Annotated in this window: 52 protein-coding genes (2 of these 52 only partly in view); 21 read left to right on the top strand and 31 right to left on the bottom strand. The window is 48.8% G+C overall.

The genetic code is table 11. The annotated features are described in order from the left end of the window. Positions 1-230, top strand: partial view of a RidA family protein gene (locus tag DN748_RS10405; RefSeq protein WP_112371719.1) — the 3' portion only. The gene continues 184 nt to the left of window position 1, outside the view; 230 of the gene's 414 nt are visible here — the last part of the coding sequence; its start codon lies off the left edge, out of view; it ends in the stop codon at positions 228-230. 567 nt (positions 231-797) lie between these two features. On the opposite strand, the gene DN748_RS10400 is transcribed toward DN748_RS10405, so the two are convergent. Both DN748_RS10400 and DN748_RS10395 read right to left on the bottom strand, forming a co-directional pair. Continuing rightward, a complete protein-coding gene (locus tag DN748_RS10400) occupies positions 798-1,745 on the bottom strand; it encodes an aldo/keto reductase (RefSeq protein WP_112371718.1) in 948 nt (315 codons plus the stop codon). 61 nt (positions 1,746-1,806) lie between these two features. Next, complete coding sequence (locus DN748_RS10395; RefSeq protein WP_236636837.1) at positions 1,807-2,967, bottom strand: MFS transporter; 1,161 nt, start codon at positions 2,965-2,967, stop codon at positions 1,807-1,809. Positions 2,968-3,426: 459 nt separating this feature from the next. On the opposite strand from DN748_RS10395, the gene DN748_RS10390 reads away from it, so the two are divergent. Then, complete coding sequence (locus DN748_RS10390; RefSeq protein ID WP_112371717.1) at positions 3,427-4,794, top strand: tetratricopeptide repeat protein; 1,368 nt, start codon at positions 3,427-3,429, stop codon at positions 4,792-4,794. 74 nt (positions 4,795-4,868) lie between these two features. Here DN748_RS10390 and DN748_RS10385 read toward each other — a convergent pair whose 3' ends face one another. Next, complete coding sequence (locus DN748_RS10385) at positions 4,869-6,017, bottom strand: hypothetical protein (protein WP_112371716.1); 1,149 nt, start codon at positions 6,015-6,017, stop codon at positions 4,869-4,871. Positions 6,018-6,442: 425 nt separating this feature from the next. Here DN748_RS10385 and DN748_RS10380 point away from each other — a divergent pair, with 425 nt between their 5' ends. After that, entirely contained in the window at positions 6,443-7,288 is an 846-nt protein-coding gene (locus tag DN748_RS10380) for a universal stress protein (protein WP_112371715.1), read from the top strand. 50 nt (positions 7,289-7,338) lie between these two features. On the opposite strand, the gene DN748_RS10375 is transcribed toward DN748_RS10380, so the two are convergent. From DN748_RS10375 to DN748_RS10355, 5 genes are all read right to left on the bottom strand, one after another. After that, the gene (locus DN748_RS10375; RefSeq protein WP_236636836.1) at positions 7,339-7,563 is read right to left on the bottom strand and encodes a type II toxin-antitoxin system RelE/ParE family toxin; all 225 of its coding nucleotides are present in this window, start codon (positions 7,561-7,563) and stop codon (positions 7,339-7,341) included. An 83-nt stretch (positions 7,564-7,646) separates the two neighbouring features. After that, complete coding sequence (locus DN748_RS10370; protein WP_112371714.1) at positions 7,647-7,865, bottom strand: addiction module protein; 219 nt, start codon at positions 7,863-7,865, stop codon at positions 7,647-7,649. Between the two features lie 161 nt (positions 7,866-8,026). Beyond that, on the bottom strand, positions 8,027-8,725 hold the full coding sequence (locus DN748_RS10365; RefSeq protein ID WP_112371713.1) for an OmpA family protein: 699 nt from the start codon (positions 8,723-8,725) through the stop codon (positions 8,027-8,029). Positions 8,726-8,744: 19 nt separating this feature from the next. Then, positions 8,745-9,230 carry a lipocalin-like domain-containing protein gene (locus DN748_RS10360; RefSeq protein ID WP_112371712.1) on the bottom strand — a complete coding sequence of 162 codons (486 nt, stop codon included), beginning with the start codon at positions 9,228-9,230 and terminating at the stop codon, positions 8,745-8,747. Between the two features lie 94 nt (positions 9,231-9,324). After that, positions 9,325-11,328: an alpha-ketoacid dehydrogenase subunit alpha/beta gene (locus DN748_RS10355; protein ID WP_410528310.1), complete on the bottom strand. Its 2,004-nt coding sequence runs from the start codon at positions 11,326-11,328 to the stop codon at positions 9,325-9,327. A 177-nt stretch (positions 11,329-11,505) separates the two neighbouring features. On the opposite strand from DN748_RS10355, the gene DN748_RS10350 reads away from it, so the two are divergent. From DN748_RS10350 to DN748_RS10335, 4 genes are all read left to right on the top strand, one after another. Next, positions 11,506-12,456, top strand: coding sequence for an isopenicillin N synthase family dioxygenase (locus DN748_RS10350; protein WP_112371711.1), 951 nt, complete (start codon positions 11,506-11,508; stop codon positions 12,454-12,456). 99 nt (positions 12,457-12,555) lie between these two features. Further along, positions 12,556-12,906, top strand: coding sequence for a translation initiation factor (locus tag DN748_RS10345; RefSeq protein WP_112371710.1), 351 nt, complete (start codon positions 12,556-12,558; stop codon positions 12,904-12,906). A 150-nt stretch (positions 12,907-13,056) separates the two neighbouring features. Beyond that, positions 13,057-13,983 (top strand): DUF1835 domain-containing protein, encoded by a 927-nt coding sequence (locus tag DN748_RS10340; RefSeq protein ID WP_112371709.1) that lies wholly within the window; start codon positions 13,057-13,059, stop codon positions 13,981-13,983. A gap of 36 nt (positions 13,984-14,019) precedes the next feature. Then, positions 14,020-14,892: a nucleoside phosphorylase gene (locus DN748_RS10335; protein ID WP_112371708.1), complete on the top strand. Its 873-nt coding sequence runs from the start codon at positions 14,020-14,022 to the stop codon at positions 14,890-14,892. 429 nt (positions 14,893-15,321) lie between these two features. Here DN748_RS10335 and DN748_RS10330 read toward each other — a convergent pair whose 3' ends face one another. Then, positions 15,322-15,945, bottom strand: a complete 624-nt coding sequence (locus DN748_RS10330) for an L-threonylcarbamoyladenylate synthase (protein WP_112371750.1) — start codon at positions 15,943-15,945, stop codon at positions 15,322-15,324. Between the two features lie 197 nt (positions 15,946-16,142). Between DN748_RS10330 and deoC the strand changes: the two genes are divergently transcribed. The 3 genes from deoC to smpB all read left to right on the top strand — a co-directional run bounded on the left by deoC (position 16,143) and on the right by smpB (position 18,095). Continuing rightward, entirely contained in the window at positions 16,143-16,808 is a 666-nt protein-coding gene (gene deoC, locus DN748_RS10325; RefSeq protein ID WP_112371707.1) for a deoxyribose-phosphate aldolase, read from the top strand. Position 16,809: 1 nt separating this feature from the next. Continuing rightward, a complete protein-coding gene (gene deoD, locus DN748_RS10320) occupies positions 16,810-17,508 on the top strand; it encodes a purine-nucleoside phosphorylase (RefSeq protein ID WP_112371706.1) in 699 nt (232 codons plus the stop codon). Between the two features lie 128 nt (positions 17,509-17,636). Then, positions 17,637-18,095 carry an SsrA-binding protein SmpB gene (gene smpB / locus DN748_RS10315; protein ID WP_112371705.1) on the top strand — a complete coding sequence of 153 codons (459 nt, stop codon included), beginning with the start codon at positions 17,637-17,639 and terminating at the stop codon, positions 18,093-18,095. A gap of 18 nt (positions 18,096-18,113) precedes the next feature. Here smpB and DN748_RS10310 read toward each other — a convergent pair whose 3' ends face one another. The 6 genes from DN748_RS10310 to DN748_RS10285 all read right to left on the bottom strand — a co-directional run bounded on the left by DN748_RS10310 (position 18,114) and on the right by DN748_RS10285 (position 24,537). Further along, entirely contained in the window at positions 18,114-18,953 is an 840-nt protein-coding gene (locus DN748_RS10310; RefSeq protein ID WP_112371704.1) for a 5-oxoprolinase subunit C family protein, read from the bottom strand. Continuing rightward, entirely contained in the window at positions 18,946-19,683 is a 738-nt protein-coding gene (gene pxpB / locus DN748_RS10305) for a 5-oxoprolinase subunit PxpB (RefSeq protein WP_112371703.1), read from the bottom strand. Before pxpB ends, DN748_RS10310 begins: the two co-directional genes overlap by 8 nt. 188 nt (positions 19,684-19,871) lie before the next feature. Beyond that, a complete protein-coding gene (gene pxpA / locus DN748_RS10300) occupies positions 19,872-20,582 on the bottom strand; it encodes a 5-oxoprolinase subunit PxpA (protein ID WP_112371702.1) in 711 nt (236 codons plus the stop codon). 41 nt (positions 20,583-20,623) lie between these two features. Beyond that, on the bottom strand, positions 20,624-21,829 hold the full coding sequence (locus tag DN748_RS10295; protein ID WP_112371701.1) for an Nramp family divalent metal transporter: 1,206 nt from the start codon (positions 21,827-21,829) through the stop codon (positions 20,624-20,626). Continuing rightward, a complete protein-coding gene (locus DN748_RS10290; protein WP_236636835.1) occupies positions 21,830-22,942 on the bottom strand; it encodes a DUF2891 domain-containing protein in 1,113 nt (370 codons plus the stop codon). Positions 22,943-23,001: 59 nt separating this feature from the next. Continuing rightward, the gene (locus DN748_RS10285) at positions 23,002-24,537 is read right to left on the bottom strand and encodes a YifB family Mg chelatase-like AAA ATPase (RefSeq protein ID WP_112371699.1); all 1,536 of its coding nucleotides are present in this window, start codon (positions 24,535-24,537) and stop codon (positions 23,002-23,004) included. Positions 24,538-25,038: 501 nt separating this feature from the next. Here DN748_RS10285 and DN748_RS10280 point away from each other — a divergent pair. Beyond that, positions 25,039-25,827, top strand: a complete 789-nt coding sequence (locus tag DN748_RS10280) for a serine O-acetyltransferase (protein ID WP_112371749.1) — start codon at positions 25,039-25,041, stop codon at positions 25,825-25,827. A gap of 80 nt (positions 25,828-25,907) precedes the next feature. Here the strand turns inward: DN748_RS10280 and DN748_RS10275 are convergent, their stop codons facing one another. The 6 genes from DN748_RS10275 to DN748_RS10250 all read right to left on the bottom strand — a co-directional run bounded on the left by DN748_RS10275 (position 25,908) and on the right by DN748_RS10250 (position 34,450). Further along, on the bottom strand, positions 25,908-27,524 hold the full coding sequence (locus DN748_RS10275; RefSeq protein WP_112371698.1) for a sodium:solute symporter: 1,617 nt from the start codon (positions 27,522-27,524) through the stop codon (positions 25,908-25,910). A gap of 67 nt (positions 27,525-27,591) precedes the next feature. Then, positions 27,592-28,764: an aldose epimerase family protein gene (locus DN748_RS10270; protein ID WP_112371697.1), complete on the bottom strand. Its 1,173-nt coding sequence runs from the start codon at positions 28,762-28,764 to the stop codon at positions 27,592-27,594. A gap of 88 nt (positions 28,765-28,852) precedes the next feature. Continuing rightward, positions 28,853-30,349, bottom strand: coding sequence for an L-arabinose isomerase (araA, locus tag DN748_RS10265; protein WP_112371696.1), 1,497 nt, complete (start codon positions 30,347-30,349; stop codon positions 28,853-28,855). A 67-nt stretch (positions 30,350-30,416) separates the two neighbouring features. After that, positions 30,417-31,118 (bottom strand): L-ribulose-5-phosphate 4-epimerase, encoded by a 702-nt coding sequence (locus DN748_RS10260; RefSeq protein ID WP_112371695.1) that lies wholly within the window; start codon positions 31,116-31,118, stop codon positions 30,417-30,419. Positions 31,119-31,129: 11 nt separating this feature from the next. Continuing rightward, positions 31,130-32,800: a ribulokinase gene (locus DN748_RS10255; RefSeq protein WP_112371694.1), complete on the bottom strand. Its 1,671-nt coding sequence runs from the start codon at positions 32,798-32,800 to the stop codon at positions 31,130-31,132. 108 nt (positions 32,801-32,908) lie between these two features. Beyond that, positions 32,909-34,450 carry an alpha-N-arabinofuranosidase gene (locus tag DN748_RS10250; RefSeq protein WP_112371693.1) on the bottom strand — a complete coding sequence of 514 codons (1,542 nt, stop codon included), beginning with the start codon at positions 34,448-34,450 and terminating at the stop codon, positions 32,909-32,911. 272 nt (positions 34,451-34,722) lie between these two features. Between DN748_RS10250 and DN748_RS10245 the strand changes: the two genes are divergently transcribed. From DN748_RS10245 to DN748_RS10225, 5 genes are all read left to right on the top strand, one after another. Beyond that, complete coding sequence (locus DN748_RS10245) at positions 34,723-35,412, top strand: NUDIX hydrolase (protein ID WP_112371692.1); 690 nt, start codon at positions 34,723-34,725, stop codon at positions 35,410-35,412. Between the two features lie 383 nt (positions 35,413-35,795). Next, complete coding sequence (locus DN748_RS10240; protein ID WP_112371691.1) at positions 35,796-37,196, top strand: arginine decarboxylase; 1,401 nt, start codon at positions 35,796-35,798, stop codon at positions 37,194-37,196. 112 nt (positions 37,197-37,308) lie between these two features. Continuing rightward, a complete protein-coding gene (speB, locus tag DN748_RS10235; RefSeq protein WP_112371690.1) occupies positions 37,309-38,205 on the top strand; it encodes an agmatinase in 897 nt (298 codons plus the stop codon). Between the two features lie 94 nt (positions 38,206-38,299). After that, positions 38,300-39,268: a deoxyhypusine synthase family protein gene (locus DN748_RS10230; protein ID WP_112371689.1), complete on the top strand. Its 969-nt coding sequence runs from the start codon at positions 38,300-38,302 to the stop codon at positions 39,266-39,268. Between the two features lie 72 nt (positions 39,269-39,340). Then, positions 39,341-39,637: a hypothetical protein gene (locus DN748_RS10225; RefSeq protein WP_112371688.1), complete on the top strand. Its 297-nt coding sequence runs from the start codon at positions 39,341-39,343 to the stop codon at positions 39,635-39,637. Between the two features lie 114 nt (positions 39,638-39,751). Here DN748_RS10225 and DN748_RS10220 read toward each other — a convergent pair whose 3' ends face one another. Then, a complete protein-coding gene (locus DN748_RS10220; RefSeq protein ID WP_112371687.1) occupies positions 39,752-40,270 on the bottom strand; it encodes a DinB family protein in 519 nt (172 codons plus the stop codon). A gap of 147 nt (positions 40,271-40,417) precedes the next feature. Between DN748_RS10220 and DN748_RS10215 the strand changes: the two genes are divergently transcribed. Then, complete coding sequence (locus DN748_RS10215) at positions 40,418-41,128, top strand: YebC/PmpR family DNA-binding transcriptional regulator (protein ID WP_112371686.1); 711 nt, start codon at positions 40,418-40,420, stop codon at positions 41,126-41,128. A gap of 16 nt (positions 41,129-41,144) precedes the next feature. On the opposite strand, the gene DN748_RS10210 is transcribed toward DN748_RS10215, so the two are convergent. From DN748_RS10210 to DN748_RS10195, 4 genes are all read right to left on the bottom strand, one after another. Beyond that, positions 41,145-43,379, bottom strand: a complete 2,235-nt coding sequence (locus DN748_RS10210; protein ID WP_112371685.1) for an alpha-L-fucosidase — start codon at positions 43,377-43,379, stop codon at positions 41,145-41,147. Between the two features lie 23 nt (positions 43,380-43,402). Further along, positions 43,403-45,166 (bottom strand): DUF4091 domain-containing protein, encoded by a 1,764-nt coding sequence (locus tag DN748_RS10205; RefSeq protein WP_112371684.1) that lies wholly within the window; start codon positions 45,164-45,166, stop codon positions 43,403-43,405. Between the two features lie 196 nt (positions 45,167-45,362). Next, positions 45,363-45,875, bottom strand: a complete 513-nt coding sequence (locus DN748_RS10200; protein WP_112371683.1) for a GNAT family N-acetyltransferase — start codon at positions 45,873-45,875, stop codon at positions 45,363-45,365. 5 nt (positions 45,876-45,880) lie between these two features. Continuing rightward, positions 45,881-47,425, bottom strand: a complete 1,545-nt coding sequence (locus DN748_RS10195; RefSeq protein WP_112371682.1) for a hypothetical protein — start codon at positions 47,423-47,425, stop codon at positions 45,881-45,883. A 155-nt stretch (positions 47,426-47,580) separates the two neighbouring features. Here DN748_RS10195 and DN748_RS10190 point away from each other — a divergent pair, with 155 nt between their 5' ends. The 4 genes from DN748_RS10190 (at position 47,581) to leuB (ending at position 51,968) form a co-directional block, all read left to right on the top strand. Beyond that, positions 47,581-48,753: a 2-isopropylmalate synthase gene (locus tag DN748_RS10190; protein ID WP_112371681.1), complete on the top strand. Its 1,173-nt coding sequence runs from the start codon at positions 47,581-47,583 to the stop codon at positions 48,751-48,753. Between the two features lie 93 nt (positions 48,754-48,846). Continuing rightward, positions 48,847-50,241 (top strand): 3-isopropylmalate dehydratase large subunit, encoded by a 1,395-nt coding sequence (leuC, locus tag DN748_RS10185; RefSeq protein WP_112371748.1) that lies wholly within the window; start codon positions 48,847-48,849, stop codon positions 50,239-50,241. A gap of 15 nt (positions 50,242-50,256) precedes the next feature. Further along, positions 50,257-50,838 carry a 3-isopropylmalate dehydratase small subunit gene (gene leuD, locus DN748_RS10180; protein WP_112371680.1) on the top strand — a complete coding sequence of 194 codons (582 nt, stop codon included), beginning with the start codon at positions 50,257-50,259 and terminating at the stop codon, positions 50,836-50,838. Positions 50,839-50,849: 11 nt separating this feature from the next. Then, a complete protein-coding gene (leuB, locus tag DN748_RS10175) occupies positions 50,850-51,968 on the top strand; it encodes a 3-isopropylmalate dehydrogenase (RefSeq protein WP_112371679.1) in 1,119 nt (372 codons plus the stop codon). Between the two features lie 226 nt (positions 51,969-52,194). Here the strand turns inward: leuB and DN748_RS10170 are convergent, their stop codons facing one another. The 5 genes from DN748_RS10170 to ilvN all read right to left on the bottom strand — a co-directional run. After that, a complete protein-coding gene (locus DN748_RS10170; RefSeq protein ID WP_112371678.1) occupies positions 52,195-53,784 on the bottom strand; it encodes an NADP-dependent glyceraldehyde-3-phosphate dehydrogenase in 1,590 nt (529 codons plus the stop codon). Positions 53,785-53,851: 67 nt separating this feature from the next. After that, positions 53,852-55,114 (bottom strand): threonine ammonia-lyase IlvA, encoded by a 1,263-nt coding sequence (gene ilvA / locus DN748_RS10165; protein WP_112371677.1) that lies wholly within the window; start codon positions 55,112-55,114, stop codon positions 53,852-53,854. A gap of 40 nt (positions 55,115-55,154) precedes the next feature. Beyond that, a complete protein-coding gene (locus DN748_RS10160; protein ID WP_112371676.1) occupies positions 55,155-55,892 on the bottom strand; it encodes a class I SAM-dependent methyltransferase in 738 nt (245 codons plus the stop codon). A 91-nt stretch (positions 55,893-55,983) separates the two neighbouring features. Next, on the bottom strand, positions 55,984-57,453 hold the full coding sequence (gene ilvC / locus DN748_RS10155) for a ketol-acid reductoisomerase (protein WP_112371675.1): 1,470 nt from the start codon (positions 57,451-57,453) through the stop codon (positions 55,984-55,986). An 82-nt stretch (positions 57,454-57,535) separates the two neighbouring features. Then, on the bottom strand, positions 57,536-57,671 hold the 3' portion of the coding sequence (gene ilvN, locus DN748_RS10150) for an acetolactate synthase small subunit (protein WP_112371674.1). It continues 389 nt past the right edge of the window; only the last 136 of its 525 coding nucleotides appear in the window; its start codon lies beyond the right edge, outside the window; the stop codon is at positions 57,536-57,538.

Raw genomic sequence — 57,671 nt, 5'->3', positions numbered from 1 at the left:
CATTTACCAATATTGAGCAGATTTTGGAAAGTCAAAACTTAACCTCTGATAATGTGATAAAAGTTAATATATGGGCTACGGAAGAAATTGATTGGGATTTCTTATATGTTGAATGGGAGAATTTGTTTGGAGAGACGTACCCATCAATGACAGTAGCTTATGTTAAAGGATTGGGGCTCTCAGAACTTAAAATTGAGATTGAAATTTGGGCTTCTAAACAACTACATTAATTTACTTACTGAACGTATTTCTCAAGGATTTGAAAAAAATAGCGGAAATACTCGATGTAGATATTCGGGACTTATTGGTTTCTACAAAGGAATAAATTAAGAGTCAATTAAACCCCCTCGAAAATGTCATATTTTGTTCTATAATTTATATTATGTAAAATAGAATATTTTAAAAACTCACCTACTAAGCTACTATGGTAACCAGCCAAATTCATATATCCCGTATTTTGCTTAAAATCCTACCTGCTCATAATTCGCGTATTTGAAAATTCCCTGGCCGTTGGCCGGAATATCAAAATTATGAGCGTTTACAGTTCAAATAAATCAACACGACTATATATTGCTGTTTATCAGTTTATTACGAAATAACTGCTTTTCTTAGGATGTTCCATAGTACATGTTCAGCCTATTTTACATCATATTACCAAAAAACTGATTATTTCCGTCTATAGCTATTTACAAAAAACTGCCGGGTAAAAAAGCCGATTTATATCATCTTTAACGGAGTCACGAAAAGATATGTCAGTATAAGTGTCGCGGTGACTCCGTTTCCGATGATCGTATTATTTATCGGCTGGCCCGGTCCAGCAGTTCCAGGTCTTCCTGGTCGAGTTGCAATTTCGGCGCATCGAATAACGTTTGCAATTGCTTTTTGCTGGTAGCGCTCGCTATGGGTGCTCCGATATGTGGTTGTGTCAATAGCCATGCCAGTGAAGCGGTCGCCTGGGAAGCCTGGTGTTTTTCGGCAACCTCGTCCAGGGCCGACAGTACGTGCAAGCCCTTGGCATTCAGGTATTTTTTAGCACCATTACCACGGACACTCTTGCCGAGGTCGGCTTCGGAACGGTATTTCCCAGTCAGGAACCCGGCTGCCAGCGACCAATACGGGAACACCGTCAGGTTGAACTGTTCCGCCAACGGGGCGTATTGCTGTTCGTAACCACTGCGTTCCACCAGGTTATAATGAGGTTGCAGGGCCTGGTACCTGGGCAGTCCGTATTTTTCCGAAGCTTCAAAAGAAGCCTTTAACCGCTCCGGGGAAAGATTGGATGCTGCAATATATCGTACTTTTCCGGCCTTGATGATCTCATCGTACGCTTCCAGCGTTTCTTCGACCGGGGTCTTTTCATCATCGAAATGGGTATAGTACAGGTCGATATAATCGGTTTGTAACCGCTGTAACGACTTGTCCACGCCTTCCAGGATATGCTTTTTGCTGGTATCTACCGGGTGCAGGCCGGTCTCCCCTCCCACTTTGGTGGCCATAACGATCTTATCGCGGTTGCCCCGGGACTTCATCCATTTTCCGAGAATAGTCTCCGATTGTCCGCCACCTTTACCGTCCACCCAATACGAATACATATCGGCCGTATCGATAAAGTTAAATCCTTCTGCGGTAAAAGCATCCAGGATGTCAAACGACTCTTTTTCGTCCAGTGTCCACCCGAACACATTACCTCCCAGGTTGATAGGCGCCACTTGTAAATCGGTTTTTCCTATATTTATTTTTTTCATTGTACTGTATTACTATTTAGATGTTTAACATTATCTCATTAATAATCAAGAATTCAACCCTTCAACTTTTCCAAATTAAATGTACTAACAACGTAAGTCCCCCGAACCCGAAGCCCGCCGCGGCCACTCCTGTCCAGCCGAAATGCTGCCAGACGATGCCCCCGATAAAAGTTCCGAGGGCGCCACCGGTAAAATACAACACCATATACACGGTATTGATCCGGTTTCTTTCCGGCGGATTGTTTTCGAATATGATGGTCTGGTTGGTGATATGTACGGCCTGTATACCAAGGTCCAGCAACAGCGCACCGATAACGAGGAGCAGCATACTACCGGCACCGAAACCGAGGATGACCCACGATATCATGGCTATAACGGTCGATACGGCAATGATGACGTTCTTGTTCATCGTGTCGCTCAGTTTTCCTACTACGGTGGCGATGACTGCCCCGGCGATCCCCACCACACCGAAGGCGCCTGCTTCCCGGCTTCCCATACCGAATGCCGGGGTTTCGAGCAGGAAGACCAGGGTGGTCCAGAAAACGCTGAAGCTGGCAAATACCAGCGATCCCCGCAATGCCGCCAAGCGGAGCCGCGGCCTGTTCCGGAACTGGTCTACGATAGAAAGCAGCAACTGCCTGTAGGTTCCCTTAAAATCGGGCGTGATCTCCGGGAGCTTCCATCTCAGGAAGACCCATAACAGGGCCATAATGCCCGAAGCAATAAAAAACACGGACCGCCAGTCGAGATAGCTCCCTATAAAACCACTCAGGGTCCGCGACCCGAGAATGCCTATAAACATCCCGGTCATCACGGTACCTATAGCCTTGCCACGGCTATGGTCTTCCGCCAGCTGTGCCGCCATGGGGATCATGATCTGCGGGATAACCGACGTCAGCCCGATAAACAGGCTGGACACCTTTAAAGCGGCAGGCGTCGGGGCCAATCCGGCCGATATGAGGGCGGCAATGATAAAAGCAAAATCGATGAGGATCATCTTTTTTCGCTTCAACTTATCACCCAGGGGCACGATAAGAAACAATCCCAGGGCATATCCTATCTGGGTAAGCATCGGTACATCGCTGATAGCAGCTTCCGAGACATCGAATTCGCGGGCCATATCGGCCAGCAGGGGCTGATTGTAATAATTATTCGCTACCACCATACCCGTGGTTACAGCCATAAGCAGCAATAACCCCGGGGTTAATGTTCTGTTTTCCAAATTCGCTTTTTCTTGCAATATTAATTATTGTACTAAATTACCAACATTCCTTGGTTTCAGAACAATTAAAAACGGTTTAAAATTTGTTTCTGGAATATTTATAGTGTATTCCGGCCAACAGCCAGGCAGGTTTTTGCAGATGAGGATACCTGGAGCCACAGTTAAAACTCCGAAAAAACGCTACTCTTGTTTATAGCAGAACGATCCTGAGATCAATATGGAAGCATTTCTGATCTTGATACATATAAAATCGAGCGGCAATAAATTGATATTTCTCCATCTCATACCTGAATTCTATCATGAATTAATTATTTTTTTTATAAAATTGGTAAGCTTTATACCGATAAAACCGTACTTTTCACATTTTGTAACATCAAATCACCTGCCGGTGTACTTTTATTGATGATGTTTTTTTAAGTTTGTCATTATTTTACATTAACCAATATATAAAAGCAGATCATGAAAAGGAAAATTTCTGTTTTGGCAAGTATGTTAGGTGCTGTCGTTTTTGCTTTCGGACAGGTTCAGAATCCGGAGTGCCCGCAAAACCTGTCCATATTTGCAGAGCATGCAAAAAAGAAAGATTATGATGCGGCCTACGAGCCGTGGAAAATGGTGTATGAAAATTGTCCTACCTTACACTGGGCCACCTATCATTACGGAGAACGGATCTTAAAGCACAAGATCCAAAGTGATGCGGCCAATAAAGAGCAGTATATCGAAATGCTGAGCGGGCTTTATGAGACTGCTCCGAAAAACTTTCCGGACCGGTACTCCGAAACAGGAAGTCTTATAGACATGGCCCTTCTGAAACACGATAATAAACTCGGTAGCAAGGAAGAAATCTATGATATTCTGGACAAGGCCTTTAAGTCTGACAAGGACGGGTTTAAGAGCCCTAAAGCGCTCTACCTCTACTTCTCTACCCTTGTAGACCTTCAAGGTGAAGGCAAAAAGGACCTTCAGGAGGTATTTGACGTATACGACGAGGTTACGGCCAAGATAGGTGAAGAAAACCAGGAACTTGCAGAAACCATCGTAAAATATGTGCCCAAGGAAGAGGAAGGCACGCTTTCTGCAAAAGAAAAGCAAATACTGGCTGCTGCACGGCAGAACGGGGAAAATTATGAAAAAATAAGCAGCAGTATAGATACCAAACTGGGGAAGCTGGCTGATTGTGATAATCTTATCCCCCTGTATCAGAAGAATTTCGAGGCCAAGCAGGGTGACCCGGACTGGCTGAAAAGTGCTGCGGGTAAAATGGATGAAAAGGGATGTACCGGAGACCCGATGTTCGTAAAACTCGTAGAGGCGCTGGACAAGATCGAGCCTTCGGCAAGTTCCAAATATTACCTGGGATCGCTGTATGAAGAACAGGGAGATAACACCAAGGCCCTGGAGTTCTTCAAACAATCCATCGACCTGGAAACCGACGCTGTGAAAAAAGCCCAGAAATTAACCAGTATTGCTTCGAAAGCCAGCAAAAGAGGACAAAAAACCACGGCGAGGAATTATGCACAACAGGCATTGGATGTGAATCCAGCCAACGGAACCCCCTATCTCATTATAGCTCACTTATATGCCAGTAGTGCCAATGAGTGCGGTAGTACTACTTTTGAAAAGAGGGCAGTATACTGGAAAGCTGCGGAAATGGCCCGTAAGGCCGGACAGGTAGACCCTTCGCTTAAAACGAAGTCGGCCCAGGCCGTTTCAAGTTATATGGGGCGTGCTCCCAGCAAGCAGGATATATTCAGCTCAGGCATGTCCGGAAAAACGGTGACCTTCAGTTGCTGGGTAGGCGGTAGTGTAAAAGTACCTAATCTCTGATCGGAGATATTGCCAGTTATATAAAAAACCGGGCCTGATTCAGGCCCGGTTTTTTATTGAAAGAACAAAGCGCGTTAAAAAACAGATGGGATATGCTCGTCAATATTGTCAACTCCTATCAGGTCTTCGATATACTCCACCTCTTCATAAGGCAAAAGTTCTACAGCCATTTCCAGTACACTTTTAAGGTGAATGTTCGGAAAAGGAATATAGGTGTGTTCATCGCTTTCCATGGTATGCAGGGCCATAATACATACCTTGATAAGGCTCGATACTCCAAAAAGTACGTCCTGGGGCCTGTTCAGCGGCAGGCGGCCCCGGTGGTAAATCCTGTCTGAGTCGGGAGTGTACTTGAAAAACTTCTTTTTCAGCAGCCGCTTGATCTTTTCCCTGGTTTTCCTGACCTGTTCCGGGCTGCAGAAACCATCGGATTCTTCCATAACTTCTGCAAACCGGTCCCTTATGGCTTCCAGGTGTTTGTGAAACAGCTTCGAAATATGCTTTAACATCTTTTCCGATTTGCCTTTCAGTAAGGTGATCTGTGCTTCGGATACCTGTATGTCATTGCCATATCGTACCTCCTTATATGCGGAGTCGAGAAGACGCACCAAAGCAGTTTCCCCGCCAAGATCGAACGGCAGCTCGAATTCCGGGACAAACACGCTGAGATGCTTCAGGTGGTCGCGAATATCGTGACAGACCTTTTCCTTTCCTACCAGCATGATCTCCATAAGCCGGGATCCCAGTTCCATGACCTGGTGGGTCATGAACAGGGCCTGGGAAAAATCTTCTCTCTCCACATAAAATAACGCCCCTTCATTAAATGCCCCTACCCGGTTATAATCGCGGTCAAAACGGCTCTCTGCCCTTTCCAGGGCCTGTACGGGCGTAAGATCGTCCATAAGGTGCTCCAGGGGCTCTTCCGATTTGCTGTATACCAGGTTGCTCTTGTCATAAACCCTGAGGAAGAACAGGTTGCCCTCCTGTAACTGACGCAGCGCATACTGTAGCGAATAGAGCCTGAGCACATACCCGCTCTGATTTTCCAGCATCCCGGAAATAAGTTCTTTCTGGTCCTGCTGCAGGCTCAGGGCCCCTTCGGGATACAGTACAAGCAGCCACTTGAGGTGTGCCTCCCCTGTTCCGGTTTCAAAATAATATATGTATTCGGTGCGGATCAGATTCGTAATCCTGTTTACAATTTTCTGTATATTAGCATTCATCCTGACGTTTATTTAATTTCCAATTATCAATATAATATCAATCACAACAGTTCAGCCGGCGTACTGATTAAAGATCCTGTTTTCCTCTGCGGATTCTATACCTGGAGGTCTCCCCTTTCCCGAAAATATATACCGGTTACGGAGCAACGGCACCACCATTCTCCCGGGAGATTGCTCTGTCAGCTCAATACCGGTTTAAAGGCCACGGTGCCGTCGTTTTGTTTCCTGTCCATATTCGATACCTTTACAATTAGTACACCCAATTCCTGATACAGCCCCAAAAGATTACATAAAATGTACTATTTATAGTTCATTTACAGGATTATTATTTTTTGGCAGCACACCCTTTTTTAACAGCATATTGAGATATGAAATGCATTTTTTTCACTATCTTTTCAGGAGCGAACCTTTAAAGATCTGGCGTTATGTTTCACATACTCATTCCCACGGATTTTTCAGAGAATGCCATGAATGCCGTACATTATGCTACAGCGCTTTATGCCGGGGAACAAGCGGTTTTTTACCTTTTGAACTCCTATTCTCCCAATACCATCAGTTCCGGAGATGCCATGAGCTCTTCCGGGGCCACCCAGACGCTGTACAATGCCGTAAAATCTTCTTCTGAAGAAGGGCTGGAAAGACTCTATGAAGAGGTGGTGAGCAGCAATACCAGTGACAGGCACAGCTTCAGGACCATTTCAAAATTTGATTATTTCTCCAACGCGGTCGCCGATGTCTGTAAGGAAGAAAACATAGATATGGTCATTATGGGAACTACCGGGGCCAGCGGGCTCAAAGAGGCGCTTATAGGAAGTAATACGGCAAATCTGATCGGAAAAATACACATCCCCCTCCTCGCCATTCCCGACGGCGCTGTATTCTCGCCGGTCCGGGAAATAGCCTTTGCGACGGATTACGACACGACATACAGGCAGGAAAACCTGGATATACTGTTTGGTATAGCCCGTCGGTTTTCTTCTGCCGTAAGGGTGTATCACGTTTCCGAAAGGGAAGCCCTGAACGAGGGACAGGAAAAAAACAAACAGGTCCTGCAGAAAAATTTTCCGCCGCAGACCGAATTCTATCTGTTACCCGAAAAATCACTGAGCGACGCTACCCGGGTTTTTGTACACAGCCGGAATATTAACCTGTTGTGTATGGTGGCCAAGAAACACAACTTTTTACATCACCTGTTCGGGCTGAGCCATACCAGGGACATGTGTTATCATATTGACATTCCTTTGCTCATACTTCAAAATGAAGCAAATTAAATGACTTGTATTCAAAGTTTGTGAGGTTTATTATTAAGCTAAAATGGGATTTATTTTGTTATTCTTTTCCTGATTATTTCAGGGTTTCTACTGGTATGTAAAACCCCGAAAATTATAATCCGTTTTTGTTCTTCTTCAACCAGATAAAAAATAGCATATGGAAACCGCGTTACCAGAGATTGCCTTAATTCCTTATATTTTCGCTGGTAATGCTCCGGATATTCTCCGATATAATCAATTTCCTTGTCAACTTCTGCTTTAAAATCTTCGGCCAATGCTTTGTTTCGGTCATTGTACTATTTCCTGGCCTTTCTTAAATCCGAATGTACGATTGGCAATAACTTAATCCTGTAACTCATTACCAATTGCCTTTTACAGCTTCCCAGTCCAAAACGTCATCAGGATTATTTTTATAGCTTTCCAAACGATTATCCAATTCTTTTTTATGTGCTGTTGGGATTTCCTGATGTTGTTCTTTTTCACGTTTTAAAGCACGCTCCAAAACGTCCATAATACTTTCTTTGTCCACATTAAAGAGTTCCTGGATAAAATGATATTTCCGCACTTCTAAATCCATAATGACTTATTTTTATTACTGTAAAGATACGATTTATGTTCCATAGTTTTATATTTCAACGTGCCCGATGCAGGGTTATTCCCCGGTAAAACATAAAAAGGAGGGGATCCCATATAAAAAATCCCCTCCTTCCCCTATTATTATATTACGGTTATCCCGGCTTACTGCGTTTTCTGCTGGGCTTCCTGTTTTAATTGTTCATCGGCCACGATGGCGATTTCCACTCTTCGGTTTTTGGCCCTTCCTTCTACCGTACCGTTATCGTATTTCGGCTGTTCTTCTCCGTACCATTTTGTAGTAAACCTGCCGGAGGATATCCCCTGGCCTGACAGGTAACTGGTCACGGATTCCGCTCTTCGCTGCGACAGTCCCATATTGTATTCGGCACTTCCGGTATTATCGGTATGCCCTTCGACAAGGATAAGCGTATTGGGATATTCCTTGAAGATCCCCGCCAGCTTGTTGAGGGTATTCGACGATTCGGAGTTGATGTTGTATTTGTTGGTAGCAAAATAGACCCCGCTTTTTTCATCGAAGGTCACATTGATTCCTTCCCCTACCCGCGTCACTTCGGCCCCGGGGATTTCCTCTTCTATACGTTCGGCCTGGCGGTCCATCCGGTCGCCGATATACGTACCGGCAGCCCCGCCGACAACACCGCCGATAATGGCTCCCAAAGCCGAATTTTTCTTGTTTCCTATATTATTACCGAGTATTCCCCCGATAACAGCCCCGCCGGCAGCCCCGATAACGGCGCCTTTTTCCTTGTTCCCGGCGTTCCTGACGGTGTCACATCCCGTAATTACCAAAGACAGGGCCACCACTGCGGCTCCCAATCTGATCCATGTTTTTCTAATCATAATTTTTATATATTATATTTTAATACGACCTGGAGAAATGATATACTACCGTAATGGGTTCGCCCTCCACGGTGGTCTGGGTCTGCAGCGTCATCTGCTGCTGGTCCAGCGAAACGATATCCAGGCGATAGCCATACCCCCCGCTTACATCATTTCTTTTTTCATCTATAAACTTAAACTGTAACTGATTGCCGGTTTCTCCCTTTTCATATACAGACCACCTGATATTCCGGGCTCCTTCCATACAATCCGCACCGGGATTAATGGTATACGATCCCGTACTGTTGCTGTTCCTGAAAAACCACTGGCTGCCCTTAAAACAGGCATCAGACACGTCGTTGAACAATACCGACTTGAAATTACCACTGCTTCCGGTGTAAGTCACATCGTTCAGTATCCAGTTACCTACAATGGCTCCCCGGTATTCCTTGTTGGCCTTTGAAAGTGAACAGGAACCGGCCATTACGGCAACGAACAAGATAAGGATAACACGAATTTTCGTCATGATTTATGTGTTTTTTATTTCTAAAAATACGTAAAAAAAAGAAATTTATTGCAATAAACGAGCCAATAAATATATTGTTGTGAAACTATCGACATCAGTACCCCATTAATCGTTGTAATGCATTCCTGAACCTCAATTTCGGTAAATACCCCTCTTCCAGGGCTTTCGCAAAAGGGACCGGTGTTTCCAGGCTGCCCACCCGTATTACGGGAGCGTCGAGGTACTCGAAACAATGTTCGGCAACAAGGGCGGCGATATCTGCTGCGATCCCTCCGAAGAGGGTGTCTTCCTGTAGGATGATCACCTTTCCCGTCTTCCTTACCGAACGGTAAATCGCAGCGGTATCCAGGGGCTGCAGGGTCCGCAGGTCAATAACATCGGCAGAGGCCCTGCATTCATCCACCGCCTCCAATGCCCAGTGTACCCCCATTCCATACGAGATTACGGTAACCTCATTTCCTTCCCGGCGTATCGCCGCCTCTCCCAGCGGGAGGGTAAAATAATCTTCGGAGACCTGTCCGTAAAGACTTCTGTACAGCCCCTTGTGTTCAAAAAACAACACGGGATTGGGGTCTTCAATAGCGGTTGCCAGTAATCCTTTGGCATCTTCGGGAAAAGCGGGATATACTACCTTGAGCCCCGGCGTTTTGGTAAACCAGGCTTCATTGGTCTGGGAGTGAAAGGGCCCCGCCCCTACTCCGCCGCCGCAGGGCATACGGATAACCACATCGGCGTGTTGCCCCCAGCGGTAATGCGATTTGGCAAGATAGTTGACTACCGGGTTGAAACCGCTGGAAATAAAATCGGCAAACTGCATTTCCACTACGGTTTTCATGTGATTTACAGACAACCCCATCGATGCGGAGAGTACGGCCGACTCACATATGGGAGTATTGCGTACCCGGTCTGTCCCGAAACGATCTGAAAATCCCGCGGTAACCTTAAATACTCCTCCGTATTCCGCAATATCCTGCCCCATGAGGACCAGCTCGTCAAAACGTTCCATAGACTGGTAGAGCCCCTCCGAAACAGCATCCACAAAACGGATATTACGCCCCGGGGCTACCGGTGTTCTGCGTGCAGCGACGTGAGGGCGGTATACGTCGTTCAGTTCCTTGTCCGGGTCAAACGCTACTTCCGGCACCCGGGCAGCCGCTTCGTATTCCCTGTTGATTAACGATATCATTTCTTTCCTGACCTCCAGGTCCTCCTCCTCAGAGAGTATCCCCGCATCCGACAGGAATTTCCTGTAATTCACAACAGGGTCCCTTTTTGCCCAGTATTCCACCAGTTCCTGCGGAACGTATTTCGTGCCGCTGGCTTCTTCATGTCCGCGTATCCTGAAGGTCTTGAACTCCACCAGTACGGGGCGGGGGTCCGTTCGCATACGTTCCACGAGTTCGGACACCCTGGTAAACACTTCCAGTATATTGTTCCCGTCTACGATATGGGCTTCCATACCATACCCCCGGCCCCGGTCTGCGAGGTTTTCGCAGCGATACTGTTCCCGGACGGGAGTGGAAAGCCCGTAACCGTTGTTTTCGATACAGAACAACACGGGTAAGTCCCATACGGAAGCCACATTCAGGGCCTCGTGAAAATCACCTTCACTGGTTCCCCCTTCTCCGGTAAACACCGCCGTAACCCTGGGTTCTTTCCGGAGTTTATGGGCCAGGGCTATCCCGTCTGCGACGCCCAGTTGCGGACCGAGATGGGAGATCATACCTATAATATGGTGCTCCCGGCTACCGAAGTGAAAACTCCGGTCACGACCCCGGGTGAAGCCGCCTTCCTTCCCCTGCCATTGCAGAAAAAGTCTCCTGAGCGGTATCTCCCTTGTGGTGAACACCCCGAGATTGCGGTGCATCGGAAGAATGTATTCATCCTTTTTAAGTGCGGCGGTAACCCCGACTGCTATGGCTTCCTGCCCGATACCGCTAAACCATTTGGAAACCTTGCCCTGCCGTAACAGCAATAGCATCTTTTCCTCTGTCAGCCGGGGCAGAAGCATTTTGCGGTACAGTTGGAGAAGCAGGGCATCATCGAGATCTTTTCGGTCGTATTCCGGAATTACGGGAACAGAAGTGGAAAAATTCATGAATCATATATTTTATCCGTACCGTCAAATGTAAATAAAATAACAATACATCTGTCCGGAGTTATATTTTCGGTAATTGTTAACAACTATCTTTTCAGTATAACAGGCTAATTGCCTAAATTTGTATAAGAAAGCGCAATATACCCGTAAAAAGATATACGGGAAAACAAGGATATAATGAATAAGATACCAAGTGTGGATCTGCGGGAATTCCTTTCCGGTGATCCCGAAAAAAAAGACAAGTTCATCAGGGAACTGGGCAAGGCTTATGAACAGATCGGTTTTGTAGCGCTCAAGGGACATTTTCTTTCCGATACCCTGGTCGATAATCTCTATACGGAGATCAAGAACTTCTTTGCCCTGCCGGACGAGGTCAAGAAAAAGTATGAAATTCCGGGTATCGGAGGCCAGCGGGGATATACGTCCTTCGGAAAGGAACACGCCAAAGGAAGAAAAGAGGGCGACCTGAAGGAGTTCTGGCATTTCGGGCAATATGTAGAGGACGACCCGGTACTTGAGGCTGCATATCCCCCGAATGTCATCGTGGAGGAACTGCCCCGTTTTAACGAGGTGGGCAGGGAAACCTACAAGATGCTGGAGAAAACGGCAAAATATGTGTTGCGGGCCCTGGCCCTTCACCTTTCCCTTGAAGAAAATTATTTCGACCGGTGGATCAGGAACGGTAATTCCATACTGCGCCCGATACACTACCCCCCGATAACAGAAGAACCGAAAAATGCCATCCGGGCTGCCGCACACGGTGATATCAACCTGATCACCCTGCTCATGGGGGCACACGGCAAAGGGCTGCAGGTACAGAATCACAACGGGGACTGGATCGATGCCATTGCAGCACCGGACGAACTGATGATCAATGTAGGCGACATGCTCTCAAGGCATACCAACAACAGGCTTAAGTCTACCATTCACCAGGTGGTAAACCCACCCCGGGAACTATGGGGTACCTCGCGGTATTCCATTCCGTTTTTTATGCACCCCATAAGCGAAATGCCGCTGGATTGCCTGGAAAACTGTATCGATGAAAAACACCCGAAACTATACGACGATATTACCGCAGGCGAATTCCTGCACGAACGTCTTATCGAACTCGGGCTTATAAAGGCATAATTCAGGGATAACCAGACTCACAAACTTTAACACTTACGGCATACGTTTTTTTGTAATTTGGCGTTTACGTTAAAATGCAGTGGTCAAAACAAAAACACCATGGCAAAAGGCAGCAGACTGAACAGTCTTGAAGATCTGGGAGGGCTTGTGTTTTCCACAGGCGACAGTCCCGTAAATGAAGAAGAGGAAATAAATACCCTACCCCCGGGAGAGCAGTACCTCGAAGCCCATTTCAGCAACAAGGGGCGCGGAGGAAAAACAGTAACCGTAATCACAGGGTTTCAGGGCAGTGAAGACGACCTCAAGGCACTGGGAAAAATGCTGAAGACCAAATGCGGTGTGGGAGGTTCGGTAAAGGATGGGGAAATTATCGTACAGGGTAATTACCGGGATAAGATCATGAATTTGCTTCGGAAAGAAGGATATCATGTAAAACGAGTGGGCGGATAATTCCCCCGCCGTATTCGGAAGAAAGTTGTTTCTGTAACGTATGTTTTCATATACAACAACTTTTTAAAGTTATTTTATAAAAGAATAAAAGTGGTTTTAGGCTCATTTATAAAACATATTTTTGGCTAACTCTAAACAAAAATCCTTGAAATGACTACAACCTTACACATTACCAACGGGGATGGCTTTACTTCCTACCTCGGGAAGCTGAAGCTGGAAGGGGAAATTATTACCTGGCGTGAGATGCTTTGCGAAGGAAAGACCATTACGGAAGTGGGAAGCGAATCGTTCTGGAAAACACGCTTTGAATTCCTGAACAGGAACTACAGGATCAGCAAGGCCAATTTCATAGAGGCCACGCTTAAGGAATACCGGCGTTTATGTAATCAGAAGACCCAGGAAGAGGTGGTATTGTGGTTTGATGAAGACCTCTTCTGCCAGATCAATATGATCGCTGTGGTCAGCTGGCTCAAGAAACACCGGAAGGGAGCCCGGATATCACTGGTCTGTAAGAAGCAGAAGAAGACCACTCCCTTTATCCTTACCAGCCAGTCGGAGGAGCAGTTACTGAAACTCTACCACTCGCGCACGGTGCTTACACAGGATGATATAGAATACGCCGATTACCTCTGGCAACTGTACTGCAGCGATACCCCCCTCCGGCTCGAGACTTTCTCAAAATTCAACTCCTCCCAGTTCCCGTACCTCACCGATGCCATAGCACTTCATCTCCACAGGTTTCCCACCGTCAAAAACGGGTTGAATGAACTTGAGAACAGTGTATTGTCTGTTGCGGATCAAAAGAGGATCGGTTCGAAGGACAAATTCGTACAGGCACTTATCAAAAAGGACAGCCATTACGGATACGGCGATATGCAATACCTGAATATCCTCGACCACCTGAAACCCTTGTTCAGGTCGTTTAACCCCGTAAGGCTGAACCAGGAAGGTAAAAATGTACTGGCCCGGGTAGAAAACTATTACCCCTTTATAAAAAGCGACGACATATACCTGGGAGGGGCGAAAAAGTACAGCTTTCTGTACCATGAAGACACTTCGAAACTCCTGAAATTGTAATAATAGTCGCGGATCTTGTCATCCCGGCCACATCATATGAAAATCGCAGCTTCTGAACTCGTACTGAACCCGGACGGCAGTGTGTATCACCTCAATTTAAGGCCCGAACACATCGCCCCCGTCATCATCTTCGTAGGAGATCCTGACAGGGTGGAAAAAATCACCCGTCATTTCGATACGATCGAGTTTACTACTCAGAAAAGAGAGTTCAGGACACAGACAGGAACCTGCGGGGGGCACCGGCTTACCGTGATATCTACGGGTATCGGTCCGGACAACATCGATATCGTACTCAATGAACTCGACGCCCTGGTGAATATCGATCTTGAAACACGTACCCCCAGGGAGATACTCACTGCTTTAAAAGTGATCCGTATCGGAACATCCGGAAGCCTTCAGGAAGACATTCCCGTGGGTGCCTTTCTCGCCAGCAGATATGCCCTCGACATCAACGGAATGCTACATGCCTACCGTACGGAAACACTGCGGCATCCCGCAATGGAAGAGGCCTTTATTGCACATACCTCGTGGGACCGGGATAAGGCAAGGCCGCTTTTTATTCCGGGAAGCCCTACCCTGTTAGACCTTTTCCGGGGACCGGAAATATACCAGGGCATTACCGCTACTGCCGGGGGTTTTTACGGCCCGCAGGGACGGGTGCTCAGGCTGCCCCTGCAGGACCCTTCACTGAACCGTAAAATAGACGGTTTTTCTTTTGACTCCCACAAGATCACCAACCTGGAAATGGAAACCTCGGCCATATACGGCCTGTCGCACCTGCTGGGCCACGAAGCCATTTCGCTCAATGCCATTATAGCCAACAGGGCCACCGGCCATTTTGCCCCCGACCCCAAACAGGTCGTGGAACAATTGATCGTTTATGCTCTTGAAAAAATCATGGAAATTTAGAATAGCTTTGACCGGATATATTTTAATCCGGTCCGGGAGTGGCCCTCTAAAATCTGCGGCGATCTCGAGAGTTGTAACTAAATTCTATATATACTTTCGTGTACTTTGCTAATACACCGAACCCCAAGATATAACGAGTTAATTCTATCGTATAAAATAGTCATTATAATTTGAGACATAACAATAAAAATCTAACTTTGTAAACTAAACATTTCAAAAAACACAATGTTCAGTTCACAAAATAAAGATTTAATATGGTTGTTATATAACAGTTCGGATACTGTTTTTACACTCCCATCTTGTTTTATTTTCAGGCTTCATTTTAGTCGCGCCATCGCTTTCCGCACAGCAAAAAGACTTGAAAAAAATTTCCCGATGGTTGATCAAATCGTTTCCGTCCATAAAGATTTAAAAACACAATAGGAAACCTCAAAGAATTTCTTCCAGGTCGCCCTTCCCCTGCCGTACTACCCGGGGTTCTCCTTCGGTCAGGTCTACAACGGTAGATGCCGTGTTGTCTCCGTATCCCCCGTCGATAACCACATCGACAAGATTTTCCCATTTTTCGTAAATCAGCTCCGGGTCTGTGGTGTATTCCAGTAATTCGTCCTCGTCGTATATGGAGGTCGATACGATAGGGTTTCCCAGTCCGCGAACCAGGGCCTGTGCTATATTGTTATCCGGTACCCTGATCCCCACGGTTTTCTTTTTCTTGAAGTCCCTGGGAAGGTTGTTGTTGCCCTGTAAGATAAAGGTAAAAGGCCCGGGAAGCGCTCTTTTCAGGAGTTTGAATGTAGTATTCTCCAACTGTTTTACATAGTCCGAAAGATTGCTCAGGTCGGCACAGATAAATGAGAAATTGGCCTTGGCCAGTTTTACTCCCTTGATCCGGGCTATGCGTTCCAGGGCTTTTGAATTCGTGATGTCGCATCCGAGCCCGTATACGGTATCCGTCGGGTAGATCACCAGCCCGCCCTGTTTGAGTATGCCCACCACCCGCTGTATTTCACGGGCGTTGGGGTTCTCTTCGTAAATCCTGATAAGTTCGGCCATAATCCGGAGTTTTAGGTTTGAATGCAGTTGAATAGCGGGAAGAAAATCCCGTATACAAAAATAAGGAAAAAAGACATATGCACCCATAGGTCTGCTTTGCCAGGTGGATATACGTTTACCATACCCCGGAACAATGTATAAAAAACCTTAACTTTGTCTGAATACACCGTTTTAACGGTATTTGAATAATATCCGGCATGACTGTAAACCGCTATATCGATCACACCCTGTTAAAACCTGCGGCTACTCCCGATGATATCGCAAGGCTGTGCGGGGAGGCCGTAACCTATCAGTTTCGTACCGTATGTATAAACAGTAGTTATACGGCCCTGGCCCGTGATATCCTGTCGGAACATCCCGGGGTGGGCGTCTGTGTCGTAGCCGGGTTTCCGCTGGGGGCCATGAGCAGCAGGGCCAAATTGTACGAGGCGCAGATCGCGGCAGAGGACGGGGCTGACGAGATCGACATGGTACTGCATCTCGGGTGGCTGAAATCCGGCAGGACAGCTGCGGTAGTCAATGAAATAGCAGCTGTGAAAAAAATCATGGGCAACCGTATCCTGAAAGTTATCCTGGAAACCTGTTTTCTCAGCGATGAGGAAAAAATACTGGCCTGTACCCTGGCGGTAGACGGGGGAGCTGATTTTGTAAAGACCTCTACGGGGTTCGGTACCGGGGGTGCTACCCCGGGAGATATCGCCCTTATGAAAAAGGCGGTGAACGGGCGGGCCCTCCTCAAGGCTTCCGGGGGTATAAAGACCCTTGATACGGCACAGGAATACATTGCCATGGGAGTGCAGCGCATCGGCACTTCAGGCGGGGTGGCCATAATGAAAGGACTTGCATCAAACGAATCATACTGACATGAGTATACACATCAGCGCCGCAAAGGGTGAAATAGCAGAAACGGTATTACTGCCGGGCGACCCATTAAGGGCAAAATGGATTGCAGAACACTTCCTGGAAGAAGCCGTACAGTACAGCAGCGTAAGAGGCATGTACGGTTATACGGGAAAGTTCGGGGGCAAAAAGATATCGGTCCAGGGTACGGGTATGGGAATCCCTTCCGCAAGTATCTATGTGCATGAGCTGATCAATGATTACGGCGCGAAACAGCTGATACGCATAGGAAGCGCGGGGAGCTATCAGCCTTTTGTAAAGGTAAGGGATATCGTGCTGGCCATGGCGGCATCTACAAACAGTAACCTGAACAGGCGTATATTTGACCATGATACCTATGCTCCCGCTGCAGACGCCGAATTGCTGATAAAAGCATTGAAAATAGCCGGGAAAGACCGTATTGAAGTAAGGGCCGGCAATGTACTTACCAGCGATACATTTTACGATGATCACCCGGATGAGTATAAAAAATGGATGGAATACGGGGTACTCTGTGTGGAAATGGAAACTGCGGCTCTCTATACCCTGGCGGCCCGTTTCGGGGTCAGGGCCCTCGCCGTTCTGACCATTACGGACCATGTTATTACCGGGGAAAGCATGGAAGCTTCTGCCAGGGAAACGTCGCTCAGGGACATGATAAAGCTTGCCCTGCAGCTGGCATAGCCCTCCGAAATCCGCCCGGGGCATTTCCAATTCCCTTCCTGCCTTGGACCACGATTTACAGGCATGGACAAACTCAGAACGGGTTCATGGAGAAAAATCCAATAATAGTTATTACTTTTGCTGTCCTTATGCAAAAAAAGATCAACATACAGAACAAGCGCGCCCGTTTCGAATATGAGATTCTGGACAAGTATGTGGCAGGGATCGTGCTGACGGGTACCGAGATCAAGTCGATCCGTCTCAGCAAGGCTTCCATTGCCGAAAGTTTCTGTGAATTTAACGACCGGGGCGAGCTCTTTGTCATAAATATGTATATCGAAGAATACGCCCACGGCACACACTACAATCACAAACCGCGGAGCGAGAGAAAACTGCTGCTGAACAAAAGGGAATTGCGGAAACTCCATAAGGAAGTTAAGAATGTAGGCCTTACCATAGTCCCCCTGCGGCTTTTTATCAATGACCGCGGACTCGCAAAGATCGAGATAGCCCTTGCCAAAGGGAAGAAAATGCACGACAAGCGGGAAACCATCAAAGACCGCGACAATAAGCGCAACCTGGACCGGATCAAGAAGAGTTACCGTTAGGCTTCGTTACATTCGGTATCAGCACATTGTAAACACAATCCGGTCTCCGTATTTTTTCTGGGCCAAAGCGCAAATCCCCTGTTCCGATAGCTGTAATATCCTGGGGTACCCTCCTGTGGTCTGGCAGTCTTTCATCAGTACGATCAGCCTCCCCGAGGGGGTGAGCTGTACCGTACCCGGCAATGTCCCCGAAGTGATGATCCCATAATCATTGGGTGGCAGTTGTTCTTCCAGCTGGTACGCCATGCGGTTATTGAGCGTGGAAACGGAAAAACCCCGCCCCAGCATTTCCTTTTCTTCAGCATTCAGCATATCGTATTCCGGTCCGGGATACACCGGTATGGAAGAACCAAACAGGAAATCATTGTTTACCTTGATCTCGATGAGTTCATCTACGGTTCCTTCAAAAGCTTCATGGCCCAGCTCCTGCCCTTTCTTCAGATGGTCGTAAGCGGTAACAGGAAAGTAGAGCGACCGGCTTTTAAGGACCACCGGGGTGCCGAAGCCTCCCTTTATTGCCATATATGCCCTGATGCCCCGTTCGGGTTTTCCGAAAGAGAGCACATCACTCGGGTGTATCCGTATCACCCTGTTATTGGGGATAAGGGTCTGGTTTATCGCGGGTCGTATCCGGGCTCCCGTAATCACTATATGTGTAGGTGCGGTAAATTCAAGCTCCGGGCCGGTCATGGTGATCTCCAGGAGTGCGGCACCGTCGTCATTGTTCAGCAACCGGTTGGCCAGTACGGCAGAAAAACTGTCCATCGCACCGCTTACCGGGACTCCCTTGTTCCGGTAACCGAACCGCCCCGTATCCTGCACAGTGGTAAACAAACCCGGCGCCAGCACTTTAATCATACCATTTTTCATTTTTGAGTTTATGCACCCCGGCCGATACTTCTATTTCCAGGAGTTCGTGTTCTTCACGGCTTATCTCATAAAAACGGACCTTGTCCGCTATGCCGACAGGACAGGGTTTTTTCTTTAACGGATCAAACAACTGCACCGGAGAGTTTCCTATGATGTTCCATCCTCCCGGACTTTGCTGCGGGTATATCCCCGTCTGCCTTCCACCTATGCCCACAGCCCCCCTGCTCACCTTTTGCCGGGGCTCATTTCGCCGCGGGGTAACCAGACTTTCGTCCAGCCCTCCCAGGTACATGAAACCGGGCAGGAAGCCAATGCCATAAACCGTATAAGTAGCACGGGTATGCCGCTTTACGATCTCTTCCGGGGAAATCCCCTTGCGTTCCGACAACAACGCCATATCCGGTGCAAAACCGGGGTGATAACACACCGGGATGCGCCATAGCCTCCGCTCCAGGGGTTTCCGGTCCATACTGCCGTAGAGCCCGGAAAGCCGGTCGGAGATCTCAGCGGTGTTAACCGCCTCGTCAAAGACCAGCAACAGGGAGTGATAGGCGGGGACCTGTTCGCATGCTTTTTCCAGTCTGTCTGCGATTACCCTGCCGAAGAGAATGATGTCTTCCAGTATGCCCTCTTCTATACGTGGCGGCCAGGTGACCAGTATGGCCCCGGGGCCGAAAGGGATTATGGAAATGTGGTATTTTTCTACAGCTGAAGCCATAGTGCTAAGTAGCAAAAAAACTTCCGGATAACAAAGTGAAATCAGTATAAAATACGGAGTTATTGGGTTACTGAGTTATTTAGTCAATACGTAATAACTCAGTAACTCAATAACCTGATAACCATGGCAATTCCATTGCCTTTTTAAACCTCCGGACTTGCTGTCCTGAGTGGTTTATTTATAAGGTTTCAGGAGGTCAGAGCCAGGTATTCCAGTATTTCCACGGCATTGGAATTGTCGCCGTGAAGGCAGAAAGTATCTGCCTTTATCGGAATATAACGGCCTGCCGCCGTACGTACGCGGTGCTCTTCGAGCATGCGTACTACATGTTCCCTTATTTTTTCCTTATCGGTGATCACCGCATCCTTACGGGTACGCGGTACCAGGGTGAGCCGGTCGGTATAATTCCGGTCGGCAAACGCTTCATAAACCACCCCTGTCCCCTTCTCTTCCGCCATTTTTGCCACCTCAGATCCGAAAGGGGCATACAGAACGGCCTGTTCCGTAAACGGCGCTATGGCCTCCAGGAAAACAGCCGCCTTTTGAGTATCTTCGGCCATATCGTTGTACAGGGCGCCGTGGGCCTTGATATGGTGAAGCGCGGCCCCTTTTTCTTCCAGTATGTCCGACAGGAATAAAAGCTGTTCGCGTATACTGCGTATAAGCGCCCCGTCTTCCATTTCTACAGAGCGCCTGCCGAAATTTTCCCGGTCCGGGTAAGACGGGTGGGCCCCGGTATGTACCCGGTGCTCCAGGGCAAGCTCCACCACCCTTTCCATGATGTCCCTGCTCCCGGCATGACCGCCACAGGCAATACTGCACGAGGAAATATAGGGCATCAGCAAGGCTTCGTTGTCCAGTCCTTCTCCCAGGTCACAGTTGATCTTTATATCGGGCATAACAGTATTTTTTGTCCTGCCGTAAAATTATGGATTTTTCCTTATTCTCCCCATCCCAACACCTTGAGGATACTGCGTATGCCGAGAATAACGGTAACGAGGATAATCCCTCCCGAGAGCAGGTTCTGTACCAGGGTGTTCTTATACCGCCCCAGCACCCCGGTCCTGTTGACTGCCCACCACAGGAACAATGCCACCACGGGAAGCAATATACCATTGGCCACCTGAGCAAACAGTATCAGCTCTATGGGATTGAACCCTGCGGAAGCAAAGAGAACGCCTGTACCGATAACGATCATCCACACCAGGCGGAACCTGGTGTCTTTCAGGGAAGCATTCCACCCGAAACATCCGTTAGCCACATAAGCCGCAGCCAGCGGGGCTGTTATGGAAGAGGTGATTCCTGCTGCAAACAGCCCTGTTCCTATAAAATAGACTGCAAACCTGCCATAGACCGGTTCCAGTCCCTTAGCCATATCCATCACGTTCTCAACACCGGTAAGCCCGTTCCCCGCAGCTGTAATTATAATGGCTGTGGATACCAGCCCCCCGAGCAGTACGAACAGCAGGGTATCTTTCCGGGCTGCTTTCAGGTCCCCGGCCCCGCTCCACCGCTCCCTGACCAGGGAGGCGTGCAGAAAAAGGTTGTAGGGGACTACCGTAGTCCCGATCAGGCCGATAATGGTAAGAATGCTTCCTTCCGGAACCTGCGGAATAAAAAGGCCCTGTAATACTTCACCCATATCCGGCCCGGTCATAACGGCAGCACATATAAACGACAGGCTCATGACCAGGACCATAACGGTCATACAGCGTTCCAGTACCTTATAACTGCCGGCATAGAGCAGGACAAAGGCTACCATACCGGTAAGCAGGGGGTAAAACCGGATAAGTTCTTCCGGAAAGACCCCGGCCATCCCGAGGGAAGCCCCGCTCAGGTTTCCCGCCTCATAGGCCGCATTGCCGATGACTACGGCAGAAAAAACAAGCACGATAACCGGTATTTTTAAAAAACGGTGCCGTAGCTGTGCCTTGATGACTTCGGCAAGCCCCATACCTGTTATAATACCAATACGGGCAGCCATTTCCTGCAGGACGACCGTAGCGGTTACCGACAGCGCCATAGCCCATAAGAGGGCATAACCGAACCCCACCCCGGCCAGGGTGCATACGGTTACGGTGCCGGGACCTATAAACGCCGCGGCCACCAGGGTTCCCGGACCTGTTTTTTTAAAAAACCCGAACATCTAATGTGCAGTTTGCAGGGCATATACGGCAAAAGACCCCAGCCAGTGGGTCCCTTCGTAATTGCCGTCTACAATATGGGGCAGCGAATACGCAATGTGTGCATTGGCAATTTTACGCAGGTGGCCGTATTCGGGAAAATCGCGGGCAATGGCATAAAGGCACCACGCCCTGCTGAAGTTTACCCCGTCGAGGTGTACCAGTTTGCCGTCTGTCCTGTCGGATACTTTTCCCTGTTCCCATGCAAAACCGGGATCTTTGAGCTGCGGCAGGAAGTTTTCAAACCAGTCCCGGAATTCATCGTGCGGAAGCACCCTTCTCATGATATCGGCCTCTTCGAGACAGGGAGAGAGAAAGTCAAATCCGCCGGGTTCCCATCCCATCGGGCAATCGCGGTCTCCGGAATAAAAATCCCGGGCCCTTTTTTTAATAAGGGCAAGCAGTGCCTCGTGTTTTACCGTTGCCGCATAGTCATACGCAAAGGTCAGCCCGAATGCGGTATTGGAATGTTCGCCCACACGTATGGGGTAATGCAGCTTCGGAAGAAAGTCCAGGTAACTTTTCACAATAACATCGGTAAGCGGCTGCAGGTTGCGCTCAAGCTCACGGGCCAGCGGGGCATCCCAGGTGTGCAGCTCTCCGGCAAGCTTGAGCAGCCATGCCCATCCGTAAGTACGTTCATACGAGGGTTCTTCCTTAAAATATGCAACTTCCCGTAAAATGTTTTCTGCCGATATGTTCTCCTTTAGCTTCTGTTTTATTTCCTCGCCTTTTTCGAGTCCGGGAAACTGCTTTAACAGGCTCACCAGCATCCAGTGCCCGTGCACGGAGGAATGCCAGTCAAAACAGCCGTAAAATGCGGGATGAAGCGCTTCCGGGCTTTTCAGGCCGGTAGCGTCGGCCAGTGTCTGGCTCAGTTTGTTGGGATATTCGGTCTGCATACAGTGCAGGGGGAGTTCGGCCAGGCGGTTTGCTTCCTCAAGGGTCAGCCTGTGGTAAGTGTTTTCTTCCGGGCCGGCAGTGCCCTCCCCTGTCTTTTCCGGCTGTTGTTTACAGGATACCCACACTGTTGTGAGCAGGGACATTAAAATAACGAGGTGTAGTTTTTGCGCCATATGAAATGTGTTAGAGGATACTGTGTTATGATCCTCTCAAAGATATTTCTTTTTTTTAATTACCCAAGCCAGCCGTCCCGGTCCAGGCTCCTGTACTGAATGGCTTCCCCGATATGGGAAGAAGTGATGTGATTGCTTCCGTCCAGGTCTGCAATAGTCCTGGCCACCTTGAGGATACGGTCATAGGCCCGTGCCGAAAGGTTCAGCTGCTGCATGGCTTTTTTAAGCAGCTGCCTGCATTCACCGTTCAGGGAACAGAAGCGCCGTATCTGCCTGGTACTCATCTGGGCATTGTAATGCAGGCCCGGAATACCGTCAAAGCGGCCGTCCTGTATTTCCCTGGCCCGGATCACCCTTTTGCGTATATCCGCACTGCACTCTCCCTGCCTGTCATCGGCCAGCTTTTCAAAAGGAACGGGATTCACTTCAATATGGATATCGATCCTGTCCAGCAGCGGACCGGATATTTTTCCGAGGTAGCGCTGCATTTCCGAAGGGGAAGAGACCACCGGGGCATCCGGATCGTTAAAATACCCGCCCGGACTGGGGTTCATACTGGCCACAAGCATAAAGGAAGAGGGATAGGTAACACTGAACCTGGCCCTGGAAATGGTAACCTCCCGGTCTTCCAGCGGTTGCCTCATGACTTCCAGGACACTCCGCTTGAATTCGGGAAGTTCGTCGAGGAACAATACGCCGTTATGGGACAGGGAGATCTCCCCGGGCTGGGGATACGTCCCCCCTCCTACCAGGGCAACATCGGAAATCGTATGATGGGGCGCCCTGAATGGCCGCTGCCCCATAAGGCCGCTTTTTTCGATCCGGCCGGCCACACTGTGTATCTTGGTGGTTTCGAGGGCCTCTTCAAGGGTCATGGGAGGCAGAATGCCGGGAAGCCTTTTCGCCAGCATGGTCTTTCCAGAACCCGGCGGACCTATAAGTATGATATTATGGCCCCCCGCTGCTGCGATCTCCATACATCTCTTAATACTCTCCTGCCCCCGTACATCGGCAAAATCGTGTTCGAAGCGGTCCGTATTGACATAAAATAGCTCTTTCAGGTTTACCCGGGTCGCTTTAAGGGGTACCTTGCCGTCAAAGTGATCGACAACCTCTTTTATATTGCTGACGCCATACACCTCCAGCCCCTCTACCACAGCGGCCTCTTTCGCGTTCTGTTCCGGCAGGATAAACTTCCGGAACCCCTCCTTCAGGGCCTGTACCGCTATGGGCAATGCCCCCCTTATCGGCTGCAGGCCACCGTCGAGAGACAGTTCGCCCATAATGATATACCCGGCTATATCATCACTCTTTATCTGCCCCGATGCGGCCAGTATGCCCACAGCGAGAGACAGGTCGTAGGCAGCTCCTTCCTTTCGCATATCCGCGGGGGCCATATTGATGGTGATCCGTTTCCCGGGAATTTTATACCCGTTGGCAGAAAGTGCCGAAGCAATCCTGTAATTGCTTTCCCTGATGGCATTGTCGGGCAGGCCCACAAGATGATAGCCTACTCCCAGAGATACATTCACCTCTATGGTAATCGTCGTGGCCTCCACACCAAAAACGGCACTACCGAAGATCTTTACCAGCATAAACAGAATATTTTTTAGAATAACAGAAATATAAAAGTAAGAAAATAAAACTTTTGAAATAGGTTTTAGACTAAAAACATACTATTGTGATTACCCTTATCTCCCATTCCGGCCGGAAAGTGACAGGAGAAATTTTATATACAGCCGGATTTTTGTTGCATTTGTCATTTCCCGGAAAAAATGGTAGAGCGGAAACTTTTCCTTTTATAACTTTGTATCCCTGTTATCTCGCGCTTATGTACCATATGCATTATTTCCATATCACCTATTGCAAGCTCAAGAACCTTATCGGTGTCTGTTAGTTCCGGCATCAACCATTCTCCGCACACCCTGCGTTATTTTAAAACAGACCCAAAAACACACAATGAAACGAACATGAAAAACTTTAATCAAATATTTCACACAGGGAAATGATTAAAATTTTTCATGTGAGAGCGCAGCGGTTCCTGAATGTGCAGAAATTTTTTGCATATTTTGGTCGGTGCAAAAAATTTTAAACAGATGAAAAAAGAAGCAATCATAGAGGGCATTATAAAGCACAAACAAAACCCTAACCTCCGCTTTCAGTTAAAGGAGAAAACCGAGGCTTTTACCTCCCGTCTTTTCTATACCCTGTTCGACAACGACACCTCGGTGGCCGAAAACATAGACGTTCTCGAAAGGGAATTCCAGGAGATCGTGGACCTTGCCTGCTGGGCCCCGGGGAAACCCTGCAGCAAGATATGGGAAAATTACCTGAACGAACTCCCGGAGATCCTCAGAAAACTCAACCTGGATGCCCGGGCCATCGTAGAGAACGATCCTGCTTCCAGGACCATTGAAGAAGTCTGCCTGGCCTATCCCGGCTTCCTGGCCATAGCGGTCTATCGCCTGAGCAGGCCGTTATACCTGTACGGACTTCCCATAGTCCCGCGTTTAATGGCCGAATACGCACACCGGCTTACGGGGGTGGACATCAACCCGGGGGCACAGATCGGCGAGTCGTTCTTTATCGATCACGCAACGGGGATAGTGATCGGGGAAACTACGGTGATTAAGGACCATGTGAAGGTATACCAGGGGGTTACCCTCGGCGCGCTTCATGTGGAGAAATCCCTTACCGATGTAAAAAGGCACCCTACGGTGGAAAGCAACGTGACCATTTATGCCAATGCTACCATACTCGGAGGCAAAACGGTGATCGGGACCAACAGTATTATCGGGGGAAATGTCTGGCTGACTTCTTCCGTACCGGAAAATTCCATGGTCTATCACACCCCGGATATCAAGATCAAATCGAATGGTAAATGAGATAATGTGATAATGTGGTATCAGGTTACCATATTACCGGGAAAGGCAGTTTGGTAACCTGATAATCACATTTTTTGCTTCTATGTTCCGTTGAACGATAACATGACCCAGGCAACGATGATCACGATCACCACCGATGCGGCAATATCTATCCAGCCATAGGATTTCTCTTCTCCGGGCTGGGGTTTACGCACTGTGGCAAAGGTCAGTCCGGCGAGTTGCTTCTCGTCCTGTGCGGGAGTGAGCAGGCTTACCCCTACAAGCAGTACCACACAAAACAGGAAGAACCAGGCCCCGAAGGTCAGGAAGTTTACCGTAGCCAGGGTATGCAGTACACTGCCTTCGGCAAAACTGTCGCTCATGAGTTCCAGGGCAATTCTCGTCATACCGGCTATAAAGCCTACGACCAGCGTGGTGTATGCGCCCGTGGCATTAATACGCTTGAAGAAGATCCCGAGGAGGAATACCGCAGTGATAGGCGGCGCTATATACGATTGTACCGATTGCAGGTATTCGTACAGTACCCCGGATATGTTGGCCATAATCGGGATCCAGATTATCCCCAGAAAAACAACGATAAGGGTAGCGATACGCCCTATCCTTACAAGTTTTGTCTCTGAGGTTTCCGGCCTGAGTTTCTTATAGATATCTACGGTAAACAGGGTGGAGCAGGAATTGAACACGGAAGCGAGTGAGCTCATGAGTGCCGCCAGGAGCCCCGCAGCCACCAGTCCCCTGAGCCCGGAAGGCAGGAGGTTGCTCATCAGTACGGGAAAGGCCTGATCGGGAGTTTCCCATTCCAGCATTCCTTTTTGTTTAAGGGCCAGTGCGATAACGCCAGGGATAAGAAAGATAAAAACGGGCAGGAGCTTCAGAAATGCCCCCCATATAGCCCCTCTCCTGCCTTCCTTAAGGTTTTTGGCCGTCAGGGTACGCTGTACGATATACTGGTCGGTACACCAGTACCAGACTCCCGTTATCGTACTGGTTATAAGCAGGCTGGGCCACGGAAAATCGGGATCGGAAGGGGGCCGCCACATATTGAAATACTCCGGTCCCAGGGTGGCCTTGAGCTCGCCCCAGCCCCCGGCGTAATCCAGGCCTATGAAGGTCAGCGCCGCTGCCCCTATAACCAGTACGATGGCCTGGAGGGTTTCCGTATAGACAACCGCCCTCATGCCCCCGAAAATGGTATACACCCCGGTCAGTACCACGGTAGAGATGGCTCCTACCCAGAAATTGATCCCGAGCAGGGCCGAAACCACTACCCCTCCGGCATAGATGGTCACCGAAACCTTGGTCAGGACATAGGCTACCAGCGATACTACGGATAAAAACCACCTGGACTTCGCACTAAAACGCTTTTCGAGAAATTCCGGCATGGTAAATACCCCGCTCCTGGCATAAAACGGCAGGAATACCCATCCGAGGATAAGGACTACCCAGGCCTGAATTTCAAAAATAAGCATGGGCATCTTATCGCCCGCTCCCGCCCCGGCAAGCCCCACCACGTGTTCGGAACCGATATTGGAAGCAAATATGGAAGCCCCGACTACAAACCACCCGATATTTCTGCCGGCCAGAAAATAGTCTTCGGTATTCTTGGTCTTCTTCATGATCACCCAGACCGCCAGGCCGAATAATACCAGGAAATATGCAGCGATGCATATCCAGTCTAATGTATCTAAACTCTTCATTTGATATGGTCAGTTTTTTTATTGCCCGAACATACACACTACCATTCGCATATTCAGGGCCTGGTTTTTATTTCACTGAAAATCTGAAAACGGTAGTCGTGTGATATTCTTCTCCCGGGTTTAACACGGTAGAAGGAAAATCGGGTTGATTGGGAGCATCGGGATAATGCTCGGTCTCCAGGCACAGCCCGGACCGGTGTACGTATTTCTCACCGTTTTTACCGGTAAGCGACCCGTCCAGGAAATTCCCGGAATAGAACTGAATAGCGGGTTCTGTAGTGAACACTTCCATCAGTCTGCCGGTGGATGCATCGTAAAGCGACGCGGCCTTTTCCAAGCCTTCTCCCGCGCCGTTCAGCACCCAGCAGTGATCGAATCCCCCGCCGTATTCAAGCTGTTGATCCTCCTGCCCGATATCCTGTCCTACTTTTTTGCCTTTCCTGAAGTCAAAGGGAGTTCCTTCTACCGGCCGGAGTTCCCCGGTAGGGATAAGCGTATTGCTCACCGGGAGAAAAGCATCGGCATGGAGGGTCACTTCATGGTCCAGGATGGTTGCCGTACCCGGGGCAAGATTGAAATAGGAATGCTGGGTGAGGTTGACTACCGTTTTTTTATCTGTCGTTGCCTGGTAGTCCACTTGCAGTTCGTTATCATCCGTAAGCGTGTAGGTAACCGTCGCTTTCAGGTTGCCGGGATAACCTTCTTCCATATCCTTGCTCAGATATTCCAGCTGAAGAGCCACGCCATGGTCCGTTTTCTTTTCCGAAGCGGTCCACACCACCTTGTCGAACCCTTTTTTCCCGCCGTGCAGGTGGTTGGGGCCGTCATTCGTAGCGAGGGTATAGGTCTTGCCGTCCAGTTCGAATTTTCCTTTGGCTATACGGTTGCCGTAACGCCCTATGACCGCCCCGAAATAGGGCACTCCTTTTTGCAGGTATCCTTCCAGGCTGTCAAACCCCAGTACGATATCGCCCTGCTCACCGTTCTTGTCGGGGGTCTGCAGGGAAGTGATAATTCCCCCGTAGGTCATTACCTTCATACTTATCCCGTTAGCATTGGTAAGGGTGTAGCGGTCTACTTCCTTTCCGTCGGGCAGTGTTCCGAACTTCTCTTTGGAGACCGAGGCTTTCATCGCTACCGTTACGGTATCGGCCGGTACTGTGGTGTCATCCTGTTTTTTCGCCTTCTGGTTGCACGCTACAAGGGCGAGCATGGCCAGGGAGAGATAATACGTTTTCATAGATATTGATTTTGATTGAAAAGCATTGCCGGGCACTGCCTGTGACCTGTTAAAGGAAAAAGGATGTTACCCGGCATCAGCATTGTTATTACATATTGTTTTGAAACAAGTGGTAATATACTTCATTCCAGCGTAATTTTTCCTTAAAATCACGCACATTTGTGTTTTTATCTATATGGAGCAATTCTACTCCTGCCATTTCCGCAAAATCTTCTATAAATTCTGTAGTAGCTGCCTTGCTGTAAACCGTATGATGCGACCCTCCTGCCAGTATCCACGCCGTGGCAGCGGTTTCCAGGTCGGGTTCGGGCCGCCATAAGGCACGGGCTACCGGAAGCTCCGGGAGATCGTGCTCCGGGGCTACGGTCTGTACTTCATTGACCAGCAGCCTGAACCTGTTGCCCATGTCCATCAAGGCCACGTTTATGGCGGGGCCTGCATCCACATTGAATACCAGCCGGGCCGGGTCTTCTTTCCCGCCTATCGACAGGGGGTGTACCTCGAGGTCCGGCCGGCCGGAGGCGATGGACGGACAGATCTCAAGCATGTGTGAGCCCAGCACCCTGGAGTCTTCCTTCTGAAAATCATAGGTGTAATCTTCCATAAAGGAGGTCCCTCCTTCGAGCCCCTGTGTCATGATCTTCATCGTGTGTAACAGGGCAGCGGTTTTCCAGTCGCCCTCTCCCCCGTAACCATAGCCGTCGGCCATCAGTCTTTGCGTGGCAATTCCGGGCAATTGCTTAAATCCGTGAAGGTCTTCGAAGGTATTGGTAAACCCGCCGAAACCGCCGTCTTCGAGGAAAGCGCGTAGCCCCAGCTCAATACGTGCCGCATCCCTGACCGCTTTCTGGTTATGGGCCGCCTGGTCTGTATTGTAAAGCTCCCTGTAGGTTTCCACCAGGGCATCCGTATCCTTGTCACTGACTTCATTCAGGTAGGCCACAACATCCCCGATCCCGTATCCGTTCACGGAAAAACCGAAACGCATCTGGGCCTCTACCTTATCTCCTTCGGTCACGGCCACATGCCTCATATTGTCTCCTATACGGGCAATCTTAGTCGTCTGGTAAGTATGCCATCCCACCGCTACACGTGTCCATACCCCGATCTTCTGCTGTACCTTTTCCTCTTTCCAGTACCCGGTAATGACCTTTCGGTTTTTCCTGAGCCTTCCGGCCATAAAGCCGAACTCCCTTCCCCCGTGGGCCGACTGGTTCTCATTCATAAAATCCATATCTATGGCATTCCACGGGATCCCGGCATTGTACTGGGTATGCAGGTGGCACATGGGTTTATGCAGCAGCTGCAACCCCCTGATCCACATTTTTGCGGGAGAAAAGGTATGCATCCAGACCAGCAGTCCCACACATCTTTCCGAGTTGTTGGCTTCCCTGCACAGGGCCGTTATCTGTTCCGGGGTGGTTACGGTAGGCTTCACCACAACCCTCACGGGAATATCCCCGCTGTTATCGAGGTATTCTGCAATTTCGCCGGAGTGCCGCGCCACGTTTTTCAGGGTCTCCTCTCCGTACAAGTGCTGGCTGCCCGTAACAAACCACACTTCGTAATCACTCAATTCTATCATTTTGTTTTTAAGTATTTTTTATGATTTATTTAATGTAATACTTTAAGCTGTTACACTGCTACAGATTTTACTGCCCGTAATAGGCATCTTTACCGTGCTTTCTGTCGTAATGTTTCCGGATCAGGGTCTCCTTAAGCCGGGGGGCTTCAGGATTGATCTGCAGGGTGAGATAGGCCATCCGGGCTATTTCTTCAAGCACCCTGCTGTTGTATACCGCCTTATCGGCATTTTTTCCCCAGGCAAATGGGCCGTGATTTCCCAGCAGTACCATTTCCACTTCCTTGTGAGAAAGCCCCCTCTCCCCGAAACAGTCCACAATCTGTTTACCGGTCATATGTTCATAATTTCCCTCTATATATTCGTCCTTCATGGGAGGGGCACAGGGAATATCGGTGGTCAGGTGGTCGGCATGTGTGGTCCCCAGGATTGGGATGTCCATCTGTGCCTGGGCCCAGGCTACCGAATACAGGGCATGTGTATGCACAATACTGCCTATATCGCTCCAGGTCTTATAGAGGTACGCATGTGTCCGGGTATCGGAAGAAGGCCGCAAGGTCCCTTCCACGATATTGTTGTCAAAATCGAGTATCACCATATCATCCGGCCCCAGGGTATCATAAGGCACTCCGCTGGGTTTTATGGCAAACACCTTATCGCCGTGGTCCGCACAACTCACATTTCCGAAAGTATAGACCACCAGCCCCAGTTCCGGCAAGGCCATATTGGCCCGGTAACATTCTTCCTTAAGTTCTTTATACTTTGAGCTCATATATCATATATTTATCGATGGGTTCTTTCTTCTGTAAATGCAGCGAGTTCCTGGTAATCCCTGTACTTCCCGCTATAGAAGGCCACATTCTCTTTCCTGGGGTGATATGTTTTTTCCATAGGGCTGGCCATGGCCTGTACGGCCTCTTCCACACTGTCATACACACCGGATGCTACCGCGGCATAGATGGCAGCCCCAAGTGCCGGGGCCTGGTCGGAAACGGCAATGTGAATAGGGCGGTTGAGCACATCGGCAAGGGTCTGCATTACAAAAGGGGCTTTTTTGGCCACCCCTCCTATTCCTACTACAGACCTGATCTCCACCCCTTCTTCCTCGAAGCGGTCTACGATCTGGCGTGCCCCGAAACAGATGGCCTCCACCAGCGCCCTGAATAGATGCGGAGCCCCCGTACCGAGGCTCAGTCCGGTAATGGCAGACTTCAAGGCCTGGTCGGCAAAAGGGGTACGCCTTCCGTTGATCCAGTCCAAAGCAAGGGGAACACTTTCTTCCAGCGGTATTTTCTCTGCCTCCGAAGCCAGCCGGGGTATTATTGCGGCCCTGATCTCTTCCCTGATCTGTTTTGCGGTTCCGGCAGGTATCGAACCGGTATCTCCGAGTAAATGATCGACAGGCCAGGCCACGATCTCCCTGAACCAGGCCAGCACATCTCCAAAGGCCGACTGCCCGGCTTCCAGTCCTATCCACCCGGGGATCACCGAACCATCTACCTGCCCGCAGATACCCCTGACGGCCCTGTTGCCGATAACATCGCGGGGCGCCACCATGATATCGCAGGTAGAGGTGCCCATAACCCGTACCAGGGAAAAGGCTTCTGCCCCGGCCCCTACCGCCCCGGCATGGGCATCAAACGTACCTACCGCTACCACGGTCTCTGTGGTAAGCCCCAGTTTTTCACTCCACTCCGCACTTAGGGTGCCTGCTGCCTTATCCGAAGTATAGGTGTCTTCATAAAGGTTTTTGCGCACGGTGCCGAGGTAAGGGTCGAGCCGGTTGAGAAAATCTTCCGGAGGCAGTCCGTTCCAGGACTCATGCCACATGGCCTTATGCCCTGCAGCACAACGGCTTCTCCTGAAGGTTTTCAGTTCGGGAGCCCCGGTAAGGATATGCGTCATAAGGTCGCAGTGTTCCATCCATGACCAGGCCGCTTCCCGTACTTCGCGGTCTTCCCTCGCAATGTGCAGTATCTTGGCCCAGAACCATTCCGAAGAATACACTCCTCCTATAAAGGTGGTATAATCTGTTCCTCCCCACGATCCCGACAATTCGTTGATCTCTGCGGCTTCGGCTATGCTGGTGTGGTCTTTCCAGAGGATCATCATGGCATTCGGGTTTTCCTCAAATCCCGGAAGCAGTGCCAGTGCAGTCCCGTTCCGGTCTACGGGAACGGGGGATGACCCGGTGGTATCTATACATATACCGCTGACATCACGGGCGTCTACCCCCGAGCGTCGCACTACCGATTTTACGGTGTGTTCCATGCCTTCTATATGGTCTGCCGGATGTTGCCTGAAACTGTTTTCCGGGGCGTTACAGTATTTCCCGGCTTTCCACCTCCGGTACCAGTGTACCTCGCTTTCCAGTACATTTCCCCCGGCAGTATCTACCAGCACCGCCCTTACCGAGTCGGTACCGAAATCCAGCCCGATTACATATTTACTCATTCCCAATATTTATTTGCAACAGTTTATTTTTTCAGACATAAGACTTCCGGATGCGACCCAGTATAAAAGTCCTGCCTCCCGAAGTCTTAAATCGTTATTCCAAAAGTCCTATTTTAATTCCAGTACCACTACCGAAAACGGGGGAAGTTCGACCTCCAGCTGTTCCTTTCCGGCCTTGAATGCCTTAAAAGGTCCGGGGCGTACCGTATCAGGACTTTCAAAAGTGTTGTGGTCCTGGAGCTTCGAAGCGGCAAGAATGGTTCCCTCTACATTTTTCGGGCGTTTCCCTTCTACATTCAGGGAAACCGTATGCTTCCGGGAAGCATCGATATTGACCAGCGATACGTGTACGACGCCATCGGCATTCCTCGATGCCGATACCGAAAGTGCCGGGAGTTTTTCTCCTTGATAGGTATAGTCGACATTGTCAAACGTTACCGGGATCAGTGTGGCATCCTGGTGTACATTATACATCTTCATCACGTGATACGTAGGGGTAAGTATCATTTTTTCCCTTTCGGTGAGTACCACGGCCTGCAGTACGTTGACCGTCTGTGCCAGGTTGGCCATTTTCACTCTCCTGGCATGATTGTTAAAGATATTGAGTGTAGTGCCCGCGATCATGGCATCGCGCATGGTGTTCTGCTGGTACAGGAAACCGGGATTCGTACCGGGTTCCACCTCATACCAACCTCCCCATTCGTCTACCACGAGGGCTATCTTGTTTTCAGGATCGTATTTGTCCATGATAGCGCTGTGCCTGGTCACCAGTTCTTCCATATGCAGTGCGCTTTTCATGGTACTGAAGTACTGTCCTTCGTCAAAGGTGGCGGCCGGTCCCTTGTTATTCCATTCTATCACCGCATAATGGTGCAATGCCATTCCTTCTATCAGGTTGTGCTTTATGTTTTTCATCAGGACTTCGGTCCACTTATAATCATCGCTGGACGCTCCGGAGGCGATCCGGGAAATCCCGGCTTCGTTAGACCATCCTGTCAGGAAAGTAGCGTACTTCCTGTACTCATCGGCATAGTATTCCGGAGTCATGTTTCCCCCGCACCCCCAGGCCTCGTTCCCGATGCCCCAGAACTTCACGTTCCAGGGAGTTTCCCTGCCGTTCTCCCGCCTCAGGTCTGCCATCGGGCTCTTGCCTTCGTGATTGGTATACTGTACCCAGTCGATCAGCTCCTGTACGGTTCCGCTCCCCATGTTCCCGGCCAGGTAAGGCTCCGTCTCCAGGAGTTCGCACATATCCAGGAAATCGTGGGTGCCGAAGCTGTTGTCTTCGGTAACTCCGCCCCACCAGCGGTTTACTATCGTGGGACGCTCTTCCCTCGGGCCTATCCCGTCTTTCCAGTGGTAGGTGTCGGCAAAACATCCCCCGGGCCACCGCAGGTTCGGTATCTTCAGGGCTTTAAGGGCTTCCACTATATCATTGCGCACCCCGTTGGTATTGGGAATGGCAGTATTATCTTCACCGATATAAAATCCGTCGTATATACACCGGCCCAGATGCTCGGCAAAATGCCCGTATATGTGTTTACTGATCTTGTACTCCCCCGCACCGGTATCTATCCTGATCTGCTGCCCGCTTACACAAAGCACCGAGAAGGAAGAAACCAGCGTTAAAATAAAGGCTTTGGCTGTCATAATGGTTATTTTAAAAGTGTATGTTTTACATTTGTAAATGTAATCAAAAAATGTGAATACCACACTTTCGGAAGAAAAAAATCTGTATGTGTGATATATTCAACAAAATTTACGCTCAACAGGCACTTTTAAAATACCCCTTTTCGATTTTCCTAAAATTAAATGTATATTTACCTGCCGGATAAGACGTATCTTACACTGGGCAATATCTCTTCTCCTCTTTGACAAGTGTCTCAATAAAGAAAGATAGTGCGGAAAATTTTTTGTTACATATGGATTACAATTACAATCAGGAAGACAAAGCGCTTGTAGCAGTCGACTGTATTATATTCGGGTTTGATGAAGATGATCTCAAACTGCTTCTCATAAAGAGAGGGTTTGAACCCGAAATGGGAAAATGGTCCCTCATGGGAGGGTTCCTTAAGAAAAACGAGACTCTTGACGAGGCCGCCAACCGGGTATTGCAAACCCTGACAGGCCTTGATGAAGTATATATGGAACAGCTGTACGGGTTCAGCAAGATCGATCGCGACCCTGTGGAGCGTACGATCTCTGTGGCGTATTATGCCCTTATCAATATTAATGACCACAATCCCAAGCTGCTGGATCAGCATTCTGCCCAGTGGTTCTCTATCGGGGATATTCCTCCATTGATTTTTGACCACCACGAAATGCTGAACAAGGCATTGCGGAGGTTGAGAAGGCGTACTTCCACCAACCCTGTCGGTTTTGAATTGCTTCCCAAAAAGTTTACCATGCGGCAGCTTCAGAAACTGTACGAGGTTATCCTGGACGAGGAACTGGACAAAAGGAACTTTCAGAAAAAAATAAAACAGCTCGACGTTCTTGTCAAACTGAAAGAAAAGGACATGACATCATCCAGGAAGGGATCTTTTCTCTACGAATTTGACAAGGAGAAATATGAAAAAAAGGTTTCCGATGGCTTTACTTTTAAGATGTAAATGCCCGCATCTGCCGGAAACATGCGTATTTATTTCATTTTCAAATCATTGAGATTCGTATATTTTTTTCTAAAAAAAGTCGTTCCCTGTTTGGCAACTTATTTTTTTTCTACATTTTTGTAGCCGATTAGGCTAAACAGGAATGAAACTCGTTTATAATCCCGGGTGTGCCATAAGGAGGAAGTCGTTATGGTATACGGTGCTCAGGAAGGACCACCGGTTTTTTAAGCTCACTTCCGGAATTCTATCCAGATTTTACTCTTGTTCTGCGGCAATTGCCGCAACGAGTGCCGTTGCCCTGCGCATTTGATCTTCCCGCTTTTTTTATATATTGTAGTATACTTTAAGCCCTTTATCCGCAAATTAAAAAAAGCAGTATTGTAATGAAGACCAAATACATTGATCTTATCGATCAGACCTATTATTTTCCGCAGGAAGAATTTACCCTGGACAATGACACCCTTAAATTTCACGACATAGACCTCATGGCCCTGGTCAGGAAATACGGGGCACCGCTGAAATTCAACTACCTGCCCCAGATCAGCAATAACATACAGAAGGCCAAAAAATGGTTCGACAAGGCCATACAGGTACATGATTACGACGGCAAATATCACTATTGTTACTGTACGAAGAGTTCTCATTTCGAGCATGTTCTCAAGGAAGCTCTCAAAAATGACATTCATATAGAAACCTCTTCGGCTTTCGATATCAATATCGTCAACAACCTGCTGAAGCAGGGAAAACTCACTCCTGATCACTATGTGTTGTGCAACGGGTTCAAGAGGGACCAGTACATCCGGAATATCGCCGGCCTGGTGAACAGCGGACATAAAAAATGTATTCCCATTATCGATAATTACGAGGAGATCGACCTGTTGAACGAGGCTATTGACGGCAGTTTCGACATCGGCATCCGCATTGCCTCGGAAGAAGAGCCCAAGTTTGAGTTCTATACCAGCCGGCTGGGGATAGGCTATAAGAATATCGTTCCCTTCTATAACCGGGCCATTGCCGGCAATAAGGATGTAAGGCTTAAGATGCTGCATTTTTTTATCAATACCGGGATACGGGATACGGCCTATTACTGGAATGAACTGCTCAAATGCCTCAGGGTGTATACCCAGCTGAGGAAAATATGCCCTACGGTAGACAGCCTTAATATCGGTGGCGGTTTCCCGACAAAAAGTTCGCTGGCCTTTAATTACGATTACGAATATATGGTCGATGAGATCATCAACCAGATCAAGATCGCCTGCGACGAGGCCGACGTGCCCGTACCCCATATTTTTACGGAGTTCGGCAGTTTTACGGTGGGCGAAAGCGGCGGGGCCATTTACGAGGTGTTGTATCAGAAACAACAGAATGACCGGGAAAAATGGAACATGATCAATTCTTCCTTTATCACCACCCTGCCCGATACCTGGGCCATCAGCAAGCGTTTTATCATGCTGGCGATCAATCGCTGGAACGATGAATACGAAAGGGTGCTGCTGGGCGGACTTACCTGCGACAGTGACGATTATTACAACAGTGAGCAGAACATGAACGCGATCTACCTGCCCAAGTACAGCAAGAGCAGGCCGCTCTATATAGGGTTCTTCAATACCGGGGCCTACCAGGAGACTATCGGCGGGTTTGGCGGGTTGCAGCATTGCCTTATCCCCTCTCCGAAACATATTCTTATCGACAGGGATGAGGAAGGTAATATGACTACCGAAGTGTTTGCAGAACAGCAAAAGGCAGAAGACCTGCTCAGGATCCTCGGGTATGATGAAAACTGACACCGGAACCGAATGTCCCGGTATTGATTATCATTGTTTTATGATCTATATTTAATGTGTTTAATCCGAACAATGCCGCAGTAAAGCGGTTGATGTCAAAAATCAAACTGTGATGAACAAAAAAACATATGCCGGGATCCCTGATAAATATGCCCGCATTGACGATGCCAAAGTAGTGTTGATCCCGGTACCCTATGACGGGACCAGTACCTGGCAGAAAGGAGCAGACAAAGGACCGGAAGCATTTTTGCACGCTTCCGAGAACATGGAACTGTTCGATATAGAGACCCGGTCGGAACCTTATAAAAAGGGGGTTTACCTGGCCCCTGCAATTACGGAAAACTCCTCTCCCGAAAAAATGGTGGATACGGTACATAAAATCACCAGGAGCTATATAAACCAGGAGAAGTTCGTTACCGTTTTCGGAGGGGAACACTCTGTTTCCATCGGGACGATAAGGGCGTTTAACGAATGTTTCGAAGACCTTACCGTAGTACAGATCGATGCTCATGCAGACCTCAGGCCCAAATACGAAGGGTCGGCCTGTAATCATGCCTGCGCGGTATACGAGGCCAGCAAAACGACCAACCTCATTCAGGTGGGCATACGCAGCATGGACATTTCGGAACTGGAAAACATGGACGAGAACCAGGTGTATTTCGCGCATGATATCATCCGTGACGACGAATGGATCACCAATGCCGTGCACCAGATGACCGAAAATGTCTTTATAACCATAGACCTCGACGCTTTCGACCCTTCCATCCTTCCCTCCACCGGCACCCCGGAACCGGGAGGATTGCTCTGGTATGAAACCCTGGAATTCCTGAAAAAGATCTTTAAAAAGAAAAATGTGGTCGGGTTTGATATCGTTGAACTCTGTCCGAACGAAAAGGAAAAATCGTCGGATTTTCTTGCGGCCAAACTGTATTACAAAATGCTGGCCTATAAATTCAGGTATGCTTCGGGAAAACCCGATGAAGACGAGGAAGAAGACTATGACGATTAACAACACGAACAGAAAGAGTCGGAAGCCGGGAAGCTCGAAGTCAGAAGAAAATATACGTAGCACACCGGCTATTAAATCTCAAAAACGAACAAATATGAAAGGCGCTATTTCCCAATTTATTGAAAAGTATTACCTGCATTTTAATTCAGCTACCGTTGTTGATGCGGCCAGGGCTTACGAGCAGCAACTGCAAGGCGGTGCCAAAATGATGGTCACTCTTGCCGGGGCCATGAGTACTGCGGAGCTGGGCAAGATCTTTGCCGAGATGATCCGGAAAGACAAGGTACAGATCATTTCCTGTACCGGGGCCAACCTCGAAGAAGATATCATGAACCTTGTGGCCCACTCCCACTACAGGCGTGTGCCCCATTACCGCGATCTCACTCCCGAAGACGAATGGAAACTTCTGGAACAGGGACTGAACCGGGTCACCGACACCTGTATTCCCGAAGAAGAGGCCTTTCGCCGCCTTCAAAAGCATATTTTCAGGATATGGAAGGATGCGGACGACAAGGGAGAACGCTATTTCCCCCACGAATATATGTACAAGCTGTTGCTCTCCGGCGTACTCGAAGAATATTACGAGATAGACCTCAAAGATTCCTGGATGTATGCCGCAGCCGAAAAGAACCTGCCCATTGTGGTACCCGGGTGGGAAGACAGTACCATGGGAAATATCTTTGCCTCATATGTCATTAAGGGCGAACTCAAGGCATCTACCGTAAAAAGCGGCATCGAATACATGGCTTACCTGGCAGACTGGTACGGTAAAAATTCAGGCAACGGTGTGGGCTTCTTCCAGATAGGAGGCGGTATTGCAGGCGATTTTCCCATCTGTGTGGTTCCCATGCTCTACCAGGACCTGGAAATGCACGATGTACCCTTCTGGAGTTATTTCTGCCAGATCTCCGATTCCACGACCAGCTACGGGTCGTATTCGGGAGCTGTTCCCAACGAAAAAATAACCTGGGGAAAGCTCGATATGGATACCCCGAAGTTTATCATAGAGTCTGATGCCACCATAGTAGCCCCCCTGATTTTTGCATATTTGTTAGATATGTAAAATGCAGCATAAAATTACTTGCGTACAAAATTTATTTTAATTTATTTTCAGGCAGCATTAACAACTCCCTTCATGAAACGAATTATAGTTGATTACAAGAAGCTTACCAACGAAATACTGACCCTGTTGGTAGAAAAATATCCCGACGGATACGGCGATGACGACATCATAAGGTTCAAGAATGCCAGCAATGAGACCGTTGAAGCCCTGGAGGTGCGTACTGACGAGGCGGTGTACCTGGTAAAAGTGAGTACCAGGCTGGCGAACACCATGGAAAATTTTGATGAAGAAGAAGATGATGATTTTGATTCGGGAGATATAGGGAATTCTGTGGATATTCCTGACGATAACGATCCTGACAACGAATAAAAAAGAGGCTGTTTTTCCCGGAAGACAGCCTTTTTTTTATTCGTGACAACCACACAATGACTGTCTGCACCATCCGGGCAGTATCGATTGACAACCCGGTATATCCGGGTATATTTATACAGAATACCGCTCCCTGAGGATGTTCAGGTGATGGTCGAGATGTCCGGAAATAATAAAACCTATCGCCCTTACCGATATATGATTACCGCTTACCGAACCGGTACGGAGCAGCATGGTATCGGTAAAGGAGTGAAAAAGGGATACCGTACTCAGGCGCGCAGCCTTAAAATCGACCAGCAACTCTTTTGTACTCCGGTCATTCGCCCCGGAAAACGGCACGTATTCATCCTGCTCATACCCGGGGAGGTCGGTGGCGTCATTCCTCGCTATACGCAGGGCCCTATAGGTAAAGATACGTTCGGTATCTATGACGTGCTGGATGACCTCGGCAACCGTCCACTTGTCTTCGGCGTACCGGTATAACAATTTTTCCCGGTCCAGTGCCTTAACATGGTTTACAAATTCGTGTTCCGTATTTTTAAAGGCTTCCATAAGTGAGGTCTCCTCCAGCCTGAGGATGTATTTCTGATAATAATACTGATACTCCCTGTCTTCCAGTTCCCGCGAATTCATATCGTAATGTTTTTGATGAATATAAATTATTTTTTTGACAATATACACCCCGGACGGCGGAAACTTTAAATGCGTTCATTGTACATTAAGCGTTTACTTTTTATTTTTGCACAGACACAACGATTTTTATAACCAAACAAATTTTATATGGGAAGAGCTTTTGAATTCAGAAAAGCACGAAAATTCAAACGCTGGGGAGCCATGGCCAAAACGTTCACCAGGATAGGAAAGGATATTGTCATTGCAGTAAAGGAAGGCGGCCCCCATCCTGAGACCAATGCCCGGCTGAGGGCCGTGATCCAGAATGCCAAAGCCGCCAACATGCCCAAGGACAATGTAGAGCGGGCCATAAAACGGGCTTCCGATAAAAATACCGAAAATTACAAAGAGGTACTGTTCGAGGGCTATGGCCCGCACGGTATAGCCGTACTGGTAGAAGCTGCTACGGACAATAACAACCGGACCGTTGCCAATATCAGAAGTTATTTCAACAAGTGCAACGGCAGCCTCGGTACCAGCGGTTCTGTGGAATTCATGTTCGATCATACCTGTAATTTCCGTATTAACGGGGAAAGTCTCGATATCGAGGAACTGGAACTCGAAATGATAGATTTCGGTGCCGAAGAGGTTTTTGCCGATGACGACGGTATCCTGATCTATGCCCCCTTCGAGAGTTTCGGGGCCATACAAAAGGAACTGGAAAGCCGGGATATAGAGATACTGTCTTCCGGTTTCGAAAGGATCCCGCAGGTGACCAAAAAACTCGACCCCGAACAAGTGGCGGACATCGAAAAACTATTGGAAAAAATAGAAGAGGACGACGATGTACAAAACGTATATCATACGATGGAGGAATAGCTTTTGAAAACCATTATTAATCCAGGCGTTCATAGAAGTCCAGCTCGCCTATGGCAAGAGTATCGTCTTCCCCGGCGATCTCCGTTGCGGTGACTCGTACCTGCCTGGCCAGTACGGGACTGCCGAACATGTATTTCCGGGTGGTAGGATCGTTGACCAGGTTGCCGAATTCAAACACTCCCGCAGGTTTCCAGTTCTTGCCATCCGTACTCACCTCTATGATTCCCCCGGCCATCATTCCCCGGCTGTCCTGTTTCCGGGGAGTATAGGCAAAACCACTTAACACATATTCTTCCCCCAGGTCTACCACTATGTAATGTTGCCTCTCCGAACTTTCCGATTGCCACCAGGTATTCCTGTCTTCATCAATGGCCATCCCTGCCTTATGCCTTGCGGATTCACTATCCGTTTCCTTTACCTTCCAGCCGTTTTTCGGTATTCCCAGCACTTCCGAGGTTACCGGGCCTTTCTCTCCCCTGATCACGGCCACTGCCTTTACCGCTCCCCCGTCAAGTTCAAAAGGCCCCGAATACGCTGTACTCTTCATTGTGGGCAGGCTACCGTCTACAGTATACCGGATGTCCATGTTTTTATAGAGATTTTCAGAAATACTTTCATTATGGGGTTTCCAGTTGAAACCGGTCTCCACCGGCCGGATATTCACTTTTCCGTCGCCGGACCTGGAAACCTGTAGTTGCGGCGGACGGGTTTCATAATAAAAAGCGCCTATGGTGGCTATGGAAGGATCGAGCCTGCTGGCCTCCACACGCAGCCTGAACCTGGATGCCGTTACCTCGGGAAACCGCAGGATACGCTTATATCCGATATTGGTGGCCGATGCGATTTCTTTCCACGAATCCCCTGTCCAGGCATCCACAGTATGCTTTTCCACACGTTCGCCATGTGTATCGATTGCCTCCTGCACCGACAGGCGGTTAAGGGTTACCGGTGCCGGGGTATTGATCACGATTTCCTTCTGTTCCCCTTTTAACGGCACAAAAGTACTGAGGTCGTTGTCCAGCACTGCTTCCGGGGCCGAAGCACCGTTAAAAAGATTGTTCCCGTATGTTTCCCTTATACGCCGGCCGGCTTCATTCAGTACGCTTACATCCTCCGGAGAAAACCTGCCTTCCCTGTTCGGCGGGATATTCAGGAGAAAGGTAGAATTTCCCCCTACGGAGCGTTCGTAGATATCGAATACATCATCCGGACTTCTCACTTTCTGCAGGTGGTCGTCCCGGTAAAACCAGCCTTCGCGGATGGAGGTATTGGTCTCTGCCTGCTGATAGTGCAGGTATTTTGCCTTATAGAGTTTTTCCCTGCTGCCGAGGTCTTCGTCCGTCATATCCGGAAAGTGTGTGGCCGTATCGGGGTTTTCCCCGTAGGGGATCACGTTCCACTCCGTAGACCGCGTTTTTCCCGATTCATTGCCACACCAGCGAACATCTTCTTTTCCGAAGATCACAGCTTCAGGGGCCAGGGTATGGATCAGCTCTTTCCAGGCCTTGTAATTATAGCGCTGCCCCCCTTTTCGTTTCGGATGGGCCCCGTCGAACCACACTTCGTGAACAGGGCCGTATTCGGTGAGCAGCTCAAACAGCTGGTTCAGGAAATACTCATTGTAGTCATCCACTACAAACTCAAACTTCGTGGTATCGGCAAAAGGCCTTCCCGGCACTTCCCGGGGAATGGTTCGCCGGGTATAGGTACTCAGGTTCCCGTACAGTCCGTCAGGATTCTCGATCTGGTAGAGGTCTGCCGGGGAAAGGTAGATCCCCAGTTTTAACCCGTATTTCCGGCAGGAAGCAGACAGTTCTTTCAGGATGTCTCCCTTGCCGTCCCGGAATCCGGAAGACATGATGCCGTACTGTGTGTACCGGCTCTGCCACAAAACAAAACCGTCGTGGTGTTTTACCGTGAGTATGACCATCTTCATTCCGGCTGCCTTCATGGCTTCACACCACTGGTCGGTATGCAGTTCCTCCAGGTCAAAGACCGCAGGGTCTTCGGTACCGCTCCCCCATTCCTTTCGCGTAAAGGTATTGGGACCGAAATGTATGAATGCAATAAACTCATTCTTCAATGCATCCAGCTGATTGGCCGTCGGGATGATATGTGCCGCCTTTTCAACGATGCGTTCCTTGCTATCCCCCGGATCAATAGCTATGGTATTCCGGAATGGTATATCATTCTGGGCGATACAGGCCGATGCCAGGGCCACAAGTGCTGTAAATAATAATGGCTTACGCATAATGTAATGTTTGTTTTATGGTATTATCTGCTCAAGTCATAGAGCAACTGCTTTCCCTCGTTTACCAATGAAGCACAGGGTGTTTCAGGAGCTTGTTTAATATCGAATTTTGAGATCCCTTCTTCGAGTTTCTGCAATTTTTCCGTATCGGATGCCGCCGTGAACGCCTCTCTTAAAATACGGATTTTTTCGGCATCCTGTATCCCCTCTTTCATTCTTTCATAACGGATGGAACTCCTGCCGCCGGGATAAATGACGTACGTATCCCCGGCCGGCCAGGTGCGGAAACGGGAATCGGTCAGCGGCTGTTCTGTCCAGGAATTATAAGACCAGTGCAGGTAGCCGTCGAGCCCGGCGGCCATGGCGTACCACCCCATAAACACAGCTTCCGAAGGGTCTGAAAAGGTAAAGATATTGGGAAACCCGTCAGAACAGCATACGTAATAGGTGCTGATAAGCCCGTTTTCCTTTCTGAATTCAAGGTCCTCCTGGTCGAAGGATGCCCCGTAAGCCACGCAGATATCCTTTAACATGGGATATTCGCGGTAGCTCTTATGATTGTCGGCCAGGGCGACCCCCAGTTCGGGAACCGTCGTTTCCAGCAACTGAAGGGCTTCTTTCATCTCTTCCGGTGAGCGCTCATCCATGGCTATATTGGTAATCTCCAGCCATCCCCTGGACCCGAGATGGTCCCGGAACGATTTGAGGAAGGGGGTCCAGGTATCCCGGAATATTTCCGTTCCCGGTTTTGCACTTATATTGACCATCTCTCCCGAAGCTTCGTCCATATAGTGGATCTCGTGATTCCACGGCAACAGGGAATAACAGTTGATCTGCTTATCCACCCCGAGGTCCATCATGAAACTGATCCACCGGTCGAATACGGTATAATCGTATTCCCAGCTTTCGTCGGCCTTTCTGGTCCAGCTGATCATATCTTCATACGGGTCGTGGGTCTGGTTGTTCCAGGGGTCTTTGTTGACATTGGCGGTAATTACCTTTTGCCCGGCACCGGCCAGCATCTGCATGGGTACTTTCAGCAATTCCCAGTGCTCCTCAGACCATACCTCTACCCCGTTTACCCGGGCTACTGCCGAGGGATGCTGCCACATGTCCAGGTGAAAAGCCCAGTCTCCGGGACCGGGCAGTGTCTGTGGCAGGACCTCGAGGGTGATATCAAGTTCCCGGGGCTTATGATCTCTCGCAAATACGCTTAAGGTTCCGGTATATATTCCGGGAGCAGCCCCCGGAGGAATATCGAAACTGAGCCATACGGGCCGGGTGGTACGGGCTTCCATATCCATACAATCTGCATTATCCAGGGCATCCGCCGACAGGGAAACCGGGAAATCTTCCGGTTTCCGGTGCCCGCATCCCAGACCGAAAGCATCTGTGAGTACATAACGCACAAACCGGGCCCGGGCGACAGACGCATCCATCACTTTTCCATCGTCTGTCTTAAAAGGGGAGAATTCAAATTCCACCTGTTTTACGGGGATATCAGACCACATGACCATCTGTGCCGAAACCCGCTCCCCGCGCCAGCCACTCCCCTTCCAGTGCACGGAAGCTTCCACATCGGGTACGGCCGATTTGGCATAGCGCGTATCAATGGTCCCGAAAGAAAGCTGAAATCCGTCAACTGCCGGCCAGTTGTCGTCCGGTACTTCCGGATCTTCGGCTTCTGCATAGGTCTCACAGGATCGTTCCGGACGGGAAGTATTGCAGGCAGTACATAAAATAACCGCCAGGAATAGCAACAGGGAATGGTGTTTTTGTCTTTTCACGGGTTTGTTGTTTTATCAAGAAAGTGTTTTCGAGCACGTTTTTTTTGGTTGTATTACCAGGTACGAGCATTATCAATCATAATCTGTTACCGGAAAACAATAATGAGTTAATGATTTGCCAATATAACTAAAAACGGGTACTTTTCAACACTCTTTTTCCTGCCATCTGCAGAATATAGAAGCTATAACCCAGGTATTACTCCACGGAAAAAGCCCATTCCATCACAAAATCATCCATTACATATCCTTTTCCTATGGGGATCACTTCTTCGGCTACGGTACTGAACCCGATCTTTTCATAAAAACGGACGGCGGGATTGAATTTGTTTACATTTAAAGACAAAATACGGTCTCCGGCTTCCCGGGCCACAGCTCTTGCACGGTCTATCAGGAACCTGCCGGCTCCCCTGCCCTGGGCTTCCGGAACGACATACAGCTTGTGTATTTTCGTGGTATTATTATTTCCACACCCTGTTTCACAGGAAATAAAACCGAGCATTTTACCGTCTTTTCCCGTGACAAAGAAACGGTGCCCGAGCACATCGATCTGCTTTCTGAGCGCTTTCTCCGAATACATCATTTCCAGCATATAATCAATCTGCTCCGGGGTAAGAATATCTTTAAAGGTTGATGGCCATGTACGTTTTGCCATATCCTGTATCAGCGGAATTTCAGAGGTAGATATTTCCTGTATTGTTAAGATTCTCATTCCTATTACCGTATCAGTGCCCTTGACTTTTCCCGGATAATCTCGGCCACGCTTTTATTTTCTATTTTACTTTCCAGCCAGGAGATAATATCCAGGTACAGGAATGCTCTTCGTTCATAGGGGTCATTGTCCAGTTCCTTGAACCTGGCGTGTAATTTCCTGAACTCCCCTTTCAGCTCATGGGGATAGATATTGCCAAGGTTACGCAGAAACCTGATCATTTCCTTCTGCACTTCATGGAGGTCGTTCATCTTGAGCAGAAACTTATAGGTACTCTTCAGCTGTACATCGAGGTGGTAGTCCATTCCTGCTTCGTAATGTGCCACCAGGCTCAGCACCCTCGAAAAACACATCAGGTCTTCCCGCATGGTAAGATTTTTGTTGTCTATGATCTTTTTGAGATAGGCAATACACATGCGGTTATCGCCATTACCGAAATACATGCAGGCGATCTTGTAATAGAACACCATGACGTGATGTTCATCAATAGTATCTTTGTGTACTTTCAACTGAGACAGGATCTCATCTACCAGCATCAAACCTTCCTCAAAAGACCCCTCCATAAAGTGAAGATTCAGCTTGTTGATATAGATGTAAAGGAAAGACAGTGATGCCACATTTTCGTTTTTCGGAAAAGGCCCGGATGCGATAACCTCCTCCAGTCTGTGTAATACGGCCTTGAACTGCGTGCCGTATTTGAGCATGAACAGGGCCTCCAGCAGGTAATTGTTACTTTTCAGGTAATACACCGGGTTCATGTAGATCATCTGTTCGTTTTCGTGAAACAGGTCGGTCAGTTTACTGGCGTATTTAAAACTGGAAAGAAAATCCTGGGTGAGAAAACTATACCACAAATACGCCTTGTAGAGCCATAGTTTTTCCCGGAAACCGAGATCTTCAAGCCGGTAATGGGGCAGGCGCGAATTAAAATATTCGGCTATGCGCTGATGTTCTTCATCGCTTTTCACATATCCCGATTTCAGCAATATGCCATAGAGCTGCAGCGACAGGTTCGAAAGCCTGCTGGCAATAACATTCTGTATGCTCAGTTCCTTGGCCTGTACCGATAATTCGTCGGCACGGCCGCTGATACTGCGTGTGATATACTGGGTCTCGATAATTTTCTCGAACTCCACGATCTCAAAGGCTATATTCTTTTCCTCGTTCTCAATGGCAAACTGCTTCGCCTTTTCCAGGATCTTGAGACTTTGCCGATAGAGCCCCTTGTGATACAATATGGTAGCAAAATCCAGCTGTTCCCTGATCTGTATCCGGATATTCTGATTTACCGGGTTCAGCCGTAAGCTCACCAGTACCTGTTTGTACAAATGGGCCTTGAGGTTAGACAACTGCTGCTTTTTGACGATCCCGCTCTTCAGGATCTCCTTTTCACTGTAATCCTTCATTTTGTCCAGCAGGTTAAAAAGTGCGAGGAACTTGGCATCGGCATTCACCCCGAGGCGGTTGACATACAGTTTGAATTGTCGTTTTTCAGATTTCGAAAGGGATTTAATCAGTATAAACAACGAATCTTTTTGCGCATTTGTCATTGTAATAAAATAAGATTTAAAAACCTAATTATCAAATTGTTAAGTTTTATATTTTTTGGTTAAGCATTGTAAAGCCCTTCAGACAAAACCCTTTGTTTGAATTTGCAAAATATAAATTCGTAATAGAAAAATAAAATTAAGACTAATAATTTGACATGAGTAAAGAAAAAGTACAAATCTTTGACACCACCCTCCGCGATGGCGAACAGGTTCCCGGCTGTAAGTTGAACACCGATCAGAAACTGGTTATAGCCCGACGCCTGGACGAACTCGGGGTCGATGTCATAGAAGCCGGTTTTCCCATCTCCAGCCCGGGGGATTTCACCTCGGTCGTCGAAATAGCAAAGATAGTCAAAAATGCAACGGTTTGCGGGCTTACCAGGGCCGTTAAAAAAGACATCGAAGTAGCTGCGGAAGCCCTGCAGTATGCCCGGAAACCCCGTATCCATACCGGTATAGGAACTTCTGATTCTCATATCACACATAAGTTCAGGGCAACAAGGGAAGAGATCGTAGAAAGGGCCGTAACTGCAGTGAGCTACGCCAGAACCTTTGTAGACGATGTGGAGTTTTATGCCGAGGATGCAGGACGTACGGACAACGAATTCCTGGCCCGGGTATGCGAAGCCGTTATCGAAGCGGGAGCTACCGTACTCAATATTCCGGATACCACCGGATACTGCCTGCCCGAAGAATACGGTGCCAAGATCAAATACCTGAGGGATAATGTAAAAGGTATTGAAAAAGCCGTCCTGTCGTGCCACTGCCACAACGACCTGGGATTGGCTACCGCCAATTCCATCTCCGGGGTGGTCAACGGGGCAAGACAGATAGAGTGTACCATAAACGGTATAGGCGAACGCGCCGGAAATACTTCTCTTGAAGAAGTGGTGATGATCCTGCGCCAGCACCCTGCCCTCGACCTCGATACCAATATCAATTCGCGGCTGTTGTACAGCACCAGTAAAATGGTGTCGGAGAGTATGGGAATGCCCGTACAGCCCAACAAGGCCATAGTGGGGGCCAATGCCTTTGCCCACAGTTCCGGAATTCACCAGGACGGGGTCATAAAAAACAGGGAAACCTACGAGATCATAGACCCGGCCGATGTGGGGGTTACGGAATCTGCCATTGTGCTCACCGCAAGGAGCGGAAGGGCTGCCCTGGCGTACCGGGCCAAAAAGGTAGGCTATGAACTTACCAAGCTGCAACTGGATGACGTATACCGGGAATTTCTGAAATTTGCCGACGTGAAGAAGGAAGTCCTGGACGATGATATCCACGAGATCATGCAGGTCTGTAAACTCGGTGAGATCAGGGCCGTGTAACCATAAGGGGCAGACCGGCAAAACTTAAAAACTTAAAAACTCTTCCCCGGTCTATCTCGCCTGCTCACCATGCAACTAAAAGTAAAAAAACAGATGAAAAAGACATTATTTGATAAGGTATGGGACAGCCATGTGGTCGATACCGTAGAGAACGGACCACAGATCTTATATATAGACAAGCACCTGATCCACGAAGTTACCAGTCCGCAGGCCTTTGCCGAGCTGGAACAGCGCAACATTCCCGTTTTCCGGCCCGATCAGATCGTAGCTACGGCCGATCATAACGTACCCACCCTCAATCAGCACCTGCCGGTAAAGGATGCGCTTTCCAGGAACCAGCTGGAACAACTTACCACAAACTGTGAAAAACACGGGATAACGCTGTACGGGCTTGGGCATAAGTACCAGGGAATTGTTCACGTCATGGCCCCGGAACTGGGGATCACCCAACCGGGAATGACGATGGTATGCGGCGACAGCCATACTTCCACACACGGAGCCTTCGGCACTATTGCCTTTGGTATAGGAACAAGCCAGGTAGCCCAGGTTTTTGCCAGCCAGTGCCTGTTGCTGAGCAAACCCAAAAAAATGAGGGTAAGCGTAAACGGAAAACTGAAAAAAGGGGTACTCCCCAAAGATGTCATTCTTTATATCATTGCCAAACTGGGCACGAATTCCGGAACGGGGCATTTTGTGGAATACGCCGGGGACGTCTTCGAAAACATGAGTATGGAAGGCCGGATGACGGTGTGCAACATGAGTATTGAAATGGGTGCCCGCGGCGGAATGATAGCCCCAGACGAAACTACCTTTGAGTATGTCAGGGGCCGTGAATTTGCTCCCGAAGGGGAGGAATTCGAAAAGAAAACAGCGTACTGGAAAACCCTGAAAACCGACGAAGGGGCTGTATTTGACAAGGAATACTCCTTCGACGCCGAAGATATCGGTCCCATGGTTACCTATGGTACCAATCCCGGAATGGGCATAAAAATAGATGAACACATCCCAGTAACAGACGATATCTCTTTTGAAAAATCGCTGGAATACATGGGATTTGAGAAAGGAGAAAGCCTGCTCGGGAAACCCATCAACTACGTCTTCATAGGGAGTTGTACAAATTCCAGGATCGAAGACTTCCGCGTCGCGGCGGAATATATCCGCGGAAAGCAGAAGGCGGCAAATGTCAATGCCCTGATCGTTCCCGGATCGCAGCAGGTAGCGAAACAGATCGAGGCAGAAGGGCTCAGAGAAATTTTCGAAGAAGCCGGGTTTGTATTGCGACAGCCCGGATGTTCGGCCTGCCTGGCCATGAACGACGACAAGATACCCGCAGGAGAATACTGTGTATCTACTTCCAACCGGAATTTTGAAGGGCGCCAGGGCCAGGGCGCCAGGACCATCCTGGCCAGTCCGCTGATTGCCGCTGCAACAGCCGTAAAGGGAGCTGTCGCAGCCCCCTATGAAGAAGAAACAGCGGTTTTCGCATAACAATACAATGACAACATGGAAAAATTTACCACACATACCTCGAGGGCCATACCGTTGCCCATAGAAAATATAGATACCGACCAGATCATTCCCGCCAGGTTTCTCAAGGCGACCAACAAATCGGGATTCGGAGAAAACCTGTTTCGCGACTGGCGTTACAACAAGGATGGCTCGGAGAATACCTCTTTCACCCTTAACGACCCTAAATACCGGGGGACCATCCTTATTGCCGGTGATAATTTCGGGTGCGGGTCCAGTCGGGAGCACGCCGCCTGGGCACTGGCAGATTACGGGCTTAAGGTTATCGTATCCAGCTATTTTGCCGATATATTCAAGGGCAATGCCCTGAACAACGGACTGCTGCCCGTGCAGGTAACTCCCGAATACCTCAAGAAACTGATCAACACCGTACAGGAAAACCCGGAAACGGAAATTCTTGTCAACCTCGAGGAACAGTACATCGCTGTAAAAGGCTCCGGGGACAAGGCTACCTTTGACATCGGCCCCTATAAGAAATTATGCCTGCTCAACGGATATGACGATATCGATTTCCTGATCAGTAAAAAAGACAAGATAGAAGCATTTGAACAGCAATAAAAACCGTAGTTATGAAATTGAATATCGCCCTTTTACCCGGAGACGGCATCGGTCCTGATGTCGTGGAGCAGGCCGTAAAATCGCTCCAGGCCGTAGGTGAAGCATTCGGACACAGCTTTCACTTTGAAGAAGCCCCCGTCGGGGCGGCAGCCATTGACGAAACCGGCGATCCGCTGCCCGAAGCGACCCTCGCCGTATGCAAGAGATCAGACGCCGTACTTTTCGGGGCCATCGGCGATCCCAAATACGATAACGACCCGAAAGCAAAAGTGCGTCCCGAACAAGGGTTGCTCAAACTGCGAAAATCACTCGGGCTCTTCACCAATATCCGGCCTATAAAGGCCTTTCCTACCCTGATAGAAAAATCTCCTTTAAAAAAGGACATTATTTCGGGAACGGATTTCACCATATACAGGGAGTTGACCGGGGGAATTTATTTCGGGGAGAAAAAGCTCAGTGAAGACGGCAGCACCGCTTCCGATCTCTGCGAATACTCGGAATCAGAGATCGAACGCATTGCACATCTCGCCTTTAAGGCCGCCAGGAGCAGGCGTAAGAAACTGACCCTGGTAGACAAGGCCAATGTACTGGAAACCTCCCGGCTCTGGAGAAGGGTGGTCGGCAGTATCGGGGAAAGTTATCCGGATGTGGAACTTGACTTCCTCTTTGTCGATAATGCCGCCATGCAGATCATCCTGAACCCCGGGCAATTCGACGTTATCCTGACCGAGAATATGTTCGGCGATATTATCTCCGACGAAGGCAGCGTCATAGGGGGATCCATAGGATTGCTGGCTTCTGCCTCGGTAGGGAGTGATATCGGCATGTTCGAGCCCATTCACGGTTCGTATCCGCAGGCCAAAGGCAAGGATATTGCCAACCCGGTAGCGTCCATTCTCTCCGCAGCCATGCTGCTGGAGCACTTTAATCTCCAGGAGGAAGCCGATGCTGTAAAACTGGCTGTGGAAAAATCGCTGGAACGCGGCGTGGTCACCCCCGACCTGGACAAGGAAAGTACTTATGGAACTGTTAAGGTAGGCGACTTTATAGCCGACTATATCCTCCATAACGACGACAGTACCCAGATAAACCGGGAGAACATAGAATTCGGGCAATCTACCATTATATAATGGCCTTATCCGTTTCAAAAAATACATTATTGTGTTTAACGGGTGGGTTATTGCCTGGAAGTAATATATGTTTTGACGATCCGGCACGGAAGCAAAAATCCGGAAACACTTGAATTAAAATAATAAAAAAGAGATTGCTCCGAAAAGGCAATCTCTTTTTTTTATTGGTCAAAAAAATTCAAAAGAATCCCCGGTAATAAAATGACCGGGGGCCCCTAATGATGATTTATAAAATATAATCCGTGTTGACAAAGTTGGAAGCCTTGCTCGCCAGCAGTTCTTCGAGGATTTTCCTGTTGTAGTCGTTGTCTTTCGACGCCACAAACGTACGTATGGAGAACGAACGCAGGGCATCGTGAACGCTGAGCGTTCCCACGGCGGAATCCTTTCTTCCCGTAAACGGATAAACATCCGGCCCCCTCTGGCAGGAACTGTTGAGATTTACCCTGCACACCAGGTTTACCAGCGTGTCGATAAGCGGGGCCAGGGTCTTGATATCTTTCCCGAACAGGCTCACCTGCTGTCCGTAATTGGATTCGGCCATATCGTCAAGGGGTTCCTGTATACTTTTAAAAGAGAGTACAGGGATCACAGGGCCAAACTGCTCTTCACTGTACACACGGGCCTCCTTATTCACCGGGTAAAGCACCGCGGGATAGATATAATTCTCCGAAAGTTCTCCTCCCTTTTTGTTGATCACCTTTGCCCCTTTGCTTACGGCATCATCTATCAGTTCCTTTATATAGCCCGGTTTTCCCGGTTCCGGAAGCGGGGTCAGCATTACTCCGGGCTCCCAGGGATTACCGAATTTAAGTGCATCCACCTTTTCAGAAAACCTCCTGTTGAACTCATCAGCTATATCTTCGTGTACATAGAGTACTTTAAGAGCCGTACAGCGCTGGCCGTTAAAGGAAAGGGTTCCTGAGATACATTCGTCTATGGCAAGGTCCAGGTCGGCATCCGGCAATACGATAGCCGGGTTCTTGGCTTCCAGTCCCATAACCAGCCTTAACCTGTTCTTATTGGGATGCTGATCCTGAAGGGCTATGGCCGATTTGCTGTTTCCGATAAGGGCCAGCACATCAATACGCCCGGTATTCATGATGGGGGCTGCCACTACCCTTCCCCTTCCGAAAATAACATTCACCACGCCTTCCGGGAAACTGTTCTTAAAAGCTTCCAGTAGGGGAGTAAGTAACAAAACCCCGTGTTTCGCGGGTTTGAACACTACGGTATTCCCCATGATCAGTGCGGGAATCAGCAATGCAAAAGTCTCGTTGAGCGGGTAATTGTACGGCCCCATACAGAGCACCACCCCGAGCGGCCCCCTGCGGATATGGGCATAAACCCCACCGTGCTTTGCAAACCGGGCGCTATCCCGGTCCAGCTGCTTGTAGTCCTCGATCGTATAATAAATATATTCTACCGTCCTGTCGAATTCCTTTTCGGAATCGGGAAGGTTCTTTCCTATTTCCCACATCAGGAGTTTTACAACCTCTGCCCTCCTCGTTTTCATCTGGGAAACAAACTTTTCCATACAGGCGATGCGGTCTTCCACCTTCATGGTGGGCCATAACCCCTGCCCTTTGTTGTATGCATTGCAGGCTGCATCCAGGGCTTGCAGCGCCGAAGCCTTGTCCATATCAGGCACTGTCCCCAGCAGGGTGGGCCCGTATTCCCCATTGTCACTCCGGGTCTGTATGGTAGAATATACCTCGGCAAAAGCCCCTTCCCATTTTAGGAGTTCCCCGTTGGCAAGGTAGGTTTCCTGACGCAAGGGTTCTTTGATCCTGAACTCTTCTTTTACGCTTTGCATTAGTGTGTTGATGTTTGTGGTTAATGATTTGTTTTTGTGTTTTTAATCTTGATGGTAAGGCTGTTAATTACACCAGGAATTGGAACAGGTCCGGTTTGTTATTGAGATAATCTCCATAAAAGTGGTGTTCCTTCATACGTTCGATAAGAGGCTCCAGATCGGCCTCACTTTTGAGCTCGATACCTACCACTGCGGGGGCATTTTCCCGGCTGTGTTTCTTGGTATACTGGAAATGGGTAATATCGTCATTGGGCCCGAGTATCTCGGCCACAAATTCCTTGAGTGCCCCTGCCCTCTGTGGAAAACGCACAATAAAGTAATGTTTGAGATTGGCATATAACAGGGCCCTTTCCTTGATCTCGGCCGTACGGGTAATATCGTTATTGCTCCCGCTTACCACGCATACCACCGTCTTATCCTTTATGGTATCGCGGTAAAAATCCAGGGCTGAGATCGTAAGGGCACCCGCAGGCTCTACCACTATGGCATCCTTGTTGTAAAGGTCCAGGATAGTCTGGCAGACTTTTCCTTCGGGAACGGTGATGACATCGTGAAGAAACTGCCTGCATATTTCAAAGGTCTTGTCGCCTACCCTTTTCACTGCGGCACCGTCGACAAACTTTTCTATACGGTCCAGTTCGGTATTGCGGTTGTTCTCGATAGACCTGCTCATGGAGGGGGCCCCTTCGGGCTCTACCCCGATAATCCTGGTCTGAGGTGAAAGGGCGTTGAATACCGCCGACAACCCGGAAGCCAGTCCGCCCCCTCCTACGGGTACGAACAGATAGTCGATGGGAGTATCGGCCTGTTCCAGGATCTCAAGCCCCACGGTGGCCTGTCCTTCGATCACTTTTTCATCGTCGAAAGGATGTACAAAAGTTTTTCCCTGTTTGCGGCATTCCGCCAGGGCCGCCTTGTTGGAGTCGTCGAACGTATCGCCTTCCAGTACGATATCGATCTGGTCCCCTCCGAACATTTTTACCTGGCTGATCTTTTGTTTCGGCGTAGGCACGGGCATATAGATGGTTCCCTTTATGCCCAGCTTGTTACAGGACATCGCCACCCCCTGGGCGTGATTTCCCGCACTGGCACAGACAATTCCGCGGGCCTTTTCATCACCGGAAAGAGACCTGATCTTATTATATGCCCCCCTGATCTTATATGACCTGACCACCTGGAGATCTTCCCGTTTCAGGAGTACATTGGCGCCGAATGCCCCCGAATAGGTCATACTGGGAGCAAGAGGTGTGCGTACGGCCACTCCTTTTAAAGTTTCTGCAGCTTCCTTTACCTGTTTTATCTCAGGTATATATTTCGTAGTCACGTCCATAAATCTTTTCTGTTTTCGGCTTGTCATTTACTGCCTTGGGTCACTTAATGGCCCCAAAAGCAGCAAAACAGCCGTTTTTATGTAAAATTTCTACTTCGCCGAATCCTGTTTTTCGCAATAATTCCATCTGGTAGGTCACCGATCTCGGCGAATCTTCCTTTTCGATATACTCAAATACATTCTGCCTGTAATCAGCCCCGCCTATCTGTTCCAGGTACCTGCCGTATTCTTTCCAGAAAAAGGTGTGTATTTTTCCCGAATCGTGTGCAACAAGGTCTGATATCCAGAAACTTCCTCCGGGTTTTAAAATACGATACACCTTTTCAAAGACGCTCTCCCAGTCGCTATCATCCCTCAGATGGTGCATTACGGCTCCCGCAAGGACAATATCGAACTGCCCGTCTGAAAAGCGGGCATCCCGGATATCCCCGTAAAAAGTTTCTATACGTCCGCCGGTATTCGGCCTGATGCGTTCCTCTGCCCTGCGGAGCATGGGTAACGAAAGGTCTACGAGACTACAGTTCAGGTCCGGTATCCTGGAAAGCATTTTAAGGGTATAATTACCCGCTCCGCATCCGATATCGAGGAGATCGGTGGCTTCCGGGTTCACCGCTTTTGCCGCCCCGGTAATGAGCTCCAGGGAAACCGGTGCATCTATGGTCGATTTCTGACCGGTGTCCAGGTTGGAAAAACGTTCCACATCCTTGTCGAAACGCGATCTTATCTCTTCGTTGGTCGACTTATGGCTGAAATCCTGTTTCGCAGATTCTCTGTTCATCTTTTGTTCCTTGTTCAAACGAAGTGGTCCGGCTGAAAACCAATACCCCGGAACACTCCCCGGGGTAATGGTCTTAGTTGCAATCGTGAAATTAAACTATTTTCTTCATCTCGGTCATCGACGCACGCAAATACGCCCCGACTTTCTCTACCGGGTGTTTCCTTATCTGGTCGTTGACCTGTATGAGTTCCCGGTTATCTACGGTATTATCCGTACCGAAAGATGTTCCGATCACGTCGGTATCTATCTTTTTCATAAAGTCTCCCAGCAGGGGCTTACAGGCATGATCGAAGAGATAGCACCCGTACTCCGCCGTATCCGAAATGACCCTGTTCATCTCATAGAGTTTTTTCCTGGCAATGGTATTGGCTATAAGCGGTGTTTCATGCAGCGATTCGTAATACGCCGATTCTGCAATGATCCCGGCTTCGGTCATGGTCTCAAAAGCCAGCTCCACACCTGATTTTACAAAGGCTACCATCAGTACGCCACAATCGAAATATTCCTGTTCCGGAATAGGGTCTGAGGTGATTTCCGTCTTTTCAAAAGCCGTTTCCCCGGTGGCCTTTCTCCAGGTCAGGAGATTTTTATCATCATTGGCCCAGTCCTCCATCATAGTTTTGGAAAAATGACCGCTCATGATATCGTCCATATGCTTCTGGAACAGCGGGCGCATAATATCTTTCAACTCTTCCGAAAGGCGAAAGGCTTCTATCTTGGCGGGATTGGACAAGCGGTCCATCATATTGGTGATCCCCCCGTGTTTCAAGGCCTCGGTGATGGTTTCCCATCCGTATTGTATCAGCTTGGCCGCATATCCGGGCTCGATACCTTTTTCCACCATTTTATCGAAGCTCAGGATAGACCCTGTTTGCAGCAGTCCGCACAGAATGGTCTGTTCTCCCATAAGGTCAGACTTCACTTCCGCTACAAAAGAAGAGCGCAATACCCCGGCCCGGTGCCCGCCGGTAGCTGCAGCATAAGCCTTGGCCTGTTCCAGTCCGTCCCCGTTCGGGTCGTTCTCGGGATGAACCGCAATAAGGGTAGGAACCCCGAATCCGCGTTTGTACTCTTCCCTTACCTCAGAACCGGGACATTTCGGGGCTACCATGATCACGGTGATATCTTCACGGATCTGCATGCCCTCTTCCACGATGTTGAACCCGTGCGAATAAGACAGTGTAGCTCCTTTTTTCATCAGGGGCATCACGGTACTGATCACCGAAGTATGCTGTTTGTCCGGGGTCAGGTTACACACCATATCTGCCGTAGGGATAAGCTCCTCATAGGTGCCTGTCTTAAAACCGTTCCCGGTGGCATTTTTATACGATTGCCGTTGTTCTTTAATGGCTGCTTCACGAAGGGCATAAGAAATATCCAGGCCGGAATCCCTCATATTGAGCCCCTGGTTAAGTCCCTGGGCCCCACATCCTACAATTACGATCTTTTTACCTAAAAGTTTTTTTACACCTTCGTCAAATTCGGAGCTGTCCATGAATTCACATACTCCTAATTGCTGTAACTGAAGCCTCAACGGAAGCGTGTTAAAATAATTTGCCATTGTTATAGTTTATTTTAAAATTCAATTTTAGTTTATTTAATGCTTGGTGACAAGAATCTCCCTCCGCGGACCCTAAACCGGGTCAGGCATTCTGAAATTCCCGGAGCAGGGCCGATATGTTCATTTCGCTCTTCGACACGGCTATCCTGCCCGAGCGGACAAACTGCATGATCCCGAAAGGTACGAGCTCGTCGTACAGCGCATCGGTTTCGTGCCGC

Origin of the sequence: Sinomicrobium soli (assembly GCF_003285545.1) — a bacterium.
Classification (GTDB): Bacteria; Bacteroidota; Bacteroidia; order Flavobacteriales; family Flavobacteriaceae; genus Sinomicrobium.
Note: the sequence above shows the minus strand (reverse complement) of the source record. Positions and strands in the feature narration are given on the sequence as shown.

Excerpts from the sequence above, each read along its gene's own strand:
- DN748_RS10400 (WP_112371718.1), bottom strand. The coding sequence starts at position 1,745 with ATGAAAAAAATAAATATAGGAAAAACCGATTTACAAGTGGCGCCTATC.
- DN748_RS10390 (WP_112371717.1), top strand. The coding sequence starts at position 3,427 with ATGAAAAGGAAAATTTCTGTTTTGGCAAGTATGTTAGGTGCTGTCGTT.
- DN748_RS10385 (WP_112371716.1), bottom strand. The coding sequence starts at position 6,017 with ATGAATGCTAATATACAGAAAATTGTAAACAGGATTACGAATCTGATC.
- DN748_RS10380 (WP_112371715.1), top strand. The coding sequence starts at position 6,443 with ATGTTTCACATACTCATTCCCACGGATTTTTCAGAGAATGCCATGAAT.
- DN748_RS10370 (WP_112371714.1), bottom strand. The coding sequence starts at position 7,865 with ATGGATTTAGAAGTGCGGAAATATCATTTTATCCAGGAACTCTTTAAT.
- DN748_RS10365 (WP_112371713.1), bottom strand. The coding sequence starts at position 8,725 with ATGATTAGAAAAACATGGATCAGATTGGGAGCCGCAGTGGTGGCCCTG.
- DN748_RS10360 (WP_112371712.1), bottom strand. The coding sequence starts at position 9,230 with ATGACGAAAATTCGTGTTATCCTTATCTTGTTCGTTGCCGTAATGGCC.
- DN748_RS10355 (WP_410528310.1), bottom strand. The coding sequence starts at position 11,328 with ATGAATTTTTCCACTTCTGTTCCCGTAATTCCGGAATACGACCGAAAA.
- DN748_RS10350 (WP_112371711.1), top strand. The coding sequence starts at position 11,506 with ATGAATAAGATACCAAGTGTGGATCTGCGGGAATTCCTTTCCGGTGAT.
- DN748_RS10345 (WP_112371710.1), top strand. The coding sequence starts at position 12,556 with ATGGCAAAAGGCAGCAGACTGAACAGTCTTGAAGATCTGGGAGGGCTT.
- DN748_RS10340 (WP_112371709.1), top strand. The coding sequence starts at position 13,057 with ATGACTACAACCTTACACATTACCAACGGGGATGGCTTTACTTCCTAC.
- DN748_RS10335 (WP_112371708.1), top strand. The coding sequence starts at position 14,020 with ATGAAAATCGCAGCTTCTGAACTCGTACTGAACCCGGACGGCAGTGTG.
- DN748_RS10330 (WP_112371750.1), bottom strand. The coding sequence starts at position 15,945 with ATGGCCGAACTTATCAGGATTTACGAAGAGAACCCCAACGCCCGTGAA.
- deoC (WP_112371707.1), top strand. The coding sequence starts at position 16,143 with ATGACTGTAAACCGCTATATCGATCACACCCTGTTAAAACCTGCGGCT.
- deoD (WP_112371706.1), top strand. The coding sequence starts at position 16,810 with ATGAGTATACACATCAGCGCCGCAAAGGGTGAAATAGCAGAAACGGTA.
- smpB (WP_112371705.1), top strand. The coding sequence starts at position 17,637 with ATGCAAAAAAAGATCAACATACAGAACAAGCGCGCCCGTTTCGAATAT.
- DN748_RS10310 (WP_112371704.1), bottom strand. The coding sequence starts at position 18,953 with ATGATTAAAGTGCTGGCGCCGGGTTTGTTTACCACTGTGCAGGATACG.
- pxpB (WP_112371703.1), bottom strand. The coding sequence starts at position 19,683 with ATGGCTTCAGCTGTAGAAAAATACCACATTTCCATAATCCCTTTCGGC.
- pxpA (WP_112371702.1), bottom strand. The coding sequence starts at position 20,582 with ATGCCCGATATAAAGATCAACTGTGACCTGGGAGAAGGACTGGACAAC.
- DN748_RS10295 (WP_112371701.1), bottom strand. The coding sequence starts at position 21,829 with ATGTTCGGGTTTTTTAAAAAAACAGGTCCGGGAACCCTGGTGGCCGCG.
- DN748_RS10290 (WP_236636835.1), bottom strand. The coding sequence starts at position 22,942 with ATGGCGCAAAAACTACACCTCGTTATTTTAATGTCCCTGCTCACAACA.
- DN748_RS10285 (WP_112371699.1), bottom strand. The coding sequence starts at position 24,537 with ATGCTGGTAAAGATCTTCGGTAGTGCCGTTTTTGGTGTGGAGGCCACG.
- DN748_RS10280 (WP_112371749.1), top strand. The coding sequence starts at position 25,039 with ATGAAAAAAGAAGCAATCATAGAGGGCATTATAAAGCACAAACAAAAC.
- DN748_RS10275 (WP_112371698.1), bottom strand. The coding sequence starts at position 27,524 with ATGAAGAGTTTAGATACATTAGACTGGATATGCATCGCTGCATATTTC.
- DN748_RS10270 (WP_112371697.1), bottom strand. The coding sequence starts at position 28,764 with ATGAAAACGTATTATCTCTCCCTGGCCATGCTCGCCCTTGTAGCGTGC.
- araA (WP_112371696.1), bottom strand. The coding sequence starts at position 30,349 with ATGATAGAATTGAGTGATTACGAAGTGTGGTTTGTTACGGGCAGCCAG.
- DN748_RS10260 (WP_112371695.1), bottom strand. The coding sequence starts at position 31,118 with ATGAGCTCAAAGTATAAAGAACTTAAGGAAGAATGTTACCGGGCCAAT.
- DN748_RS10255 (WP_112371694.1), bottom strand. The coding sequence starts at position 32,800 with ATGAGTAAATATGTAATCGGGCTGGATTTCGGTACCGACTCGGTAAGG.
- DN748_RS10250 (WP_112371693.1), bottom strand. The coding sequence starts at position 34,450 with ATGACAGCCAAAGCCTTTATTTTAACGCTGGTTTCTTCCTTCTCGGTG.
- DN748_RS10245 (WP_112371692.1), top strand. The coding sequence starts at position 34,723 with ATGGATTACAATTACAATCAGGAAGACAAAGCGCTTGTAGCAGTCGAC.
- DN748_RS10240 (WP_112371691.1), top strand. The coding sequence starts at position 35,796 with ATGAAGACCAAATACATTGATCTTATCGATCAGACCTATTATTTTCCG.
- speB (WP_112371690.1), top strand. The coding sequence starts at position 37,309 with ATGAACAAAAAAACATATGCCGGGATCCCTGATAAATATGCCCGCATT.
- DN748_RS10230 (WP_112371689.1), top strand. The coding sequence starts at position 38,300 with ATGAAAGGCGCTATTTCCCAATTTATTGAAAAGTATTACCTGCATTTT.
- DN748_RS10225 (WP_112371688.1), top strand. The coding sequence starts at position 39,341 with ATGAAACGAATTATAGTTGATTACAAGAAGCTTACCAACGAAATACTG.
- DN748_RS10220 (WP_112371687.1), bottom strand. The coding sequence starts at position 40,270 with ATGAATTCGCGGGAACTGGAAGACAGGGAGTATCAGTATTATTATCAG.
- DN748_RS10215 (WP_112371686.1), top strand. The coding sequence starts at position 40,418 with ATGGGAAGAGCTTTTGAATTCAGAAAAGCACGAAAATTCAAACGCTGG.
- DN748_RS10210 (WP_112371685.1), bottom strand. The coding sequence starts at position 43,379 with ATGCGTAAGCCATTATTATTTACAGCACTTGTGGCCCTGGCATCGGCC.
- DN748_RS10200 (WP_112371683.1), bottom strand. The coding sequence starts at position 45,875 with ATGAGAATCTTAACAATACAGGAAATATCTACCTCTGAAATTCCGCTG.
- DN748_RS10195 (WP_112371682.1), bottom strand. The coding sequence starts at position 47,425 with ATGACAAATGCGCAAAAAGATTCGTTGTTTATACTGATTAAATCCCTT.
- DN748_RS10190 (WP_112371681.1), top strand. The coding sequence starts at position 47,581 with ATGAGTAAAGAAAAAGTACAAATCTTTGACACCACCCTCCGCGATGGC.
- leuC (WP_112371748.1), top strand. The coding sequence starts at position 48,847 with ATGAAAAAGACATTATTTGATAAGGTATGGGACAGCCATGTGGTCGAT.
- leuD (WP_112371680.1), top strand. The coding sequence starts at position 50,257 with ATGGAAAAATTTACCACACATACCTCGAGGGCCATACCGTTGCCCATA.
- leuB (WP_112371679.1), top strand. The coding sequence starts at position 50,850 with ATGAAATTGAATATCGCCCTTTTACCCGGAGACGGCATCGGTCCTGAT.
- DN748_RS10170 (WP_112371678.1), bottom strand. The coding sequence starts at position 53,784 with ATGCAAAGCGTAAAAGAAGAGTTCAGGATCAAAGAACCCTTGCGTCAG.
- ilvA (WP_112371677.1), bottom strand. The coding sequence starts at position 55,114 with ATGGACGTGACTACGAAATATATACCTGAGATAAAACAGGTAAAGGAA.
- DN748_RS10160 (WP_112371676.1), bottom strand. The coding sequence starts at position 55,892 with ATGAACAGAGAATCTGCGAAACAGGATTTCAGCCATAAGTCGACCAAC.
- ilvC (WP_112371675.1), bottom strand. The coding sequence starts at position 57,453 with ATGGCAAATTATTTTAACACGCTTCCGTTGAGGCTTCAGTTACAGCAA.